This window comes from Lactobacillus sp. ESL0791 (assembly GCF_029433255.1).
In the GTDB taxonomy this organism is placed as follows: domain Bacteria; phylum Bacillota; class Bacilli; order Lactobacillales; family Lactobacillaceae; genus Lactobacillus.
The window spans coordinates 57672-115342 of the sequence record NZ_JAQTHU010000001.1 but is presented as its reverse complement, the minus strand read 5'-3'; the positions used below and the strand labels follow the sequence as shown (position 1 = coordinate 115342).

Below are 57671 nucleotides of genomic sequence, written 5' to 3'. Positions count from 1 at the left end.
ATTCAGGACCGCACTCTTAACGGTACCCAAAAAATCTAGGGCCATCTGGTTAACCACATTGACATTGCCGTGCCGGTCGGTTGCTAGCACCCCGTCACTCATGTGGGACAAAACACTGTCCAACCGCCTCTGTTCACTTTCGGATTCTTCCTGCGAACGCTCAATTCGTACCGACAAGGTATTAAAGGCTTGGCCTAATTTCCCCAGCTCGTCATTAGAATAAATTTTCACCTGGCTGGAGTAATCGCCGTCGGCAATACTAAGAGCCTGCCCCTGCATCTCCTCAATTGGCCTAGTGATGGCGTGCGAAACGACTAAGGACAGAACCGCTCCCAAAACCGCAGCCACCAGCGACGTAACCAGGAACATCACAGAAATATTGCGCAGGTTATTAAAAACCCCCTGCATCGAGGCCCGCACGTAAATCGCACCTACGGTGTTGGCAGACCCGGTTCCAGAATTGAGCGGCGTCACCTGAATCATATAATCACCATTATTATTGATAATCTTGGTGGCCTGCTGACCCGTTGACGTCACCTGTTTGACGGTAATATTGTTAACCCGCTGGCCAATCCGGCCCTTGTCGTTAAGGCTGGAAACAGCACGGATGATGTCCTTATTGTCAACAACAATAATCTCACTGATTGTGTTAGTACCATTGTTATAGTCGCTAACAATTCGATTCAAGTTATAGTTAGTCCTTTTCCCGTCGTGCGTTAACTGATCGGTCAACTGGTTGGTGACGATCGGCGGCACCTGAATTGACGACTGAAAGTTATCGATGCTGTTTTGTTCAAGCTGCCGGGTAAAATACGCACCAATTACTTCAATTGTGGCAATAATCATCAGCATAAAGACAACCGCCAATGTGGTGTTAATCGAAATAAATGAATGCTTTAACTTATTTTTTATTTTCTTTATCATTTTCAATCTCAATACAAAAAAGCCATCATGCTAAACAGTTTGATGGCTTCCTTTATTATTCTTCGTTCGGCTGCTTTACGTAATAGCCAACACCACGCCGCGTCAACAAAATTTTCGCCTGAACAGGATTATCTTCAATCTTCTCCCGCAACCGGTGCACCGTTACGTCGACCGTGCGAACATCACCAAAGTAGTCATAACCCCAAACGGTCTGCAGCAAATGCTCCCTAGTCATCACCTGCCCCATATGCTGGGCCAAATAATAAAGAAGCTCAAATTCACGGTGGGTTAATTCAATCTTTTTACCATTTTTTTCTACTATATAAGCATCCGGCATGATCACTAAGTTACCAATTGTAATATTTTTATTCATTTGTTCCTGATTGGTTTCCTCTACCTTTTTAACAATATCGCGGCGACGCAAATTTGCTTTCACACGCGCGACAAGTTCACGGTTAGAGAAAGGCTTAGTAACGTAGTCATCGGCACCCATTTCCAAGCCCAAAACCTTATCAATTTCTGTGTCTTTTGCAGTTACCATGATGATTGGCATATCGTGGGTCTGCCGTACCTCACGGGCGACCTCCAGACCATCTTTTTTCGGCAACATCAGATCTAGAATCATCAGATCAGGATTATACTCGTCTACTTTTTTTACGGCTTCTTCACCGTCATAGGCAGTGTCAACGTCGAAGCCCTCTTTCGTCAAATTAAATTTAATAATATCAGATATCGGTTTCTCGTCATCAACGACAAGGATTTTTTTTGGCATCGAATTGCCTCCTTTGCTTTATATTATACTGATTTTTATAGTATTAGCCAAAAAATCGGATAATTTTAATAAAAAAACTTGCTTTTTTCCTAAGATAATCGCATAATAATTACTGGTTCTTTACCATTAAGTTAAAAATTTAAAAATACGGGTGGCTAGCTCAGCTGGCAGAGCAACGGACTCTTAATCCGTGGGTCCAGGGTTCGAACCCCTGGCCACCCATAAAGATGATGGATAGCGCTGAAGAAAGTAGGCGCTATTTTTTTGCAAAAAATAGAAGCCGCAAGATAACAAAGTTCGTTATTTTACAGCTTGTACTTTAGGACCCATTTGACCTTTATTTAACCAAGTAACTTATTTTTGATTATTTAGTATTTTTGCATGCCCTTTCAACTTCAGCATCACTTAAATAATTTAAACTAAACGGTTTATCAGTTATAAAAATTCCATAGCAGTGCTGACCAGCTGCTGCACCGTGACGCATAACCTGACCCTTGGGACCGAAAACAAATGAACCGGGACCATAATACTTTTCCGTTTGATCATATTGTGACTGATTACAATAAACACCATTTAAAACATACATCCCGTGTGAAAAAGTATGATTATGCCATTCAGTAATATGCGTTTCAGGGTAATCAATCAAATAAACACAGCCGCCAATTTGTTCTGGCGTAAGTATATCTTTCAAATACAAATGGATATGCCCATTTTCTTTATATGGATACCAAATCTGCTGCTCATGCTTTGAAATTACTGTTTTATCCAGCCCAGTAGTATTTTCTTTAATAAGTATTAGAGCATGGATTGATGACTTAGAGTCAACAATAAAGCTGGTGCTTAAGCCAGCTGGAGCAACAATACTAGTATTGTCACCACAAGTTGTGGCGTTAACCCGGAGCTTTCCACTAAACAAAATGATAATTAAGTTGTTTTTCTTATTCTGCCATTTGAATGTTTTATTAGCAGGAATAACTACATCATAGATGCCAATTTTATATTGGTCAAAGTTAACATATTCGCTTTGATAAATGCTCGTATTAAGTAAGTTTGATTGGTACAGTAATTCCTTTTTACCTGAAGTAATTGTTTTAATCATTATTATTTTTCCCTTCACTAATTTAACACCGTGCCATCTTTGGAAGCGACAAAAGCGGCATTGATATCATTAAAATCAAAAAACTTAACTAACTTATCAAAAGGAAATTGTCCTTTTTGATAATACTTGATCAATTTTGGAATAAACAATTGTGAGATCGCATCTCCCCGTCAACTACACCGGAAATCTTTTTGGATTCTGGCAAAAAATCGCCTATTAAATCAAATTCAATCTTACCACCGATTCCGATCAAAAGACATTCGCCAGCAGTCTTCAAAATATGGACCGCATTTTTAATACCTGCAGAAACACCGGTAGTATCGATCGCATAATCTGCAAATGATAATTGTCCGAAAAAGACTGACATATCGTCCTGTCAACGCATTAAAACAATTGTCGATTATTCATTATAGTAATGAATAACCTTAAAAATATCTGAATCTAATTAAGGTATACCGTGTTATTTCTTATGAGCAAATGCTCATGGAAACCGATAAAGCTGTTTCTTTACCCACCAATAAAACTGATCAAAGTAGTTGCCAGTAAAAATGATAATATTAAATACTTCTCGCTAGAAGAAGAGATTTTTTAAATTTAAATTGATCTATCCAAAAATTAATCCCAATCCAATTATTCATGCCTTAATTTACTAATCATTGACTAGTTAATAATTCTTGTTCTCTTCTACTTATTAGCTAAATATAGAAATTTATTTTATAAAATTGCTTGTAATATTAATTATTCATGATAAAATGCTTGTTATAAAATAAATCTGAGGAAGCAGAGTAATTGCTTAGTTATCTTTAAAGAGAATCGGCGCTGTGGTGAAAGACGATAGATAACGGTAATGAACATGGGCTTTTGGAAGAAGACTGCTGGTAAATATTCAGCTGGCAGCGGAGTTGCATCCGTTATTAATGCAGGCTATTGATTGATAGCCAGTGAGGTTTATCGCGTGAGTGATAAACAAATTAAAGGTGGTAACGCGAGCACTCGTCCTTAGTTAAGAGGATGAGTGCTTTTTTTGTAGGTGAATTTGGAGGTATGTGATGAGTAAAACAGTTTTCACCAATTTTAATTTATTTGACGGTGCCGATAATAAAATTACGGCAAACAGCTACCTGCTGGTTGACGATGAAACCGGTAAAATTACCAAAGTCGGCTCCGGCACGGTGCCTAAAGCAGAGCAAACGGTTGATTTAAAAGGTAAATACGTCATGCCAGGCTTGATGAACTGTCACACACACATTGTCAATGACCCGCTGACCCCTGATGGTGATCCTCAGGCAGGTGTGGTTGAATCTACGCTGCGGGCAGTTCAGCACCTGCATGACCTATTAAAATCCGGCGTAACCTACATTCGTGAATGTGGCAGCACTTATGAAATTGACATTGCTTTAACCGAGCTGATCAAGAAAGGCAAATTAACTAATGTCCCAGAAATTCTGCCTTCTGGACATCCCTTCTCAATGACCGGTGGACACGGCGATGAAGCTAATTTTGGCCGCTTAGTTGATTCCCCTGATGAGATGCGTAAAGGTGTACGTGAAGAAATTAGGGCAGGTGCCAGAGCAATCAAGCTAATGGCAACCGGCGGCGTGATGACCGAAAATGATGCACTGGATCAGCCGCAGCTGAGTACGGCCGAAATGCGCGTTGCTGTTGAGGAAGCACACCATAAAGGCTTTCCGGTTGCGGCCCACGCCGAAGGCAGTGCCGGAATTTTAAACGCAATCAAAGCCGGAGTTGACAGCATTGAACATGGCTTCTATGTCAACGACGAAGAAATTGCGTTGATGCTGAAGCAGGGAACCTACCTGACACCAACTATCGTTGGCGCGTGGGCATTTATCGAATATGCTCCCGGTAAAATTCCCGAATGGGAAATGGCCAAAATTTCTGCAGCATGGAAAGATTTACGCGGTAACATCACAAAGGCTAAAAATGCCGGTGTGCCAATCACCTTGGGGACCGATGCGGGGACACCCTTTAATGACTTCACAATGACACCGCAAGAGCTGCCATTGTTAGTTGAACAAGGTTTTACTAACTTTGAAGCACTGGAAACCAGCTGGAATTGCGCTAAGTTAATGCGAATTGACGATGAATACGGAACTTTGACTACTGGTAAATACGCTGATTTCCTGGTTTTGGATAAAAATCCACTGGAGGACATCTCAGCGGTAGTACAAAAAGATAAGGCCGTTTATAAAAAGGGCCACCGTGCATACTAATTAAAAAAAGTAAATATTAAGCATCTTGAAAAGCAGAGTAACTAACTTTAACTGGTAAAGAGAAGCGACGATTGGTGAGAAGTCGCACGGGATAAACTAGTGAACATGGGCTTGAAATGATACCCGTTAGTGACAATTAACTAACGGCGGGGCGGCAGCCGTTACCAGTGCCGGCTATTATTTGATAGCCACTAAGGTTTATTATGTGAATAATAGACAAATTAAAGGTGGTAACACGAGCACTCGTCCTTAAATAAGGATGGGTGCTTTTTATTTAAAAAATATAAAAGGTAGAAAAATGAATAAAAAAACTAGAAACATCATCATTGGAATTGTCGTTGCTGTTGTTGTCGTTATTGCTGCTTGGTTTGGCTTCGGCCCTGGCCTTGGCAAAAAGCAGGCAAATAAGGTCGTAACCGTCGGCGTAGTTGGGGAAGGCAAGCCGGAAGTGGCAATTTGGAATCAGGCGATTAAAACCGCCAAGGATAAGTATGGTGTAACAATCAAGATTAAAAACTTTACTGATTATAATCAGCCTAATAATGCCCTAAAAAATGGCGATATTGACCTCAATTCCTTCCAGCATTACGCTTTCCTTGCTGCCTGGAACAAAGCTAATCACGGTGATTTAGTAGCTATTGGTAAAACTTCAATCAACCCGATTAGACTATATTCAAAAAAATATCATAAATTAAGCGACATTCCGGAAGGAGCAACGATTGCTGTTCCTAACGACGCATCCAATGAATCACGCGCCCTTTACTTGTTAAAAAACGCTAAATTGATTAGCTTACGGCCGAAGACCAAATTGGCAATTGTTGCGGATATTGTTAAAAATCCGCGCCATTTAAAGATCAAAGAAGTGGGCGGGGAGCAATGCGCCCGGGTAATTACTTCCGTTGCTGCTGCCGTTGTCAACAACACTTTTGCATTACCAGCTGGCTTGGGCGACAAGGAAACCCTGTTTGTTGAGCCAACTAATCAGGACTCAAGACAGTGGATTAACATCATCTGTGCCAGAAAATCACAGGCAAAGAATCCGGCTTATCAGGCAGTGGTTAAGTCTTACCAAACTGCAGCAACCAAGAAATTATATAAGAAATATTACGGTAACCGGCAGATAGCAGCGTGGGATTTTACACCTAAAAATAACCCAAAAAGCAGTAAGTAAGCATCGATTACTCAATATCTAAAACAAAAGCAGCCTTTGTCTGATCTGAATCTCGATCAGCAAGGACTGCTTTTTAATTGCATTGATAACCATAGCCAAATTTTTTAAGAAAATTTAGCAAAAGCCTTGTAAATTCGCTAAATAATTGGTAATATACTTAATTGTCGGCTGGTATTAGTTGACAAAGAAGTGGGTGGCTAGCTCAGCTGGCAGAGCAACGGACTCTTAATCCGTGGGTCCAGGGTTCGAACCCCTGGCCACCCACCATAATAAAGATAGCACTGCAAGTAGTCGGTGCTTTTTTTGTGTTCTAAACAGCCAACAGCGTTTGTCCTGACGGACAAGCGCCTTTTTGCTTTTTTCCGCCAGTAATAATTTACAAAAGCAGAAAACTAGAGTAAAACGTAATCCATAATATCATTAACAAGTTATATGATTAGCAGGAAAAAAGTATGTTTAAGAATACCAAAAATAAAGCTAGTTTCTTAGAATTTTTACAAAAGCAAACTTTACCGAATGCAAATGAGCAAGCAATAATTGACATGGCAATTACCGAACTCATGCATAAAGAAAACGAATATCGTGTCCGTCAAAATATGATAGACGAATTAGAGCTGCTTGCCGTCAAAATGAAACTGTCTAAAGAAGGCGTAAAATTGCTGACAAAATTAAGCAAGCCTGATGCTGACAGCGACATTGCCCAGACATCAACCACTTGGTTTCATTAATTAAAAATAAAATTATTATTGCTTTTTTATAAATCATGGTGTACATTTATTAACAATCATTTCAAAAACAGGGTTAATAGCTACGAGGACAATCTTATGGAGAAAACAAATTTTGAAAAGAAGAGATTTAAAAACAAATTGCTCCTAGGAATAGAAGCTGCCTACATTAGTGTGCTTATTCTGTCGTTAATCTTTAATTTTAAACTATTTATCCATCTAGCTGCCTTTTTGCTTCTAGTAACAGTTGTCGTGGGAGTTTTTGAATTATTTGAAAATCATAAAAAGATCAAGGAACAGAAACAGTTTGATAACAAATATAATTCATAAGCATCTTTCTAAGGAAAATCATGAGCGACAATTCAAATTACAAGTTAAAAACAAAGGCACCCAAGGGGACATATACGGATGACAAAATTATGAGCTACGAAGAAGCGATCGGCTTTAATGCCACGCCAACGGATTTTGTCCTAGTCAACGAAGTTCCACACAAAGTTCGTGCTTTTTTTATCATTATGCTTGCAGTTCTCCTGCCGCTATTTATTAGCTTTAAGGTAGGTGAATCTAATCCAGAAAAATTTGAACAGTTTCTTATGATTGGTTATTGTGTAGCCATGCTTGGGCTTGCTTTGGGGTTAATTTATTTCATCACGACAACGGCAACATATATTTTATGTTTCAAAGAAGACGGCCTGCTTTTGCTAGGAATCAATAAAGCCACCACTTATTTTTTCAACGGAAAAAACAAATTCATTCCTTTAACAGAAATAAATGAAATTAGTGTTGGTCCTTACAAAGGCGTTATTCCCTTCAAGTTGCGGTATACCATGAGTCAGGTAAAAGTAATCAGCATTGCTACTAAAGAGGGGCATCGATTGCAATTAAATGTCAGTATCATGGGCTATTCTAATAGCCGCAAAAATCTAACCAAAAATCGTGATTATCTTGAATCATTGGTGCAGCAAATGCAGACAAAATTATCCCCAGAACCATAAAAAAGATGTGCTATGAAACACATCTTTTTGTTTGTGTATTTTATTTTTAACAATTCTTCAATCAAGTTAGAAATCTCATCTTCTTTCAAATCATCAGTCAACTTATTATTTTTACTATAAAAATTTTTATCTTGAATTCGTATTACTTTATAGACTAATATTTAGCTAAATAGAATTCGATCTTATAAATAGGAGGTAAGAATAATGAAACTTTCTGAGCTTAAAAACTTGATCATGGTTGTGGACGAAAAGAGTTTTTCTAAAGCCGCTAATAAATTATACATTTCGCAGCCATCATTAACTTTTTCAATCAAACAACTAGAAAAAGAATTAGGCAAGGAATTAATTAAACGTAAGCGTGGTGGACGTGATTTAACACTTACTCCAGATGGTAAATTTGTTTACGAACATGCCAAAAAAATTATGCATGAAATTGACTTAATTATTACTTTTGAAAAAGGTGTCCACGAAAAAGTTAAATTAGGTATTCCATCAATCATTGGTGCCAATTTATTTCCTAAAATTGTTCATAACATTGATACCAATCTGCTTAAAAATATTGATTTAATTGAAACCGGTTCTGCTCATATGAAAGAGCTACTAATTACAAACAAAGTAAAAATAGCAATTATGGGATCACTGAGACCTATAAGCAAACATAATAGTTTTGATTCACACTTCATCATGAAAGATAGATACGTATTGTTCGTGCCCTCTAATCATTGCCTAGCTAAACGAAAAAATGTCAGTTTTTCAGAAATTAAGAATGAGAATTTCATTTCAATGGGCAATGATTATCTTCAATATTATGTTCTCAAACATTTATTTAGCAGTGAACACATCGCTCCTTCTGAGCAAAACGTAACTATTTCAAATGAATTTGAAACCGTAAATGCATTGATTTCTAACGGTGCTGGTCTCGGCATCATGACTACTTACTCTCTTGGACAAAGTAAAGGAATAAAAATGGTACCACTAAAAGAAAATATTTATTGTTATTTTTATATGATCTTTAAAAAAGAGAAGTATCTTGACTCATTAGAAAAACAGGTCAAAAATAGCTTAATAAATGCAGATCTTGGTAAAAAGTTAGTCACATTTGCATAAAAACTATATCTCATGGCTCCTATAAATATCGATAATGATATTTATAGGAGTTTTTTATATTGTAAATAAAATACTAGTATTTTATTTATTGATAGAAAGCGAATACAATTCATTTAGGCTATGAAAGGAGGTAAGGTTTTGGCAATATTTTTTTCATCTATTTCAAGCGTTATTTCAATTTTACTAATGATTACAGCGGGATATTTCTGCCAAGCAAAGGGGTGGTTAAGTAAGCACTTTTCAAATTCAATTTCAAATTTATTAATGAATATGGCTTTGCCAATTTCAATTTTTGTTTCAATGGTAAATGATCTTAATCCTAAAGCACTATCTAAATTATCAGTTGGGTTATTCTATTCAATTTTATCTACTTTTGTTACATTAATTATCGCTTGGCTAATCGTTAAACTTGCTAAAGTTAAAAAAGGCAGGCGCGGCATTGCTATAATGGTTATTACGGCACCAAATACATTATTCATCGGTGTGCCGATCAATCTCTCACTCTTTGGAGAAACTTCAATTCCTTATGTGTTGGTCTATTATGTAGTTCACATTTTCTTAATTTGGACAATTGGCGTTTATCTAATTGCAATTGATGATCCTACAAATACGAATACTAAGGTTAAATTTGATTGGCATAACTTACTACCAGCACCGGTTTGGGGATTAATAGTGGCGATTCCATTTGTGTTTATCCCGGCACTCGGTAATCTGCTTAAAAGTTGGACCTGCATTACGGTTACCCTCAAAGATATTAGCAATTTGGTTACACCGCTTGCTCTGATTTATATCGGCATTATGCTTAAAAAGTTTGGCATTAAACATATGACCATTGATAAGGATGTATTAATTTCATATTTGGGCCGGTTTATCTTAGTGCCATTAGTTACGGTTTTGTTGTTACTGTGGGGCAATAAATATTTTTATAATATTGGTAAAGTTTTTACGCAAACTTTAATTCTGCAAGCTGCATTACCAGCATTGGCAGTTGTGCCAATATTAGCTGATAGATATCATTGTGACGTTAAATTCGCTACCAACCTAGTAGTATCAACTTCTATTTTGTTTATTATTGTTGTTCCAATAGTTATGTTATTAATTAATATTTAAATTTTAAAGAGGCAATTATTATGGAAAATGAAATGGGTAAGAAATTAAAGCAACGTTTACAAGACCCTGAGGTTTTAATAGTACCTGGTGCTTATGATCCCTTATGTGCAAAAATAATTGAAAAAACAGGATTTGAAGCAGTTTATATGACCGGTTACGGAACGTCTGCCAGTATGCTTGGCGAACCTGATGTTGGCTTGTTAACCATGACAGAAATGCTAACAAGAGCACAAAACATTACCGCCGCTATCAATATCCCCTTAATCGCAGATGCTGATACTGGTTACGGAAACGCCGTTAATGTTATTAGAACTGTCAAGGCTTATGAAAAAGCAGGCGTTGCCGCAATTCAACTTGAAGATCAAGTTGCACCCAAGAAATGTGGTCATATGCTAGGTCGTGACGTAATTTCAATGGACGAAATGGTAGGAAAAATCCGTGCAGCAGTTGATGCTAGAGAAAGCAACAATACTTTAATCATGGCAAGAACAGACGCGCGAACTAATTACGGTCTTGATGAAGCATTGAAACGTGGTAAAGCTTATGAAAAAGCAGGCGCAGACATCATATTTATTGAGTCCGTCGAATCAGAAGAAGAGATGCGAAAAGTAACTTCTAGCTTTAAGAAACCGGTTATTGCTAACATGATTGAACATGGAAGAACACCAATCAAATCACGGAGTGAACTACAGGACATTGGCTATGACTTGGCTATATTCCCATGTGCTTCAACTTTTGTTGCTGCTAAGGCATTTGAAGATTTAATGAAACATCTAAAAGAAGAAGGAACTACAACCGACTATTACGATCATATGCTAACCTTTGAACAATTCACAGATCTAGCAGGTTTGCCAAAAATCAGAGAACAAGAGGAAGAATATAAAACTGGAAGAAAAGCTAAGTACTAATTTTTTAACTTGTTATTAGCACACGATTTCGACACTTTGGTAAAATCGTGTGTTTTTGATAGAAGATTAAATAAGTAAAAATACATGCCTTTAATCAAAAATCGTGATTATCTTGAATCACCGGAGCCGTAAACAAGGCTGCTGAGAAATTAAATCTCCAGCAGCCTTGTTTAATCTATCGTCAATTTTATCTTTTTATATATTAATTTTTAATCTACAGGTTTAATAGTGTCCCAATCCTTTAAATCATCTGGTGTTTGATAATTACCATGCCAGTCTTTAAAAAGTTTTTCAATTGTATTCAGAGCATTTTTAGTCGGGGTAAAAGTTATTACACCTTTAGAATTTATTTTGGGATTATACAATGTTCCCGGTTTAACATTTAAAGATTTAGGTAAAGTAGCAACAGCTGTATTGCCTTGAATCCTTGCTTTAACAGTCATAAATACCACCTCTAATAATTATTATGCATACTTTAATCGCAAAGAAATTTATTTTTTATGTGCCAACCAATAAGAGTAAATTGTTGGCACAAGAACGATCACAAGAACAACTGCTAAAATTATCCAAGCTATACGCATGAATGATGTTATGAGCAAAACAAAACCGCCAATGACAAAGAGCCAGCCTGCTAACCGATGCGTTTTCTGCCAATTATTTTTATCATTTAAAATCCACGATAGCCTAAAGCCTGTGGCACTGTTGGGCTTAACTTTGGGTAAATAATTACCGACCCAAATAAAAACAAAGCCGACCAGTAAACTTGAAATAAGCGCACCCGACATATGATAGCCCAATGCAATGGCATAAATATAAAAGTTCACTACAAGTGACGTCAACGGAATAATCCATAATGTAACGTTAAAAATTCTAAAATTAGAGTTATTTTTTTGGCTACTGTGTTTCGCACACCAGAAAATAAATAACTGCAATAAAAGCAAGACACATGGTGGTACCACGACAGCCACAGGCTTACTAAACCAACCATTAGCTTGATCATTCATACTAAAGTGTGTCGCGATCGTCTGCGGCAGTTTCTGCCATAATAATAATCCCACCACTAACGGCAGCAGTGTTAACAAACTTGTAATTAGCAACGTTCTTTTATAACTAACATTTTTCATCATCATGATCCCCTTTCAGATCAACTAACCAAGCCATTATTTCTTCTAAGATTGATGTGTTTAACGAATAATAAACAAAATTTTTTTCTTTTTCTTCCCAAATCAAATCAGCTTTCTTAAGAATATTTAGGTGATAAGAAATGGTTGCCTTGGTCATATCAAAGTGACTGGCAATTTCGCCAGCTGACAGCCGGCCTTTTTTTAGCAATTGTAAGATTTTCCGACGCACTGGATCCGATAGCGCCTTAAAGCTGGTTTCAAAACTCAAATTTTTTCTCCTTTCTATTTAGATAAAATTCTAATTAGATATTTATCTAAATAGTAGCACATAATTTTGGAAAAGCAAATATCTTAAAGAAAAAAGTAGAACGCTCCGTTTTATAAAAATAAATTTAAAAAGTATCTTTTTAATCTAGCTTCTCAATATCATCAATTATCTTTTGACAAAATGTCTTCGTATCACCATCATGTAATCTTTGTTCTTTTCCACCTAAGTAATCATCTTCACGCCACCAACAGCGCAATTTTTCTTCTGCAAATGGCTCGTTTTTCATTTGATTATGTTCCGCCGCAATCGTAAACGGAATATCTAGGTAATAAATAAGCGCTGTTTTGTCAAAACGTTTAATCAACTGCTGAAGCATTTCACCATAAACATCTTTGCGCAAAATTCCTTCCAAAATGGTTATTTGATAATGCTGCTGCCCATACTTGACCAAGTCTTCTAATAAACTGACCGCAGGTGTCCCTGCGTGATCATCGGCATGTAAAACATCACGGCGAATGACATCTTGGTGCAACAGCAAACAATTTTTATAGCCAAAATGATGCTGAAGAGCTGTTGCTAAAACCGTCTTGCCGCTGCCAGAATTACCCCTAATTAACACAAATGTTGGTCTCATAACATTTCCTTTCGCATTATAATCCTGTCTTAATATTTATCTATCATACTTTATTGCACACTCTATTTCTAAAAAACAATAAAATTATTTTCTTACAATTTTTATAAATTATTTAAAATTTAAAATTACTAATTAATTCAATAATAAATTGTTTTTAGCACTTATTTGCTGTAATTTTAGAGAATAAAAAATTAATACTATAAACTACTTACAAAGCTATTGAATCATTTTATAAATATGTTTTAATAATAGTTATAATTATTATAGCAAATGGAGGAAAGTAAATAATGATAAACAAAGCCATAAGTGCATTATTAGGAACAGTTATCAGCATCATCGGTCTGGGCGGTGCATTAAATTCCAACATTACAAATACAGCAGCTTCACGATACCAAACCATTAATCCTAAAAAATTCAGCAAATTACAGCTTAAAATCAAAGATGCAGACGTAACTGTTCACACCGGCAGCAAATATCAAGTCAAGATCAAAGCAGACGACGACAGTAATTCCAAGTCAATCCATGCTAAAGTTGCTAACGGAAAATTAACCGTTAGCGAAAGTAAGCATTATGACGACAATGATCTAAAAGTAGAAGTGATCGTTCCCCATAAGCAGTCTTTAACCACAATCACCGGCAACAATAATAACGGCGATGTGAAACTTAAAAACTTTCAATTAGCAAACCTCAACTTAAAATTAGGTGATGGCGACCTCGACATTAACAATTTTAGTGTTAGCAATCGTCTTATGTTGAATTTAAGTGACGGTGACTTAGACATTACAAGTACCAAATTGACCAACAGCTCGATTAAATTACATAGTGGTGACTGCGATATTCATAAAAGTAAACTTTTAGGGAAAAATCACATTACCTTAAACGATGGTGACTTAGAGCTTAAACAAATAAGCAATAGAGTTAGCTATAACCTTTCAGCTTCCGACGGAATCAAATACCACGGCAGCAAAAAAGGTAAACAATATGTTACCCAGACAGCAGGAACCAATAATCAAGTCACGGCTTCAACTCGTGATGGCGACATTGAAATTTATTAACTAAGAGTTAAAACGTCTTTTCATAATAATATTAGGAAAGACGCTTTTTTATGTTGCCTTTTTATTTTATCTGTAATATTATATCTCATATAATATTAGAGGAGATAATAGTATGGCAATTCAAATCCCTACCCGCCTGTTAGACGGCGCAGTTTTATCTTTCCTTAAAGCCGACGATTTATACGGCTACGCCTTGACACAGCAGGTTCAGGCAGGTTTTGACATTTCCGAATCAACAATTTACCCGGTTTTACGGCGCTTGAAAAAAAACGGCTACTTGGTAACCTACGACCAGCCATATCAGGGACGCAATCGGAGGTACTATCACCTAACCGATTCGGGAGAAAAACTATTGGGAAACATCGAAAAAGAATGGAAAGACTTTAGCACAAAAGTTAATCAAGTATTGGGAGAAGAAAATGGAACAAGTGATTAATGACTACATCTTGGAATTGGAGCAAAATTTATCCGTACTTCCAGAAAATGACCGCCAAGACGTTGTAGAGTTTTATCGTGAATTTTTACTGGATGGTAATTTTCACGAGCGTCAGGCAATCGAACAAGAGCTGGGGTCGCCGCAACAATTAGCTCACAAAATTATCGCTGATTATTCGGTATCGGACGACGGAAGTAAATCACCCCAACAGCCACAAAAGGATTCTTCAAAACATTTATTGAAAACTATCTGGTACACCCTGCTTGGAATCTGCGCAGCACCCGTTGGCATCCCGATAATTATCGCTATTCTTGCGATAATCATTGCTGTATTGGCAGTCTGTTTGGGAATTTTTATCGGCTTTATTGCGCTCATCGCCGGATTAATCGGCGGCGGCATCTTCGCCTTAGTTACTTCTATCCGCTTCATCCCTACCACAGATTGGGCCGTTGGTCTCTTTTATACCGGAGCCGCCTTAGCCATCATCGGATTTGCCCTGCTGCTGATTCCCATTTTAATTAAAATAGTTCAGTTCCTCATCGCTAAGTGTGCCACTTTTGCGCATTACTTAGGAAGAAAATTATTCAAAAAACATTATTACCAAACCAAGAAAACTAACGGGGAGGAGTAACTCATGAAAAACTTTTACAGGGCAGGCGCTATTACCCTAATCATTGGTCTTATTCTGTTAATCGTCGGCGAACTCAGTAACGGCCTACAGCCAATTACCGGCAACAGCTTAAGCGAACTGCATGTATACAAAGAGCACCCAAAACCAGATAAAAAAGTGGAGGAGCCCGATATTCCTAGCCGAACTTATAAAGCCAAGGTAGCTGCTTTTACACAAGTCAAAGCAACTACAAATGAAGCTAATATTCACATTGCTTCGGGTAAAAAATACCAAGTAGAAATAACCGACAACAAAAAAATGGCACTCAAAGCCAAAACCGTTAACGATACGCTGATCATCACACAAAAGTCCGGTACGCGTTGGTTAAACAGGGATTCGGAAATCAATATCAACATCACGGTTCCGAGTGCAATCACATTAAGTAAAATATCGCTGCAAACCGATGCCGGAGACTTCTCACTTAGCAACCTGACAACTAACCAGTTAGAGCTGATTAATAATGCTGGCCAAGGTGAATTATCTAATATTAAGGCAAACGAAAAGACTATGCTCAAATTTAACAGCGGTGATCTGACAATCATTGATACGCATTTAATTAACGGCAGCATCACTGCTCAAGACAGCAACACCAAAATTTCTAAATCCCAATTAGCAAAACTGCACCTTAAGATAACCGACGGAAAACTAGTCATTAACCGCAGTCAGCTCACCGTCACAGCTGATTTAAGTGCTACTGATGCATTAATTACGACCAGCAAATTGTTTAATAACAACTCATTTTCACTTGCTGACGGAGATTTTGTGTTGAGAAACGTGCAAAATAAACTTAACTATTCTGCCAGCACTGACGATGAAGAAATTAAATATAACGGAAAAAATGTTGGTTCACATTTTATCAGAGAAATTGAACACAATAAGGATCATTTAAACGTAAAAACTGTCAACGGCGACATTTCATTGTCGTAATTTCCAAATTTTTTAGTTAAGAGGTAAATAATGAAAAAATCTGTCAAAATTGCAACAACCATTATCATCATTGGCTTGATTCTAATAGCCGCTGGTTTAATCAGCCACGACGTGCAGCACAATTATCCGTGGCATCGCGCTGACGATTATCCGCAAAGCGAAACGCATGACAATTACAAAAGATCCAAGAGCAGAATTGTCAATCTAGCCAAGTTTAACCAAATTAAGCTGGATCTTTCGACCGCTGACGTCCACATCCATCCCGGCAATCGTTACCAAGTAAGAATTACTGAAAATCACAATATGTCGACTTCAGCCAAAGTTCATCAAGGCGTACTAGAAGTTAGCGAGGACGAACTTAACCACCGCCTGCAAAATAACGAGGGCTTGGTTGATATTACCATACCCAGCAAAAATGCCTTAAGCAAAATTACTGGTAAAAGTAGCACTGGTGATTTTGAACTGGAAAATCTGCACTTACAGAGCCTAACTTTTAACAGCGATACAGGCGACTGCGAACTGACCAACACCAAAATAAAGCAAAAAAGCACCTTGAACATCGATGGCGGCGATCTAGATATTTCCGGTTCACAGTTAAATGGCCTTACCTGCCAGAGTGATTGCGGCGATGTAGAAATTAGTCATAGTCAAATGCTAGGCAAGTTTGCCTTCTATTTAGATACAGGAGATTTTGAGTTGGATCAAGCTTCTCGTGACAGCAGTTACCAGTTGACAACCAGGGATGGTGAAATTGACTTCTTTGATACTGAAAAGAGAAATAAATTTATCCATAAAGTTAAAGGCAGCAAAAATTCATTCGTGGTGGACTCTTCTTTTGGTGACATTTCAATCGAGTAACTTTTTAAATAATAGGAGGAAGTAAATTCATGAAAAAAGCATATAAATTCGGCACCGTTGTTCTAATCAGTGGTTTAGTTTTGGCAGCTGTCGGCCTAGTCAATCATGGCTACAGCAACTCTAGTCAAAATCGAATGAGCGATACAATCCGCCCAGGAAAATTCACGCAAATTGAACTAAACACTTACAACGCTAATGTCGATATTCATTCTGGCAATGTTGATAAAGTAAAAATAGCATGTACAAAACACGAGCCCATCACTGCCAAAGTGGTCAACCAGAAGCTATTAATTGAACAGCCTAAAAAGCGTAGGCAACACATGGTTCATATCAAACCATTTATTAATGAGCCTGATAATCAAGTCGTGATTATTGTTCCCTACGGAACAGAATTAACCAAAATTGCCAATTATTCTGATGCTGGCGCTGTTAATCTATGGTATCTAAATGTACAAAATCTAACAGTTGAACAAGACGCTGGCGGTTTAACATTAGACACAGTTAAGGTAACCAAGAAATTCGACCTGAATCTTGATGCTGGCAGTTTGAAAATCAGTAACTCAACTTTGACAAATAGTGACGGTGAATTAGACGCCGGTAGCCTAAAAATAGATCACAGTAACTTTTTAGGAAGCAATTCTTTTTCGCTTGATGCCGGCAGTTTTAAAATGCAACAGGCTAAAAAAATGAACTACGATTTGTCCGTTGACGCGGGCAGTATTAAGTACTTAGGCAGCAGAAAAGGCCATAATTTCAAGAAAAAGATTGCCGGCTGTAAGAATTCACTGGCAGTTGATGCCGACATGGGCAGTATTGTGATTAACTGATTATTCTTTAGATTATAAATGAAGGTTGAAAATGAAATTAAGCAACTTAACAGTTAAATATGATAAAAAAGTTGCCGACAGCAAAAATCTGATTGAAGTTAATTCTTACGACAGCAACATTGAAATTGATTAGCTTGTATAAATATTAAAAGGAGCATGACATGAATAAAAAGCATAAATTGGTAATTACTATTGCAGCAGCTATCATGGCAGTTAGTCCACTTATTCCAATCAGCGCAAATGCTAACCTAATCGCCCTCGCAGCAAAAACTAAAACAAAGAAAATAACAGATACACGCGGCGGTCGCGGTGACGGAACTAGAGCTAAGGTTGGCATAAAACCTCAAGACAACCTCTATTTAGCTGTCAATTCCAAATGGATGAAAAAAGCTAAAATTCCCGCAGACGCCCCAACGATTAGCTCTACACGCGAAGTTAACACTAAAATAAATAAAGAATTACAGCAAGACATGGCTGCTTTTGCTAGCGGCAAAAAGACACTGCCAAATGTTCCCGACTTTGCTAAGGCTGTTGCGGTATATAAGCAAGCCGAGGACATGAAAAAACGTAACCGTGACGGCGCTAAACCAATTATGGACGATCTAGCTAAACTTGAAGGCATCAAAGATTTTGCCGATTTTAACACTAAAGCCGCCGATTTATTTAATAACGGCATGGATTTACCCTTTACTGTTGGTGTTTACCAGGATGCGAAGAACGCACAAAAAAATGCACTTTATTTTGACCCTACTGATACCTTTTTACCAGATGCAAATAATTACAGTGACCCCAATTCTAAACAACCGCTTGAAGTCTTAAAGAAACAATCAATCAAGCTGCTGACAATGGCCGGCGTATCTAAAACTAAAGCTACCAATTATACAGAAAGCGCGCTTAAGTATGAACATAAATTAGCTAAAACCATTAAATCAGCTGCATCAAGCAGCGATTCTCCTAGCAGCTACAATCCGGTATCCGATAAAGATTTTACCACTAAGTTTAAGGACTTTGACATTAAGCAGTTTTTACACGAAACAGTTGGTCAAGAATCCGACCAAATTATCGTAAATGAGCCTGCCTTTTTGAAAAATATCAACAAGTTACTTAATCCGGCTGACTTTGAAGAACTCAAAGGCTGGTTAATTGTTAAATTTATCAATAATGCAGCTGGTGACCTTTCGCAAAAATTCCAAAAGGCCAGCTTTCCTTTTACTAGGGCGTTAACCGGACAAAAATCCTTACCAACAGCAAAAATGCAAGCCTTCGAAAAGGTCAATGATGACTTTGATGATGTAATCGGAATCTACTATGGTCAAACATATTTTGGGACCTCAGCTAAAAAAGACGTTACTTCTATGGTTAAAGAAATATTACAAATTTACAAAGAACGCCTGGAAAAAAATAATTGGTTATCAGCCCAAACTAAACAGAAAGCAATTGCCAAGTTACAAGCTATGACTATTAAAGTTGGTTATCCAGATAAAGTACCAGCATATTATGATAACTTGACAATCACTCCAAAAAGTCAGGGCGGAACTTTATATGCCAGTGACCGTGCACTAAATGTCGCTATGATCAAGGACAACTTATCCCAATTATCTAAACCAGTAGATCGCAGCATCTGGCACATGGCTGGAGATGAAGATAATGCCATGTATAATTCAAGCACGAACGATATAACTCTTCCTGCTGGTGGTCTTCAAGCACCTTTTTATAGCAAAAAGCAAAGTCACGCCGCCAATTTGGGTAGCATTGGCACAACTATCGATCATGAAATTTCTCATGCCTTTGATAACAATGGTGCTAAATTCGATGAATTTGGCAGTCTAAATAACTGGTGGACTAAAAAAGACTATGCTGAATTTCAAAAGCGGGTTAAAGCTGAAACTAAACTTTTTAACGGCATCAAGTACGGACCTGCCAAAGTAAATGGCAAACAAACAGTTCCCGAAAATATTGCTGATCAAGGTGGTCTATCAGTAGCAATTGAAGCAGCCAAACAAGAGCATGTCAGTCTAAAAGAATTATTTATCAGTTACGCTCGCAGCGCGCGTGTAAAAACAACAAATAAAACAATCAAGAATTATATTTCAGCCGAAGAGCATGCTCCTAACCCATGCCGCATTAATGTTCAAGCCCAGTGTCAGAATGATTTTTACAAGGTTTTCAAGGTAAAACCAGGTGATGGTATGTGGCTAGCACCCAAAAAACGTGTACATATTTGGTAATAATTTAAACATCTTGAACAGCACTTTTACCGATCCAGAGAGCTGCCATATGGTGCAAGGCAGCAGGCAAATGGTGACGAACATGTACTTGGAAAAATTTACTTTATTAAAAAATGATGTATATTTAGAATATGATCGATATCATAAGGTGATAAAAATGAAAAATATATAACTAAAATTGAGCTAAAAATAAGATTAAGTGACAAGGAAAGCTTTGTTCCATCTCCTAAACTAGATCATGGTTACTGCTACAGCGGCTGTTAACTAAAGGTACGTTCATGGTGCAATTTCCCAGCATAATACGAAGCAGATTATTAAACGACATTATGGAAAAAGTTTTTAAGCTAGCCAAAATCAATGCCCTTTCACATAGCTCAAGTTTATTACTAGATTTTGTACGTGACATTATGTGTTAAGGAGTAAAATTATGGCTTTGAAATATGCAAAATTTAGCGATCTAGTTTTATATTTTTTGTTTTCGGTACTAAAGGCTTTACAACTAGTTTTTTTGGCTTTAGTAACCCAAAAATTAATGAACTGGATTACTAAGCCAACAGAAAGTTTAATTAAAATAGTTGTTATTGCGGTTTTAGGAATGGTGTTTTTTTACGGCTGCAGTCTAGCTTATGAGCGCTATTATTCCATGATTGTCAGAGACGTTAATTTAAAATTCAAAAAATACAGCAGTGAATATTTAATTTATAATGCTCATCCCGAAGTTGCGTTAGATACTTCGTTTTTTACTAATGATTTAAAGCAAGTAGAATTAAATAAGGTTGAATCTGAATTAGAAATAATTTTATGTGTTATTCAATTTATCGCAGCGTTAGTTACAGCGCTAGTCAGTTCTATCCCGTTAACTTTGATATTTTTAGTTGCCTCCTTTGGTCCTGGCTTAGTGCAAAAATTACTGGGTCCAACGATTGAACGTGAGTCGCAAACTTGGGAAGCAGAAAACAGCGCTTATACTGAAGTCACAAAGGAAACCGAGAATATCGCTAACAGTGCTCGAATCTACAACCGGGAAAGCAGCGTTTGGCACAGATTTATGAACAAGGCTGCTGGAATGGAGACTAGTTTATGGCAGCTTAATCTAATTAAGGGCTGTACGAATGAAACGGTTGAAATAATAGCTTACACTTGTATAACTTTGGTGCCAACGGCAATTGGTGTTTACCTAGTTAGTATTAAAAATATTACTTTAGGTACTTTGGTGATGATTAGCCAGCTATCAAATAATTTTGTTAACCCATTGATTTCGGTTTTCTATTATTTGAATAATATTAAGTTGGCCAAACCTATGTGGGATAAACTAGTAAAAATAATTTCCAAGTTAAAAGTACACGCTAATATGGGAGCGAATAAGCTTACATTTACTGACTTAAGCGTTGAAAATGCAACAGTCGTATTTAATAAAAGTATGATTTTTAATAACGTGTCATTTACGGTAACTGCTGGTGAAAAGGTACTTTTGATGGCTCCTTCAGGATGGGGTAAAACCACTCTTCTCAATACTTTAATGGGAATTAATCAAATAAATAAGGGTAGCTATCAAATTAATGGTAAGAATATGGCTGGAAATTGGCAACAAGCACATAATTATTTCAGTTATATTCAGCAAGACCCAGTTATTTTAAACGATACAATCAAGTACAATGTTACTTTGGGAGTAAGTATCTGTGATGACCAGTTAAATCAAATAGCTAAACTAAGTGGCTTAAGCCACTTAATTCATGAAAAAGGCTGGAATTATCTTGTTAAAACGAAGGGCAGTAACCTGTCTGGCGGGCAAAAGCAACGGATTGAAATTGCAAGAGCATTGCTAGCTAACCGGCCAATAATTTTAGCGGATGAAGCTACCTCGTCCCTAGATGCCAAGCTCTCAAAGCAGATTCACAACACTTTATTACATGATAATCCTGGCACTGTGATCGAAGTTGCTCATCATATTACGGCGGATGAACAAAAAATGTTTGATAAAATTATTGAGTTATAAAATCTGACTTTACAATTAATCCCGGTGATAAATAATGCTAATAGAATATTTTTGTACAAAAAATTTAATTGACAGCATTAAAATACCATGCTAAATTAGCATCATGATAATTTAAAATCTTGAAAAGCAGAGTAATTATTGTTTTGCCAATAAAGAGAGCTGATGGCAGGCTGAAAATCAGCAGGCAAATAATGATGAACATGGGCTTTGAATGATAACTGCCGGTGATATTCAGCTGACAGCGGGCTTGCAACCGTTATTCATTGCAGACTATTAATTTTGATAGTCAACAAGATTTGTTGCGTGAGCAATAAATAAACTAAAGGTGGTAACACGGCACTCGTCCTTTTATTAGGGACGGGTGCCTTTTTTAATAGAAAAAGACAGGATATTATTATGAGCAAAAAGACGAGAAATATTATCATTGGCGTAATTGCCGCAGTTGTCCTAGTAATTGCTGGCTGGTTCAGTTTCGGCCCGGCGGGCAGCCCGGCAAGCAAGCCGCATCACGATCGTGTCGTAACCATCGGCGTTGTCGGCGACAGCAAGCCCGAACATGTTATCTGGCAGCATATTGCCCAAACCGCCAAGAAAAAATACGGCATCATTATCAAGACTAAAGCCTTTACCGACTATAATCAGCCCAATAAGGCACTGAAAAATGGTGAAATTGATCTGAACGCCATTCAGACCACAACCTTCATGCACACTTGGAGCAAAGAAAATCACGCTAACATTGTTTCCATTGGAAAAACCTACATCGCACCAATCCGGCTGTACTCAAATAAGTACCATAAAATAAGCCAGCTGCCCCAAGGCGCGACAATTGCCATTCCTAATGATGCCGCAACCGAATCACGTGCTCTGTATGTTTTAAAGAATGCCGGTTTAATTGATCTGACTAAGGATAAAAAACTAAAAACAATTGCTGACATCACCAAAAATCCGCATAATTTAAAAATCAAGGAAGTCAGCGACGAGCAATGTGCTCGTGTAATCAATTCAGTTGATGCTGTGATCGTCAACAATGATTTTGCCGTTCCTGCCGGTCTCGGCAAAAAGCAAACAATTTTCATTGAGCCAATCAACAAGGATTCTGCTGGTGCATTTAATAACATCTGCGCTAACAAAAAAGATGCCAAAGATCCTGATTACCTGAACGTTGTTAAAGCTTACCAAACCGAAGAAACTAAGAAGCTCTATCGCAAATATTACAGCGACATGCAAAAAGCCGTTTGGGACATTACGTTAAAATAAATTTACTTATAAAAAGCGTAGCAGTTTACTTCGTATTGTTGATCTGCTACGCTTTCTTATTCTTTATTTTTAGATTTTAAAAGAATTTTACAGTTTGGATTAAATAAATAATTTTTAAAATACTTATCATTGTAATTTATTTTTACCTAAGACTACTAACTGGCTTAAAGAAGGAAATGTTCCTGGATCTGATGTTTTATCACGTTTCAAATTATTTAATTTTAAATATTTAACAGTTGCTTCATTAACCTTAAAATACTGAATTTTATTGGTTTTAATTAAATTAATTTTCTGATCATCACCATTCGAATAAGAGACATTTATTTGTGTCCAATAACTATCGTGCGGATAATCTGCTCGAAGCAAAATACCTATTTTGTCGATATTTACCTGTCTTCCAAAATCTAATTTTAATTCAGCATTATCTTTGGCATCTATTCCCCATGACTGAAACGGAAATTTTCCATGATTATTATTAGCTAAATAACCGTCAATCACGTTCTTTGCCAAGAATGGTTCTTCTCCCCTAGTTTCAGCATTAGCAGAAACATGGGGATAACCACCAGATGCATCTTTTTGATCATGCGGATTATAAGCCAGATTACGATATTCAGTTATTTCTGTTTCACTAGCCTTTCTTACACAAACATAATGATGCTCACCACAGAAAGCTCCGTCTGGCAGTGCCGTATGTCTTTCTAAGCTAAAGGGTATTTTGTATTGCCATACTTTTTTTGACATATAAAGTAAAGTTGGATTAAGAATTGGATCCATTTGAACAACCAAATAACATGGATATTCAGATACTTTTACTTCATAGAAATCGTTTAATTGATACCTTTTTTTAAATGATAAAACACATAAATCATCTTCAGAAGCTGCACTTACTAACTTATTTTTACTGTCTTTTAAAACTATCTCTATCTTCAATTTGCTACCTTTAAAAAAGCGACATTTCTGTCGCTTTTAATCATTATCTAGTTAAGTAACCACCATCAACCGGCAAAATAATACCATTAACATAATTAGAAGCTGCACATGCAAGAAACACTGCAACGCCCATTAATTCAGATGGCTCTGCCCAGTGCTCTGCAGGAATTCTATCCAAAATTTCCTGATTACGGGCTTTATCAGCACGAATCGGAGCAGTGTTCGCAGTTTTAATATAGCCAGGTGCGATTGCATTAACTTGAATATTATATTTACCCAAGCCACTTGCAAGTGCCTTAGTTAAACCAGCAACACCATGTTTAGAAGCAGTGTAAGATGGAATATTCTTACCACCTTGGAAAGACAGCATTGAACCAATATTGATAATCTTACCTGATTTTTGTTTAGCCATTACTTTAGCGACAGCCATTGACATGTAATAAACAGCATTCAAGTTAATATCAATAACTTTTTGCCAATCTTCATCTTTTGATTCAAGAATTGGATTCCTTTTAATCATACCAGCATTATTAATCAAAATATCAATATGACCAAAAATGTCAATTGCTTTTTCAACAATTTTTTGCGGAATACCCGGCTTAGTTAAGTCAACATCCATAAACTCAACTTTACGACCACGCTTTTCAATCATTGAACGTGTATTATCCCATTCTAATGTGCCAAAAGTTGGAATAAAGATGTCAGCACCAGCTTCTGCCAAGGCAACTGCATAGCCTTGCCCTAAGCCAGTATTCCCCCCCGTAATAATTGCTACCTTACCTGTTAAGTCGAATAAATTCATCTTAAACTTATCCAATGCTTGTTCATTTCTTTTAATTTCTTCTTTAGATTGTGCCATATTTATAACCTCCATCAAATATAATTAATTAAGTTCATCCATTGAAATCCAATCCATATCATCATAGGTTTGGTTTTCACCACACATTGCCCAGATAAATGAATAACTTGTAGTACCAATACCACAGTGAATTGACCAACTTGGATTAATTACTGCTTGTTCATTCTTCATTACAATATCCTTTGTTTCACTTGGTTTACCAACAAAGTGAAATACTCTTGTATCAGGTTCTGCAAACTCACAGTAAAGATATGCTTCCATTCTGCGAGCATGAGTATGGGCTGGCATCGTATTCCAACCAGAACCTGGTTCCAAAACCGTATAGCCCATTTGCAATTGACAAGTATCCATTTGCGAAGCATCAATATACTTATAAATGGTTCGCTTATTCATATGCTCTTGATCTCCAAGTTCTTTTGCCAAAGCATCCTTAAACAACAGTTTCTTATCAGGGTAAGATTTTTGTGCCGGTGTTGAAACAACATAGTATTTCGCAGGATTTTTTGAATCATTTGAACTAAAGATGACGTGCTTATGGCCTTGACCAACATAATACCCATCATGCTTAGTCATTGCTTCACTATCGCCATCAATATCAATAGTGCCATCACCTCCTAAATTGATCACTCCTAATTCACGGCGCTGTAAGAAAAATTCAACTCCCAATTCTTTGCTCAGAACGATTTCTAATGGTTTTTCCGTTGGCATAACACCACCAAGAATCATTCGATCATTGTAGGTATAAGTTAAATTGATCTTCCCAGGCTCAAAAACCTTAGGTACCAAAAATTGACTTCTTAATTCATCAGTTGAATAATGTTTAACGTCTTCCGGACTATGTGCATAATTCATATTCATTTTTAAATTCATTTTAATAAAACTTCTTTCTTAAATTATTATTCATAAGTAACAGAAACATCACCATAACAGGGAATACCATTAACTATATATAACTTGTTGCCCATAATTGTGTTTTCATGTTGAATATTGATAATTACCCGATGATTATTTGTTAAATCAATTTCTAGGCCATAACTATGAATATCATCATGAACTATTTCACCATTGCGTTTAGAGTTACAATAATGAACATCCACTAAACTACTTTTTTTGCCTAAAACAGTGTACGCAAGATTATTGTTTACAAACTGTATGGATAAAATTAATTTTGAAGTTTTCTACAATTGATTATAACGTGGTGAATACATCTGTTCTTCTAACTGACTATTCCGAAGAGAACAAAATAACTCATATTCATCGGTCTTCATAGTAATCACAAAACTATTATTAAGTTATTTTTTACAATTAATTTCTGGCGCAAAAATCCAATTATCAGATTGAATATGCTTATCTTTGGATTCAACTACATCAATTACTGTCATAATTTCTACTTTTTTCTATACTTTTGTGACGTAATTATGGAAAAACAACCAAATAAAGCAATACAGTAACAGTAAGTATAATTATTAACACAATATTCAACAAATTCATCCTATTCAAGGCCTCTTAACAGCTTTACAATCTTTACCAAAAAACATACCAATCTTCATAAAATCTGATTAGTGCCTCAAAGTAAAAATAATCGCCCCATAAATTTCCTTCATCAACACCATTACCTGCACGCCAGGAGTAAACCCCATGGTCCAACAACGGTGCTCCAGCAATAAAGTTTTTGTTTGCGTAATTATTTATTATTGAGCTCATCATTTTATGAAGCATGATTTCATACTTATATTTATTCTCATAACTTTCAGGAAGATATTTAAGCATTTCCATTATTCCACAAATTGCAATCACTGCAGAGGATGAATCACGTGGTTGTTTATCACCATCTCCAAATATAAGATCCCAGTAAGGCACATAATCCTTTGGCAAACGATTAAGAAAATAATTTGTTACTCCTGCAAAAGTTGCCATATCCTTATTATTCTTACGATATTTATAATGCAAAGAGATTCCATATATAGCCCATGCTTGTCCCCTTGCCCAGCTAGAATCATCGCTATAACCTTGATGAGTAGCACCTCTTAACGGTAAACCTGTATTCTTATCAAAATAAAATGTATGATATGTTGATCCATTATCTCTAACAATCGTTTTCACTACCTGCGTATAATGTGAATCTGCCATATTACCAAATTTAGAATTTCCTGTAACCGACTCCGCCCAATAAAGAAGTGGAATATTCATTAACGAATCAACAATTAAACGATAATTATCTTCGCCTTTCATCTTACCCCAAGCTTGGATAAACCCTCCTTTCTGCTGATAACGTTTTGTTAACTGTTCTGCGGCATTCAGACCAATTTGTTTAAATTTAGGATTATGTGTAATCTTGTATGCACTAACAATGGAAGTTGTGTATAGAAATCCTAGATCATGATTGTCAACAGCAACCTGGTGATTAATTCTATTAGCAAACGATTTTGCATTATTTATAGCCAGATCATAATATCTGTATTCATGACTGTATTGATAAGCCAACCAAAGTATTCCGGTCCAAAATCCATTAGTCCATTCTGTATTCAACATTTTCTTATATTGACCTGAAAATGTGTTCGGAGTTGGAAATTCTAACCCAAAGTATGTCATATTAAGATCAATATGCTTGAGTACATCTTTAATTGCAGCAATTATTTGATCTCTGGAAACAAAATTTTCTGTGTTAATTTCTTGACCATATTTTAATTTTTCGTACATGTCACGTTCCTTTCTAAATAAGAAATTTGATTTCTTTTTTTAAAGAAAAAATTATGTATAAACACTTTTACACTAGCCTCTTAAATTGCTTTCGTGATTTTATTTTTAACAGAAATAATCAATTTTTCTAAATCTGCAAGTTTAAAATTATTTAATCTGTATTCAGGAATACTAATACTAATAGCACCAAATAATTTCCCATACTTTTCAATAGCTATTCCAATACAAACAACTTCATCTTGGTTTTCTTGATTTTCAAGTGCAAATTTATCTTTTTTTATTTGTATAATTTGTTGTCGTAACTCATTAATACTTGTAACTGTATTATCGGTTAACGGTTTTAATTGTACTTCAGAAAAATATTGGTCCAGTTCTTCATCTGTCTTAGTTGCCAGAATAGCTTTCCCCATTGCAGATGAATAAAGTTCCATCGAACCACCTACTCTGGAATTAAGATTAATCGGCTGTCTGCTATCTATTTTTTTAAGTAAAATTACTTTAAAATCTTCTTCTATACCCAAATTAATTGTTTCATTGGTTACCTCACTAAGTTGCTTGATATATGGATTACTTAAAGAAACTATATCAAATCCTTTTAATGCTTTATTTCCGTAGCCAATCATCTTCGTTCCTAAAAAATATTTTTTTCCAGCAGCGTCTTTTCTCACAAATTTAATATAGTCTAATGTTTTTAGTATTTTAAATGTTGTCGGTTTAGGAATTATTGCTTTAGATGATATTTCATCCAGTGTTAAGCCTCCGTTAGCTTCTAACAACACATTCATGATAACCTTAGCTTTCAATAAAACAGTTCCATATAGTTTAGCTTCCATTACTACAGTCCTTATTATAAAATTCTACTATTGTATTTATTGATAAACTAGTCAGCATCTCTTAGCAATAATTACCAATAAAACATCTATTTAAACTATTATAAAGCATATACGATTAAGAAAGCTAATACTTCATAATATCCTTAAAAGCTAAACTATTTTTAAATTTATATTTCAATCGGTTAAATACATAAAAATAAATCTATTCTGATTTGCAACACTTGGTAATAATGAATTGTGACCAACAACCAGTTGGACGTTATTATCTTTTAACACTACTGATTCTAATAAGTTAGAACTACATAGTTTAGGCGTTAAAGAATAAAAACCTAGTCCATTAGATATCAAATTGAATTTAGACTCATCAGTAATACTAGAAGCAGTCACAGTTACCGCAACGCTGGTAGCACTTGAATCCAAAGATGACATAACATTAAGATATTTATTATTATTTAAATCTAAAATAGACACTGTCCCTTCTGGATTAATTATTAACTTGAATTTATCTGCTTGTTCAAAGCGCTTATCCGCAAACAGTTTACCATTTTGATCACAGCTATAATAAGACGGATACGGTTCGTAATCTAAAATAGTATCAGTCGCATTTGTTCGTTTTCTATTGTACCAAGGTTCAACTTTTTGCCTTAATTTAAAAACAGGTGAATCATGTTCCGCTGGGCCTTTATAAAAAGTTAATGTATCAAAGTTATAATTATCCGTATTAACAAACCCCTGTGGTCTCATTGACTTTGCTGCCTTTTTAGTCCAATATAAATTGATCTTTTTAGAATTATATTCTGAAAGAATCATCTCATAAATTGGCCTAAGTTCTCCTCTACTAATAGATTGGCTATCCAATTTATCCCAATAACTAAATTCATCTTTTCTACCAAATATATTATTTAATGGTGTAAAACTCGGAGCTTTAAAAGTCAAATTATATTGAGCGAGCCATTCAGAAGCTTTAGCTAATCGATTATCATACAAACCGAAAAGATTCTCACCTTGATTTCTAGCTACTTGAAATACTTCAGCTGTCAATCCAATACCCAATTGTGCATGTGCCATGTCTCGCCCAGCTTCAGTACATTGGCCTAAGTTATTAATATAATTATTAATTGAGCCATTAATAAACGGATCTTTTTCCAGTTGTAATGCTTGTTGATATATTTGATAGTTATCACAAACCACTCCAATTGAAATTAATCCTTCAATAGCCGCTAAATCCCAGTTCCCATTTGCAATCATTGCCACTCCTGCATCTTGCAGGTCGGGATAAATAACATTAATTAACATATTACGCAACTGCTGCAGATCAGTATTGCTATATCCTTTATATCCACCTTTATAAGATGAAAGAATATCTGCAGCTGTCGCAAACTTGACACAATTCAGTCCGGCACCTAGAATTCTATCTCTACCATCTAAAACTTTAAGCTTATTAGCCCATGAATTAAGAATTTTAACTGCAGTTTGGGCATAGTTATCATTACCAGTAATTACCCATTCTAAAGAATTAAAATAAGCTGCATTACCCGATGTTTCAAAATAATTAATATTATTTGATGAAGGTTGATCACCACGACCAATTGCTTCACAAGCATTAGGGACAAAAGTAGCTTCGCTTTGATGATAGGCTACAGTATTTTTAAGTAATAAATAATCTGAATACCACGGTTCTTCCTTTTTTTGAATATGTTTTTTCATTGTAGTTAATTCAGCACTATTTACATGAATTCCTGGATGTAGCATTAGTTTAACTTTAACTTTTCCAGACATTTGCGATTTACCACGCCTATGATACTTAATTGCAATGTTTTTCACTTTTTTAGTTAATGGAACCTGTGCAGAAAATAGATTGCCCTTTTTATTAATTTTTACATTTTTATTAATCGAAAAATTAGCTGGTTTATCACTCCTTAGTCCCTTCCAATAAATATTGGCATAATTATTTACTGTATCACTAATTATCTGAATTTTTCCTTCAGGTTCTGCAGAAATAAATTTGTAGTATTCCGGTTCGGTATTTGCAGTAGTTGATACTAAACCTGAAGTTTGTGAACTGGTAACATAATACGTTTTAAAGGATTTATCATCTCTTATAGTTTCCAAATGGCTGCTTACAGTATATTCGTTTTTACTTGAATTATAATCTGAATAAAAGCGTTCATTATAACCTGCCGTATTGGCAGTAGCCATGATTCTAAAAAAATTATTTGTGATTTTATTAAAGAAATCACTATTCTTTTTATAAGACTGAATTGATAAAAATTTACCGTTCTTTGCATCCTGAAGTTGAATACTAGGCTCTATCTCATATCCCAGTGAGCTTTGAGGTTTAGTTAGATACATTGCAAAAGTAGTTGCATCATCTGCTTTATTCACATACCCCAACGTATTATCCGTCTTAACCTTTAAAAAATTATCGTTCTGCTTAGGCACTTGAATTTTTATATATTTTACAGGTAATCCTTGATCAATACGAAAATTGCTAAAATTATTAGGTATATTAGTTTTACTTATAGATACATTCTCTATACTTTCAGCATTAATGTTTTCTGGGATAGTAATAAATGTGGCAATTAAAGCAATGGCCATAAGCCATTTAATAAAGTTTAATTTATGTTTTAACATCATAAAACCCCTTATCATTTAGTAGATTTCTTAAAACATCTTAATTAAATTGACCATTTTAAATTACACACCTGTAAATCCAATTATTGTTAACACAAATGCCAAAGCGACTATTGTAAGCAGTACTCGAACAGGTTTATTCTTTTTACGCAAATAAAAGAAGCAACCTAAAACTAAAGCCAATGGAAGTATACCTGGTAAAATCGAATCAAACATACTTTGAATATTTAATATCTGCCCTGCAGTCTTGATTTTAAGAATTGTATTAAATGTTACATATTGGGCTGTCATTGCACCAACCATCATTAGACCAATAATTGAAGCCACTTTGGTAATAATTTTTAAAGTGCCGGATTTCATGGCTTTTACAATAAAACTATTGCCTAACTTATAACCATATTTTCCTGATAGCCATCTCAAACCAAAGTTAGGGATATCATAAACTAACATAAACAAAAGAGGACCGAGCCAACTACCTTCTTTAAAGAAGCCAATTGCCACACCAGTTGCAATTAATCTCAAACAATTAGAGATCAACGAATCACCAATACCTGCTAAAGGTCCCATCAAACTTGATTTAATCGCTCTAATACTTTGAGTATCAATTCCGTATTCCCCATTTTCTTTTTCCATTGATGTAACCAGTCCCATAACAAAGGGCGCCAAAGTTACATTAGTGTTGAAGAAGTCCTGATGACGTAACATTGCATCGTAAAAAGCATCACTGTCTTTACCATAGATTTTTTCCAAATATGGAATTAAAACCCATGAAAAAGTTACAGCCTGCTGTTTAGTGTATGAAGTACAAAACATCAACCACTGAGATCTCCAAAATAGATTATTATAAAATTTATTTTCTGATTTTTTATTCGTTAAAAATCCTGCATTATTTGTCATCGAAAAAATCCTCCTCTTCTGTTTGTTGTACACTACTTCTCTTTACACCTTGTATCTTATTTAATTCACTAACAGCAACAATAAGAGCAATAGCTGTGGCCAAGAAAGCTACTTCAATTAAAGTTCCTTTGAAAAATGCAACTAAACCAAATCCAATAAAAAAGTAAGGTGCTAATTTTTTGTCCCAAAGCGTAACTAACAGCAATGCCATACCTAATGCTGGTAACATGCCAGCAGCGACTGTTAGTGAGTTTTGAATTACAGGTGGAATTGCACTCACGAGTGATTTAATAGCAGTTGTACCTGCTAAAATACTTACAAAACCAATTAGAAACCACATTGTCAAAAAAATTGTTGCTTGTAAATCCCATAAACGCTTAAAGCCTTTAATATCATGCCTATTCAGATATTCTTGAAATTTTGTTGTCCAAGCAGTTGGAATAAATTTAAATAAGTCATAAAGTAAAGTTCCCAACATACTAAATGGTATTGATAAAGCCACAGCAACGGACATCTTGGCCCCAATTAAAATTGCAAATGCAGAACCGAAGACACCGCCAATAGCATAATCTTGAGGTAAAACTCCTCCCATTGATTGTGTCCCCATATATACTAATTCCAATGATGCACCAATAACTATTCCTTCAGTAGGATGCCCCAATAGAATTCCCGTAATTGTGCTGGCCATCATAGGACGATCCCATCCCATCATGCCCCACCAGTTGCCCCATTTAACTAGCATACATGCTAAACCGACTCCAATTGCATTCATTAACATAACTTATACCTCCAATAACTTATCTAAAGATTTTTCTGAATCTCCAGGTAATGGCCTATAAATAAATTTATAATTATCTTTTGATAATTTTTTAAAAGCATTTTTTTCATTGTCATTTAAATAAACTGTATCCGTTACTTTACTTCTACCGATTAATCCAGCTACTCTGCCGTAATTTGCAATATCCAATGTTTCAGGAATACTATTTAGCTTTTTCAGCAATTCAACTACTTCATCAATATGTTCCATAACTATTAATATTCGTAATGCCTGTGCACGAGGATCATTAAGTAATTGAGCTGCTTTATCAACATCCATTACAAATGCCTTAGTTCCCTCAGGTGCGGCCATTTGCAAAGCACTTTTTTGAATTTCATTTTCACTAGCAGATTTGCTAACTATAATAATCCGATTAACTTTTAATTCTTTTGACCATGTTACTGCAACCTGACCATGAAGAAGTCGATCGTCAATTCTTAGCATCTTAATCATTTTGTCACCTATGTTTCTATATAATATTTAAATAATATTTAAATTTTTAACTAAAAAAATCTTCTTCATTATTTTTTTGCGGTTTAATTTCAAGCTTTTCAATATTATCTTTCGCTTTTATAATATCTTCATCCAATTCGTCATTATTACTCCTTAGTACTGTTTCCAGTGCTAACGCTAAATTGGTTCCTGTTATTAACGTCACATTCTTCCTTAAGGATAAAGCCAACATTGCATTACAAACACTTCCCCCCTTTAAATCACCTAAAATTATCACCTCATCAGAATCATCAAAATTACTCACAACTTGATTGACTAATTCATTTGGATTACCACCTGGCTGTAATCCAAATGAAAACAAGTTATCAAATTTTCCAGCAATCATTTCTATTGAAGATTTCATCCCCTTTGCAAAATTACCATGAGAAACTAAAAATATTTTTCTTGTCATATTTCCTCACCTCTTTTTCTAAATAAGAAATTATATTTCTTATTTATCTAATTATTATTATAAATACGCTTCCAAAAATTGCAATGGCTTTTAATAAAAATAATTAGCTTTGATACAGAAGGCCGTTTGGGACATTACGCTAAAATAAATTTGTTTATGCAAAAATCCGCAGTCATCACGATTGCGGATTTTTAGTCTTCTTTTTTGACCACTTAGTCAATTTCAGCGACCACTTAGTTAAAACGTCTTGTTTTTTCAGCAAAATATATTTTAATTAAGGGTAACAAAAAGATTGATTTAAGATTATAAATAATGGAGGCCGCAAAATGGACGAAATGATTGCTAATTACATCAAAGAATTAGATGCTGCTTTGACAGAACTGCCAGAGCAAGAACGCCAGCAAGCACTGGATTACTATCGTACATTTTTAGAGTACGAAAAACCAAATGACGCAGCTGAAATTAAGCTTGTATTGGGCAGCCCGGAAGATTTAGCACAGGAAATTTTAAATAAGACTAAAGCAAATGCAAGAGTTGGTAAATATGGTTTTGATACTTATATCCATAATTTTCACGTTGAAAGAAATACACTTCGTACTCACACATTTCAGCCAGAGCCTTTTAGTAAAATCAAGCTCGAGCTGCAGACAGCAGACATTACAATTCATCACGGAACGGAATGCAAGGTTGAAGTCGCAGAATTCGATAACCATCCAATCGCAACTAAAGTTGTCGATGATACTTTAATCATCACTGAACAAAAAGTGGCAGCAACAATTGGTTTCGGAGTCTTTATTGGAATCCACACCCCGACCCTAATGGTTGAAATTACCATACCTGACAATCTCCCACTGGCTTTGCTTTCCGGTTATGACTATGAAGGAGATATCAGAATAAACAATATTAAAGTGCAAGATATTCAGCTTGAACAAAGAGACGGCGACCTCGATTTATATGATGTTCAAATTGACCAAGATTTGACCGTTAAAGCCAATGACGGCGACATTGCTATTACGCAAGCACAAATTGACAATGGCGCAATTGTTATGCGTGATGGCGATATAACTCTTCGTCATAATCTCATTAAACAATTTAATCTTGAGATATTTGATGGGGATATCGCCTTTCACCAAAATCAGCTTAACTTAAATTTACGGTCGAACGATGGCGATCTTTATGCTGAACACAACAATTTCAAGGGCAACAACATGATTAAGCTAAACGATGGGGATGCAAAACTAATTGGAATCGGCAACAAGCTTAATTATCAAGCCAAGTCAATTGACGGCGATATTACTTATCAAGGAAAAGACGTCGGCAACGATTTTAGCATCAAGGCAAACAGCACTGATTATTTACAAATAAAAACAACTGATGGCGACATCAGCATTAATTAGCTTTTAAATTTTGGAGGAATAATGATGAGATTTAATTTTTTCGGAAGCAAACCAAACAGAGAACGCACCCTAGACGTTGATCCATTTACCGATATTTTGCTAGACTTGCAGATTGCCAGCGTGGAAGTTCACCCCGGCAGCAACTACCAAGTGATCATAACCGATTATGAAGATTATCCGATTAGCGCTGAGGTACACAAGCAAAAATTAGTCGTTACTGAACAAAACCAGAGAGGTTTTGGTTTTAATGCGGGGATTATCAAATTAAAGATTGAAATCATCGTGCCCCAAGACGCCACACTAAGTAAAATTACTGGAACAAACGTGAATGGCAGCCTTAAATTAGTAGATTTAACATGCGGACAAGTCGATCTCAAAGGAAAAAACGGCTCCAGCAAGTTAGCCAATGTGCACATCACTCAAGCATTAAATCTTGAGGCAGCAAACGGTTCAATTACGCTCGACCACGCAATGTTAACACAATTTAATACCCGCCTGCAGAACGGCAGTCTTAATATCACCGATTGCCAAATGACAATCAGGGCAACATTACAAAACGGCAGCGTTCATCTAGACGGAAATAAATTTCTTGGTCAAAATATTATTGATTTAACAAATGGCAGCGTTAAGCTGCAGGAAACAAGCAACAACGTGAGCTACCATATATCTACTGTTGTCGGTTTAATCATTTATCATGGCAGCAAGGTAGGTAAACATTTTGCTACAGACAATGATGACAACAATACTTTGGCACTTAGAACAGTTAACGGCAATATCAAAATTAATTAGTAATTGGACTTAGCGCCGCACATCAATCATAAACGAATTCAAATCGCCCCGGTACTTAGCAATCGAATATTCAATCGGCCGTTCATCACTTGTCAGACCTTGAGTATGAAAATAAAAGATCGGCTTATTCAGCGAAATATTTAGCAGATTCGCCGTTGTTTCATCGGCTTCCAGCACTTCCAGTTTTCTAATAACATGGGTTACTTTTAACTGATACTTTTCTAGCGTCTCATATAAAGAAACTTGCCCCAAATCATAATTTTGCAGTTCCGGTACCCGTTCCTGCGGCACATAAGTTGTTACTAAAACGATTGGCTGTTTGTTAGCATAGCGTAAGCGCACGATTTTAAAAACTAGAGCCTGTGCTGTAATCTGTAAATTTTTGCTGACCTCTTCGTTAGCTTTTTCTACCTGAAAATAAAGCAAGTTGGTTTTGGGATAAATTCCCTTGGCACTCATTTCCGTACTATAACTTTCAATTATATGCGTAAATTCCTGCTCAATTTTTGCTTGTTTAACCAGCGTGCCCCGTTTGCGCCGCCTTTCCAAATAACCTTGATTGACTAGCTTAGAAATGGCTTGCCGCACAGTTGGCCTGCTCACCTGATAATGCTCTGCTAATTCAATTTCCGGTGGGATCAAGGTGTTTTGCGGATACACCCCGGTTTGAATTTTATTTAAAAGATCATCCGCAATTAACTGATACTTGGGCTGCTGCATCTTGGCCACGCTAATCCTTCTTTCTTCAATTAATAATTAGGGTTACTATAACAAAAAAAATCAATGTCTGCTCACTAATCAGTAAAAGCAGCATTGATTTTTGCATCTCTTAAATATCTAATGAGCTAATATCGTCAGCCTTAAACCGCTTCTTAAGGGTCTCAATAATTTTCACACCTGAGCTGGTACCGATCCTCTCAGCACCGGCAGCAATCATCGCCAAAAAGTCATCGGTGTTGCGAATACCGCCAGCTGCTTTAACCTTAACCTGGTCGCCAACGTTTTCTTTCATTAACTTAACATCTGCAACCTTCGCACCAGCGGTGCCAAAACCGGTTGAGGTTTTAACAAAATCGGGTTCAACCTTCTTGGCGATCAGTGCCAGCTGCTTGATCTCGTCTTTGGTTAGGTAACATGTTTCAAAAATTACCTTACACGGGATGTTCTTCTCGTGACATGCAGCAACGATTTGCCGCATCTCGTCCTCAATGTAGTCCCAATCATGATCGCGTACCTTAGTCAGATTAACTACATAATCAATTTCGTTGGCACCATTTTTGATAGCATCTTTCGTATCAAAAACCTTTGATTCAACCGTGGTCTGCCCCAAAGGAAAACTAATTGCTGCCCCCGTATCAATATCAGTTCCTTGCAATTGTTCAGCGCAATACCTTGATTGCACCTGATTAATCGCAACCATCTTAAAATGATATTTCTTGGCTTCATCGCACAGTTTCTTCATATCTGCTTCGGTGGCATCGGCATGCAAATTCGTGTGGTCAATCAAACGTGCAAAATCATCAATCGTATATCTCATTGTCGTTTTCTCCTTTTATGTCATTACATAATAATTATAAAAGGAAAATTGTAACTAATCAATTGTAATATGTAATTACAATTAAATTATTTTTTAGTTTTAGCATACAGCAGAAGCAGCATACCAACCAGTACCACTGCAATTGGGACAATCATCGCAGCCAAGCCGCCGCGGTAATTATTGCCAAGCAATAGTCCCAGCAAAATTACGCCAGTGATGCTGAACATAGCGCTGGCAGCCAAAAGATTGCTTTTCGTAAGCTGCAAACTCAATTTTTTAATCTTGCCGACTGCTAATAATATCAGGCTAAAAATTGTCGCAACCCCAATTCCTAGCAGCAGTTTTGGTCGCACTACAACGCTGCAGAAAGGAAATTCTAATAAAAATAATCCTGCCATTACTAGCAGAAGAACTCCTAAGAAAAGATAATCAACTTTTGATTTATCGTTAAGCAGGCTCATTATCGTAACGATTAACCCAAGCGCAATAAAAATAATACTGACTGGTTCAAACATACCCATATTTCTCCTATCATTTTCAACATAAAAAGTCTAGCTCTTTATGCCCGCTTTTTCATCTCATGCTTTTCATGATAAAATTACCTAATAACCTTTATAAAAAAGAAAGGCTTTCATGACTAAAAAAAGCTATTATTATCATAAACTGACTGACGATGTAGTCAACAGCAAAAATCAAGATTTACATTTACCTGACAATTATGAGATTTTACCACATTCTTTAGGTGCAAAAATCTGGTCAACGTCAATGCGGCCGGTAGCTCATGCCTTTGCTCTGCTATATGCTAAAATTTTACACGTCCAAGTTGTTGGAAAAGACAAAATCAGCTTAGTCAATGATCAAGGCTATTTTGTCTATGGCAACCATACACAGCCTGTCGGCGATGCCTTTCTTCCGCTAATAATTTTCCCTAGTAAAAACTATTATGTCCTTGCATCCCAGGCAAATTGGGGCATCCCAATTATTGGCAAATACATTTTGCCTTACGCCGGGCTGCCCGTTGGTGATGATATGGTGCAAATGGGCAAACTGCTCAGTGCCATTAAAAACGTGATTTTAACAAAAAAAGGAATAATCGCCATTTATCCCGAGGCCCATGTTTGGCCCTGCTACACCAAGATCCGTCCGTTTCCTGCTACCAGTATGCATTTCCCGGTGGCTCTTAACCGGCCTAGTTTTGCCATGACTACCACCTATCAGCGGCCGAACCGAGGCACCAAACCTTGGATAACAATTTATCTTGATGGACCATTTTATCCCGACAAAAATCTGCCTAAAAAAGCCGCACAGAACAAGCTGCACGACCAGATCAGCCAGACCCTCAATAATCGAAGCAGGCTCAGCAATTACCAATATTACAATTATCAAAAAATAAACTAAGGAAATTTCATGAATATTCTTTTCTGTGGCGACCACAACGCTGAAGACGGCGTCCTAATTGCCATTTTATCCTTATTAAAAAACTCCGGCGCTAAGGAACTTCATGTATACATCTTAAGCATGTATACATTAAGCTATAAGCGCAAGTTTAAACCTTTCAGTAAACATGCCGCTGATTATCTGGCGACACTTTTACGCAAAAAAAATCCACGTAACACGTTGAAACTAATTGATTGCACCGGACTATTTATCAAAGAGCCACCGATCTTCAACATGGATTCACGCTTCACCCCTTACGCGATGCTGCGGCTGTTCGCAGACCAGCTGCCGCAGATCCCTGACAAAATTCTGTATCTTGATGACGACGTGATTGTCCGCAAAAACCTAATAGATTTTTATAACCAAGATTTAACTAATATTGAATTTGTCGGTGTTCTGGATTATTGGGGCCGTTTCTTTTTCCATAATCACCATCAGCACCGAGCCTTTGACTATGTCAATTCTGGCGTTCTGCTTTTCAACATGAAGGAAATCAAACAGACCAAGCTGTTTGCCAAGGTGCGGCACAAGATGCAGGTCAAAAACATGCTGATGCCCGACCAATCGGCACTCAACAAGTTTGCCCGTAAAAAACGGATTGCTCCGCGCAAGTACAACGAACAATACAAATTAAAAGCTAATACAGTCATTCAGCATTTTACCACCAGTTTTCGTTTTCTCCCCTTTTTCCACACCCAGACGGTTAAGCCATGGGAGGTTAACCGCATTCACAGCGTGCTCAAGCTGCACGAATACGATAATCTACTTGACCTTTACCTCAAGTTAAAAGATAATCTTTAGAATAGAAAAAATTATAAGAGGAGAAGATTTATGACTATCCCAGTTTTTTATAGTATCAGTGATGATTTTACCAAATATGCGGCTGTATCGCTCAATTCATTAGTTAAGAACACTAGTCCCAGCAACGATTACACCGTTTATTTTCTTAATCAGGGAATATCGGATGAGCACCAGCAGGCTTTGAAGGCTTTAGGCTCTGACAACGTGCACGTGAAATTTTTTTATGTTGATGACAAGCTCGTAAAACCAATTGAAAATCGCCAAGAGAACTACCTGAAAGCCGACTTTTTTACGATGTCTATTTTTTACCGTTTGTTCATCCCCGACCTTTTTCCAGAATATGATAAGGCAATTTATATCGATAGTGATACAATTATCAATGATGATATCGCTAAACTATATGATACTGGCTTAGGCAATAATCTCTTCGCCGCATCAATGGACACATCGATTCAATATGTGGAAAAGATGCAGTTGTACATTAAAAATGTGCTCGCGCTAGACCCTAAGAAGTACATTAATTCCGGTGTCTTAGTGTTAAACTGTCTAGCATTCAGAAATGAACACTTTGTTGACCACTTCTTTGATTTGCTCGAAAAATATCACTTTGACTGCATTGCTACGGACCAAGATTACCTTAACGAAATTGCTGAGGGCAGAATTTTTTACCTCAATCCTAAATGGGATGCGATGCCTAATGAGAACACCGAACCGCTGGCAAAGCCAAGCCTGATTCATTACAATTTATTCTTTAAGCCATGGCACTTTAAAAATATCCAGTACGAAGAATATTTCTGGGATAATGCAAAAGAAACTCCTTTTTATGATGAACTAAAAAGGGGTTTAGATGAATATACTGAAGAAGAACGCGAACATGACCGGCAAAAATTAAATCATATGCTGGCTAAAGAAGACAAAACGATCAATGACGCGCAAAATTGGGCGCGAGTGAAAAAACAAGGACCTGTAACTTTATGATAATTGGTGATGACCGTGAAAAAGTAATTGCAAACATTGAGCGTGCGCTTGAAAGACATGATTTTGCGGCGAAAGTCGAAATTGGCGATCCCGTTATGTCTTTACAGGAACGAACGGACTTGGTGAATAAATTTTGGCAAAACCAAGCTAATATCGCTGGCAAAACAAACGATGTAATTGGCCGGACATTTTTCACTCTTTTGACAAATGTTTTAACAAGAACCACTACTTTCACAGATTTAGAGCACCTGAAGCATTTACCGCAAGGCGGAGCGATCATCACGGCTAATCATTTTAACCAAATTGATTCCCTGCCAATCAATCATCTTGCACATAAGATGCACCATCATCTAACAATGGTAATCGAAGATACAAACCTAAAATTACCGGGAATTTTAAGCTATTTGATGAATTACGTGGGAACAATTCCGCTAGTTAAATCAACCAGTTATGTCGGCGTTGAATTTCCCAAGCACCTTCATGATGCTTTAGACAAAGATAATTGGGTTCTCATCTTTCCTGAACAGGAAATGTGGTGGAATTACCGCAAGCCGCGCAAATTCCAGCGAGGTGCTTATTATTATGCTGCTAAGCAAAATGTCCCGGTCATTTCCACCTTTATCGAAATTCAAACCTTACCTAAATTTGAAAAAGGCCATCCTAACTTTTTACAGACAAAATACATTGTCCATGTTTTACCAACTATCTATCCTGACACTTCACTAAGTATCAATGAAACTTCCAAACAAATGATGGCACAGGATTATCAGCAAAAAGTAGCAGCCTACGAAAAGGCATACAAAAAAAAGCTCACCTATGACTTCACTCCCTGGGATATTGCCGGCTGGCAGCCCAAGAAATCATAGCCAATACAAGCATATTAATAGACTTATTACCTAGGCGAGTTTATTATGTAAGCCATAATAACAATTAAGGGAGTGAACTTTTATGGAAAAATTTACAAAAGAATCTTTAGCTAAATACGATGGTAAAAATGGCAATCCTGCCTATGTTGCAATTGACGGTACCGTTTACGATGTAACCGGCAATGCTCACTGGACCGATGGTACGCACCATGGTCAATTGGCCGGCCGTGATTTGACTGAAGCAATTGCGCAATCACCACATGGCAAAAGCGTACTTGGCAAGTTAAATGAAGTCGGTACTTACGAAGACTAAGCACAATAGTTAAGCAGCAGATTCACAAAATGTGGGCTGCTGTTTTATTTTTAAATTATTTTTTATTATGACAAATACAATTACACAAAACGCAATTCGTGCCCTTTTATATGAAGTAGTGACTAATCCCAAACCGGGATTAGTCGATCCGCATTCTCAAGGACCGCACACCGATATGAATATTTACACTTTTATCGACAGCAGCTTAAGTCTGACCAACTATTTCAAGCAAGCTGTAATTATCGGGCAGACGTACAGCAATAGCGACCTAACCCAAATGTTTTCATTACTGAGAAAGGAAGGAGTGCAAGCCGAAAAAAGCATGTATACAGCTACACACGGCGTCAACACTCATAAGGGAGCAATCTTTGCCTTGGGAATTTTTGTCTGCGCTGAAAGCTACCGGAAACAGCATCAAACAGACTTATTCATCACCATCAAAAAAATGTGCAGCGGTCTCGTCGAACATGATCTCGGTCAAAACAAAGCAGCAGCTACCGCAGGTGCAAGTGAATACCGCCAATATGGCTACACAGGCGCACGTGGTGAGGCTGAGCAAGGCTATCCACTGATTGAACATATTTCCCTACCCTTCCTAAAAAGCCGCCCAGGAAGCCTGCAAACACGTTTACTCGATACATTAATGAAAATTGCAACTGTCACCATTGACAGTAATTTGATTAAGCGTGCCGGAACCGACAAGATCATCTCCTGGCTGAGAAAAGAAGCAGAAAGTTATTTGGCTTTGGGAGGATATGCAACTGACGCAGGTAAAGAAAAACTCGCTAAGCTGGATGCCTACATGACAAAGATGAATTACAGTCTTGGCGGATGCGCCGATTTATTAATTGTTACCATTTTTGTTGCTTTAGAGCAAAATTATCTATAAAAAAGGACTAACCGAGCTAAGTTAGTCCTTTTATGTTGTAAAAAAATTAATGTCCAGAAGCACCAGAAGTACTATCTGCTTGGTCAATCTCACTGCAAGCCGTATCAGCAGCTATCCGGCCAAAAGTAAAGATGTCCGCAAGAGAGTTGCCGCCTAAACGGTTGCCAGCATGCAGGCCTCCAGCGATTTCTCCAGCAGCATACAAGCCGGTAATTACTTTGCCTGACTCATTAATCACTTGTGCCTTAGTGTTAATCTTTAAGCCGCCCATCGTATGGTGAATCGCGGGTTTACGCGGCGTAGCATAAAACGGTGCAACTTCACATTTCAAGTTGAAAGCAGACTTTCCAAATTCGGGATCTTTACCAGCATTAACGTATGAATTGTATTTTTCAATTGTTGCAGTTAAAACTGCAGGATCCATCCCCACTTGCTCAGCCAAATCTTCCAATGTATCTGCTTTATACAGGGTGCCCGCTTTAACTTGCGCATCAATTGCTTCTTGTGTTGTGTTATAAGCTGTCGCCTTAATTTTTTCATCAGCAATCAAGTAAAACAAGCCGCCATTATCAATTGCCGCCTTTGCCAAAGTATCACGCTCGGCAAACTCGTTTACAAAACGTTTGCCCTGTTGGTTAACCATAATAAAGTTTTCGGGTGGTGTCTGCAATCCAGTGAATAATTCACCCGTTTTTGGATCAGAAACCGGCATTAATTGAATAAAACCCATTCCAACTAGATCAGCACCAACTTCTTGACCTAAAGCAATTCCATCACCAGTAATTGCGGGTGAGTTCGTGGTTGCAATGTCATCATCAATATGTTTCCAATAAGTATTATATTTTTGCACCATCGGGGTATTTGCACCAAATCCGCCAGAAGTTAAAATCACCTGTTTAGCATGAACCGTAATCTTGCTGCCGTTGCTCTTTTCCGTAATCACGCCTACTACCTGTCCATCTTTAGTCAATAGGTGTTTAGCACGCGTCTCAGTTAAAATTGTTGCACCGTGTTCCTTAGTCCAATCGCCTAAGACGTGAATGAAAGCATAACCCATCGGCTCAACCGGCTTATGCCCCCGGCGCCACAAGGCACCCACAGGCATTGTAACGTCACTGCGGTCAAATTTAACACCTAAGTCGGTCAGCCATTTAACCGAATCAAGAACGTTATTAATTAATTCTTTAACCAAAGCATAGTTACCGTGAATTTCATTGCCGTTTAAATCCGTCCGCTTGCCACCCAAATACGTTTGGATTTCATGCAGCAATTTTGAATCAAACAAGTAATCTGCACCGCTATTTACATAGTCCTTGATTTGCTTTTGCAATTCAATAAAATCCTCACGATATTCAGGATCTATTTCATCAACTGGGGTCTGTGCAAGTTTGATTAAACTGTCTTTTTCTCCTGGAAGAGCTTTAAACTCTTTTTGCCATTCAGGCTCAACAGCATTAAGCGGACCGCCGGCACGCGTAGTATTGCCACCAATTTGGGGATGTTTTTCCAGTAATACGACCCTTTTATCATTCTGAATGCTTCTTGCAGTGGCAGCAAGCCCAGCACCGCCGGCACCAATAACCACAACATCCGTAGTTATTTCTTCATCCTTAGAATTAGTTGCTGCCACTTTAGCCCGCTTTTGCCATTCGCCAGCATCACCGCCAGCAAGCGAAATTGCCTGCGCAACACCGTCTATAAGGCCCTTGCTGGAAATCGTTGCCCCACTAACCGCATCAACATTCAGCGTTTGACCCGTAATTATTTCCTTAGGCAGGCGTTTAAAGACTTCATCAGCAACTCCTTTAGTTTCACCACTTGAATCAACTTCAATGTTAGTAATTTTATCCTCTGAAAGTGATACTTTCATTGGCATATAGCTAGAGCCATGGCCTTTTGCTTTTATATCATATGTACCAGGTTTCATCATGCTTACCATCCTTTTCACTAAATAAATCTTATATAAATTTTACTAACTTTTTAGTTTTAGGTGAAATAGTTTTATAATAAGAGAGCAATAACATTTTTGCTATGGAGAAGAAAATGAATAATCCAGAAGTCGTACTACATTACATTGATGTTCTACTAAAAGAAAATAACTTTACTAAAGCCGCACACGAACTCTATATTTCCCAACCGTATTTGACTCAGTTAATTAAACGGATTGAGAAGAAATTGGGTACACAAATTATTAGCCGCAAACAGGTGCCTTTTTCACTAACCTCAGCGGGTGTCATTTATTATAAATACCTGGAAAAAGCAATCACTGATCAACAGTGCTTATTGCAAAACCTGCTTCCTTATGTTCATCCTGATAACGATATCATCAAAATTGGCATTCTCGAAAGTCTCGGCACTTTTCTGTTACCAGAACTTTTACCCAACTTCATCAAAGAAAATCCCAATACCAAAATTCAACTAATTGAAAATGTACCACGCAGCAGTGAGAGTCAACTCCTAAATGAACAAATAGACTGTTATATCGGGCAAACACCTGAAGCATTGACAAAAGGAATAAAGTTTTACGTCAATGGCGGTGAACGCTACTTTATTATTATTTCTCCCAAATCAAAGTATTTTCAAAAAGGAAAATTTATTCTTAAGCCAAACGAATATAATTTAAAAGAAATACTTCAAGCTCCTTTTGTAGCAAGTGCACCAGGGTCAGCAATTAGGCATCAGCTAAACGGAATTTTTCAAAAGTTTCATGTGAAACCAAACATAATAACTGAAAGTAAAAGTGTCATTACTGTGACTAATCTAGCTATTCACGGCCTCGGTTTAACTATTTCAGCAGCCAGTATCATTAAAAGAATGGCACCAACACCCATTAATTTACTTCCAATTGATCCAAAATTCATTCGGATTAAATATTTTATTGCAACTAAAGATGCTAGAAAAATATCACCAACTCTTGCAAAGTTAATTACAGATTTTTGCAAGCTTCAACTTGAACCAGACATAAAATAGGGCAAAAAAGGAAGACCCTTTCAGGTCTTCCTCTCCTCTTCTTGCTTAGCTCCGGCTGTCAGACTCGAACTGACGACATCTTGATTAACAGTCAAGCGCTCTACCAACTGAGCTAAGCCGGATTATTAAAAAAGCACGGCAGCTTCCTACCCTCGCAGGCAGTCTCCCACCAACTACTCTCAGCGTTAAGAAGCTTAACTTCTGTGTTCGACATGGGAACAGGTGTTTCCTTCTTGCTTTTGCCACCGTACTTCTTCTCTGAGCTTTTACACTCAAAACTAAATATAATCCATCTTCTAATATCAACCTTCCAGATCGCTTCGCTTTTGGTCAAGTCCTCGACTGATTAGTACTAGTCCGCTCCAAACCTCACGGCTCTTCCACTCCTAGCCTATCTACCTCTTAGTCTTAGAGGTGTCTTACTACTTTACGTATGGGAAATCTCATCTTGAGGGGGGCTTCGCACTTAGATGCTTTCAGCGCTTATCCCGGCCATACTTAGCTACCCAGCTATGCCTTTGGCAAGACAACTGGTACACCAGCGGTATGTCCATCCCGGTCCTCTCGTACTAAGGACAGCTCCTCGCAAATTTCCTACGCCCACGACGGATAGGGACCGAACTGTCTCACGACGTTCTGAACCCAGCTCGCGTGCCGCTTTAATGGGCGAACAGCCCAACCCTTGGGACCTACTTCAGCCCCAGGATGCGACGAGCCGACATCGAGGTGCCAAACCTCCCCGTCGATGTGAACTCTTGGGGGAGATAAGCCTGTTATCCCCAGGGTAGCTTTTATCCGTTGAGTGATGCCCCTTCCATGCGGTAACACCAGATCACTAAGCCCGACTTTCGTCCCTGCTCGAGTTGTCTCTCTCGCAGTCAAGCTCCCTTATACCTTTACACTCTGTGAATGATTTCCAACCATTCTGAGGGAACCTTTGGGCGCCTCCGTTACATTTTAGGAGGCGACCGCCCCAGTCAAACTGCCCGTCTGACACTGTCCCCGACCGCGCTTAGCGGTCTAGGTTAGAGTAGCCATCAAACAAGGGTAGTATCCCAACATTGCCTCTGCTAAGACTAGCGTCCTAGCTTCTCTGGCTCCTACCTATCCTGTACATGTTTAACAGCTACCCAATATCAAATTGCAGTAAAGCTCCATGGGGTCTTTCCGTCCTGTCGCGGGTAACCCGCATCTTCACGGGTATTATAATTTCACCGAGTCTCTCGTTGAGACAGTGCCCAAATCATTACACCTTTCGTGCAGGTCGGAACTTACCCGACAAGGAATTTCGCTACCTTAGGACCGTTATAGTTACGGCCGCCGTTTACTGGGGCTTCAATTCGAACCTTCGACTTGCGTCTAAGCTCTCCTCTTAACCTTCCAGCACCGGGCAGGTGTCAGCACCTATACGTCGTCTTACGACTTTGCAGATACCTGTGTTTTTGATAAACAGTTGTTTGGGCCTATTCACTGCGGCTGATCTTGCGACCAGCACCCCTTCTCCCGAAGTTACGGGGTCATTTTGCCGAGTTCCTTAACGAGAGTTCTCTCGCTCACCTTAGTGTTCTCCACTCGACTACCTGTGTCGGTTTCTGGTACGGGTACGCTCTCTCTTGCTAGAAGCTTTTCTTGGCAGTGTGACTACAGAACCTTCGCTACTTTAATTTCGCTCCTCATCACAACTTGTGTTGTCTGTTAGCAAGCATTTCACTCACTTACGCACTTGTTGCTTAAACATGGTTTCCAGCACCATGCGTTCCTTGCCTCCTGCGTCCCTCCTTCGCTATTAACGATTAAACGCAGTACAGGAATTTCTACCTGTTATCCATCGGCTACGCCTTTCGGCCTCGTCTTAGGTCCCGACTTACCCTGGGCGGACGAGCCTGCCCCAGGAAACCTTAGTCTTTCGGCGGACAGGATTCTCACCTGTCTTGCGCTACTCATACCGGCATTCTCACTTCTAAACGCTCCAACTATCCTCTCGGTTAGCCTTCGCCGCATTTAGAACGCTCTCCTACCACGTACACTCTCGTGCACATCCACAGTTTCGGTACTATGCTTAGCCCCGGTAAATTTTCGGCGCAGCGTCACTCGACTAGTGAGCTATTACGCACTCTTTTAATGATGGCTGCTTCTAAGCCAACATCCTAGTTGTCTACGCAACTCCACATCCTTTTCCACTTAGCATAGATTTTGGGACCTTAACTGGTGATCTGGGCTGTTTCCCTTTCGACTACGGATCTTATCACTCGCAGTCTGACTCCTGTGTATACATATCTGGAATTCGCAGTTTATCTGAATTCAGTAACCCCTGACGGGCCCTTCGTCCAAACAGAGCTCTACCTCCATTATGCTCTTCCACAAGGCTAGCCCTAAAGCTATTTCGGAGAGAACCAGCTATCTCCAAGTTCGTTTGGAATTTCACCGCTATCCACAACTCATCCCCGCAATTTTTAACTTACGTGGGTTCGGTCCTCCAGTGAGTTTTACCTCACCTTCAACCTGGTCATGGATAGGTCACTTGGTTTCGGGTCTACATCAACTAACTTACTCGCCCTCTTCAGACTCGCTTTCGCTTCGGCTCCATCTTTTCTGACTTAACCTCGCTAATTAACATAACTCGCCGGTTCATTCTACAAAAGGCACGCCATCACCCTTTAATGGGCTCTGACTACTTGTAGGCACACGGTTTCAGGTTCTCTTTCACTCCCCTTCCGGGGTTCTTTTCACCTTTCCCTCACGGTACTGGTTCACTATCGGTCACAAACTAGTATTTAGCCTTACGGAATGGTCTCCGCTAATTCAACCGGAATTCCTCGTGTTCCGGCCTACTCAGGATCCTACTCGGCTTGCTTGCAATTTCGCTTACGGGGCTCTCACCCTCTCTGGCTTAGTTTCCCAACTAATTCTGCTATCACTCACAATACCTCTTTGTAGTCCTACAACCCCAAATGATAAATCATTTGGTTTGGGCTCTTTCCTCTTCGCTCGCCGCTACTAAGGAAATCGATTTTTCTTTCTCTTCCTGCAGCTACTTAGATGTTTCAGTTCACTGCGTCTCGCCTCATTAACCTATTTATTCAGTTAATGATAATACAATCTCTTGTACTGGGTTCCCCCATTCGGACATCTCCGGATCTCTGTTTACTTACAACTCCCCGAAGCATTTCGTCGTTAGTCACGTCCTTCTTCGCCTGCTTGTGCCTAGGCATTCACCGTGCGCCCTTCTTTACTTGACCTTATTACTTTAAGATCTTACTCTCTCGGTCGCTCTACAATCTGTTCTCTATCTTTATGATTGTCTCGGTTTTTATTATCTTTCTTGGATTATATTCAGTTTTCAATGTACTAACCATGGATCTATTTAGATCCAATGGAGGCTAACGGGATCGAACCGATGACCTCCTGCGTGCAAAGCAGGTGCTCTCCCATCTGAGCTAAGCCCCCGTATTATTAAATTATTAATCTGACAATAACTCTAGTTGAGTTAAATGTCAATGGGCCTAAATGGACTTGAACCATCGACCTCACGCTTATCAGGCGTGCGCTCTAACCAGCTGAGCTATAGGCCCGACTAACGTTTCCTATTATGAGGTATTACCCTCAAAACTAAACAATGTCCCGCTCCATGTGCTTCCGTTGACTGCTTCTTTAGTAGTTTGCCTACTCTTCCACTGTCTTCTTCCTTAGAAAGGAGGTGATCCAGCCGCAGGTTCTCCTACGGCTACCTTGTTACGACTTCACCCTAATCATCTGTCCCACCTTAGGCGGCTGACTCCTTTACAGGTTATCTTACCGACTTTGGGTGTTACAGACTCTCATGGTGTGACGGGCGGTGTGTACAAGGCCCGGGAACGTATTCACCGCGGCGTGCTGATCCGCGATTACTAGCGATTCCAGCTTCATGCACTCGAGTTGCAGAGTGCAATCCGAACTGAGACTAGCTTTAAGAGATTCGCTTAACTTCACAGTCTCGCTCCTCGTTGTACTAGCCATTGTAGCACGTGTGTAGCCCAGGTCATAAGGGGCATGATGACTTGACGTCATCCCCACCTTCCTCCGGTTTGTCACCGGCAGTCTCATTAGAGTGCCCAACTTAATGCTGGCAACTAATAATAGGGGTTGCGCTCGTTGCGGGACTTAACCCAACATCTCACGACACGAGCTGACGACAGCCATGCACCACCTGTCTTCCTGTCCCCGAAGGGAACTACATATCTCTATGTATTGCAGGAGATGTCAAGACCTGGTAAGGTTCTTCGCGTTGCTTCGAATTAAACCACATGCTCCACCGCTTGTGCGGGCCCCCGTCAATTCCTTTGAGTTTTAACCTTGCGGTCGTACTCCCCAGGCGGAGTGCTTAATGCGTTAGCTGCAGCACTGAGAGGCGGAAACCTCCCAACACTTAGCACTCATCGTTTACGGCATGGACTACCAGGGTATCTAATCCTGTTCGCTACCCATGCTTTCGAACCTCAGCGTCAGTTACAGACCAGAGAGCCGCCTTCGCCACTGGTGTTCTTCCATATATCTACGCATTTCACCGCTACACATGGAGTTCCACTCTCCTCTTCTGCACTCAAGAAAAACAGTTTCCGATGCAATTCCCCGGTTAAGCCGGGGGCTTTCACATTTGACTTATTCTTCCGCCTGCGTTCGCTTTACGCCCAATAAATCCGGACAACGCTTGCCACCTACGTATTACCGCGGCTGCTGGCACGTAGTTAGCCGTGACTTTCTGGTTGATTACCGTCAAATAAAGATTAGTTACCCTCTCTATCCTTCTTCACCAACAACAGAGCTTTACGATCCGAAAACCTTCTTCACTCACGCGGCGTTGCTCCATCAGACTTGCGTCCATTGTGGAAGATTCCCTACTGCTGCCTCCCGTAGGAGTTTGGGCCGTGTCTCAGTCCCAATGTGGCCGTTCAGTCTCTCAACTCGGCTATGCATCATTGCCTTGGTAAGCCGTTACCTTACCAACTAGCTAATGCACCGCGGGGCCATCCCTTAGCGACAGCTTTAATAGCCGCCTTTTAAACTTGAAGCATGCGCTTCTCGCTCTTATCCGGTATTAGCATCTGTTTCCAAATGGTATCCCAGTCTAGAGGGCAGGTTCCCCACGTGTTACTCACCCATCCGCCGCTCGCTTATTTTTCTTCCTACCCGAAGGTATTCCGTTAAATATGCTCGCTCGACTTGCATGTATTAGGCACGCCGCCAGCGTTCGTCCTGAGCCAGGATCAAACTCTCATTTTTATCTGTTTGTTTGAATGTTTGCTCATTCGTTCTCTAAGATATTATCTCAGATTTATTTGCTTGCGAAATTGACTTCGCTCTTTTGTTTGGGTTCTTTCACCCGCACATTTTGCGAAAACATTGTTCAGTTTTCAAGGTACTACCTGTTGCTTCCTCTTTCAAAAGCAGCTTATTTATATTAGCAAACTTTTGCTCTCTTTGTCAAGAACTTTTTTCGCTCGCTTGTCGCTTTCTTTTAAGCTCTTTTTGCTTACCTCCCGGCGACAGTTATTTATATTAGCAATTTATCCTCTCCTTGGCAAGTCTTTTTTTCTACTTTTTTAAAAAATTATCCTAACTAGTCAAAATCACACCATAATTCCTCGACAATGATCGACTTCATGTTGAATAACTTCTGCTACATAGCCTACGAACTTTTGAGTTTGTTTTTTCATATTCATGTCTTGGAAATTAACAGTAATATTCTTGTAACGTTTGACTTTTCTAGTGCCAGGCAAGGAAAGACAACCTTCATCAGCAAGATATTGGTCAGACTTTTCTACTATAACTGGATTCAACATTACGATTACTAATGGCCCTGCATAAAAAGCAATAATTTGCTTAGTTTCACCAATCATGTTGGCTGCAAGTCCAGCAGCAGACTTGCGGTTTGCGATTAAAGTGTCTTTTAAATCTATTGCTATGTCCAAATCCCTGATTGCAGCCGGAGTAGATTTCTGCTTTAAAACCAAAAGATCGTGAATAATTATTCTCTTTGTCATTTTAATGCCTTTACATGCATAGTGATTTTTCTAGCATTATCCATAATTATTAAGAAGAAATTACCTATCGTAAAATAAATTTAATACTTTTGCATATTTTTATTGGCGCAGAAGTTTTATAATACAAATTAACAACCTTGAGGGGAGAGAACTTTACTTTGAAAAACAAATTTATTACTTTTATGATCACCATAATTTTAGCATTATCTATCCCAATTATGGCAATTAATACCTGTTTGCAACCAGCACATGCGGCAACTGATTCTAGTCAAACAGACATGTATACTTTCGTCCGTAATACCTTAGCAAAGCATCATGTTCGCGGCAGCGTCGAAATAATTGAAGATGGTGTGCCACAAGAAATTAGCTATGGCTATGCTTGGTATGGTAAAAAAATTGGCAATGGCGACCCACAGGTCATTTATCCCTCAGCATCTTTACAAAAAGTGATCACTGGGGCAATGATTGTCCAATTAATTAACGAGAAATCAGATACTGACCAAGAATTTTCTCAATACACGAAAATTTCGCGCTGGTATCCCACTTTAAAGAACGCCGGTAATATCACCGTGGGAAACTTGCTGACTCATACCTCAGGTATTATAGCAACAGGTACCGAAATTGATCGTGGGTATAACTATTCCGAAGCTAATGCCATCAACTGGGTGGTTAACAATGTTAACCGCTCTGCCAGTGGAAAAGTGGGCAGTTATCATTATAACAATACCAATTATATCTTACTTACCGGCATCATTCGTCAATTAACCGGAAAATCATACGATGCAAACCTCCAAAGCAGAGTAATCGATAAATTGGACCTCGAAAACACATGTCTTTACCAAGATATTCCAAAGGCACAAACCGATCCAATATCGTATTATTCAAATGGTAGCAAGAATTACCAAAATTCTAGTTATGTAAAAAAATCCCTTGCATCCCAAATTCCTGGAGCTGGTAACTTGTTTACTACTCCAGAAGAATATTACAAAATTCAAGTTGGTTTAACAGACGGGACAATTCTTGACAAATCTGATTTTAACTATTTAACTCATCTCAACAGCAAGGTAACCAATTATTCTGGTGGCTTATACCTTAAGAATGATGATAACCTTAAACTTGCGTATGGCAGTTTAAACGGAACTCATTTTGGCACTTGGGTGCAATTAACAAGCGACAACCAAAATGGTATCGTAATGTTTCTGAACCAAACTGACGATAATGAAAACGACGAAAAAGATGTTGGTTATGAAATCTTACAACATATTAAAGCTGATACTTTTACTTCACGATAATAAAAATTTGTTTTTTAATTAAACAAATAGTTCACACGTCTGAGAAAAAACTATGCTTTTGAAAAATATTGTTTAAGAGCAATTATTAAAGTCGAATGTTATTGTAAATATCTTTAAATTTTGTAACTTTTTGTTGTGTAATCTAAACAAAAGATTATATCAAAAAAGGAATGTTAGTTTTTTGTTCTAACATTCTTTTTTGATTTGAGTTTTTTCCAGACACTTTTTGACAAAAAAGGCAGCACCAAAAAACACACGGGGAACTTAATCCTCATGTGTTAATTTTCAATCGTAATTTTTATTTTAAATCATCGCTGAACACGCATGCTGCCTTGCTTAGCCATTACGGCACGAATCTCTGCATCGGTAACTAAATTAAGGTCCCCGCTAATCGTTAATTTTAGGACGCTTGCGGCAATTGCATAATTAATTCTTTCCTGTTCATTAAAATTATGCAGCAATCCGTGAACCAGTCCGGCACCGAAAGCATCCCCCGCTGCGACACCTTCCCAAACATGCATTTTATAAACAGGTGTTTCATAAACCTTGCCATTATCGATCATCAGGGCCATCCATTCTGAATCTTCTACAGAATAAATATTACGGAGCACGCTAGCAACCGTGCGGCAGTTTGGATATTTAACAGTTATTTCCTTCATGCCGGCAACAAATGCAGCTTTTTGGTTAATTCCGTGGCGCATATTGCCATCAAAGGCCTTAATTCCCAGGGTTGCTTCAAAATCCTCATCATTTGCGATACAAATGTCAACATAAGGCATCAGCTGTGCCATCGTTTTCTGTGCTTCTTCCTGAGACCACATCTTGCCGCGATAATTAAGATCGCAAACAACACTAATACCATGTTCAGAACAATACTGACAGGCAGTTAGCACTGCCTTACGCATTTGCGTTGAAACTGCCGGTGTAATCCCAGAAAAGTAAAAGTAACTTGCATCTTGTAAAATTTTCGACCAGTCATATTCTTCAGCCAGTGAAACAGCAAACGAACTGCCAGCACGATCGTAAACAACACTTGTATTACGAATACTTGCACCCTTTTCAAAAAAGTAAATTCCTAGCCGAGGGCCGCCTGCACGCATCTGCGATACATCAACGCCATAACGGCGTAAAGTTCCTAAAGCCGCTTGCCCTACCGCATGGCTCGGAACTTTAGAAACAAATTGTGCATGGTCGCCAAGAAGAGACAGTGAGGTCGCTACATTCGCTTCTGCTCCTCCATAGAGCCCCGAAAAATTATTTGTCTGCACAATTCTTTGATTTTCGTCGGGTTTAAGCCGCAACATAATTTCGCCAAAGGTTACTACTTTTTGCATACTGCACCTATTTTCCTTGTATCTGTAAAAATTCTTTGTGATAAGCTGCTGCTTGTCTGGTTACCGCAGCAAAATCACCCTTAGCAGCGGCAGCGGTCAAATTACTGCCGGCACCAACGACAACCACTCCAGCTTCAAACCAGTCATGCATGTTATCCAGGTTTACCCCACCGGTCGGCATCAGGTTTGCTTGCGGTAGTGGTGCCTTAACAGCTTTGATAAAGCCTTGACCCACAACACTGCCTGGAAATACTTTAACAATTTCTGAACCATACCGCATCGCTGTTTGAATCTCAGTAACCGTCATGCATCCTGGCATATATGGTATCTGATATTCATTGCATAGCAACGCAACTTCCTTAGAAAACGAAGGTGCAACAATAAATTTGGCACCTGCCATAATTGCAATTCTAGCGGTAATCGGATCCAGAACCGTTCCTGCACCAATAACCACTTCTGGATCATCACCATAATCTGCACTTAATTGGCGGATAATCTCATCAGCCTGAGGGGCAGTAAAGGTTAACTCAATTGCCGTAACGCCGCCCTTTATACACGCAATTGCCGTTTGACAGGCCTCTTCTTTTGTTTTTCCTCTGACAACAGCCACTACTCCGGCTTTTTTTACTGCCAACAATGTTTCGCTCTTCTGCATAAAAATTCCTCCATTATTCTTTTTAAATTATAGCTTTATGGTAAACCTTTACCTAAAATATTTCAATCACGAATTGTTAAAAAGATAGTTTTCTCCGACTATTAATTTGTTTGCTATAATAGCTGTAATAACTTGAATTTGAGGACTCTATGAAAAAATCAGCTAGTATCAAAGATGTTGCCAATTTGGCAGGTGTCTCCATTGCCACGGTATCACGATATCTTCACGGTAAATTAAATCGAATGTCCACCAAAACCGCGCAACAGGTTAAAAATGCCATTGATAAATTAAATTATGTTCCTAACGCCGCCGCCAGACAGTTGATTACCAATAAAAGCAAAACAATTGCAATCATTGTTGTAAACATTGCGGATTCATTTTCGACTGAATTATTTAAGGGCGCTAGTTTCGTCTTAGAATCTAGCGGCTACACAACGGTGATGCTTGACACAAATTCGCAGCAGCAAAAGGAACAGCATTTAATTAACGAAGTAGGCCTAAACACCTACGACGGATTAATTTTACAGCCGCTGGGCAGTGATGCAGTAACAATTAAAAATGAAGTAAAAAGGGAAATGCCGATTGTAATCCTTGACCGCAAATTAGATTATTCTCCTTGGCCCCAGGTGTTAAGTGATAATTACAGCGCCAGTTATAACGCGGCCAAATATTTTCAGAATAACGGCTGTACTGAAGCCATTGTTTTATCATCAACAATTTCGGTTGCTTCAACTAGGCAAGAGCGACTGAAGGGAATCAAAGAAGTTTATCCGCAGGTTAAAGTATTAGAGCTGGAAGCAAACAATTCCGGCAAGCATAATCATGCAATTTATCATAAGTTAGGAAAAGCTTTAACCAATACTAATTCTAAAACCGTTTTGTTCTTTCTTGAGGAACGGTGGTTCTTCACCTTTTTATCTGCTTTGCTTAGCGATGGTTTGATTTCAAATAAAAATCTGCAAATTTCAGGTTTTGCCGACACCGATTTAATCCCGACAATCTGGCCAACCGCTAAAATGATTATGCAGAATCCTTACCAAATAGGGAAAAAGGCGGGGCAGTTGATGCTTAAACTACTAAACGGTGATCATCAGGCGATACCGCCAGTAACGATAATTAAAACCAAATTTAACTAAAAAGCAACTCGTACATCCGTGTTTCTAACGGATGCTTTAACAGCAAGTTCATCCCGACTGCTGCTTTTTTCTTTGGGCCCAATAATTCCTCCTTAACGGTTTCGCGCTCAATTTGTGCTTGACCTAAATAAAAGAATTTTTTGCCGACCGCATCACTTTTTTTCACAAATAAATGTAATTTCATTTGCGGTGTATTAAGTAGTCGCTGTACTTCATCCGATGCAATATGCCGCGGTGTTCTGGTATACCAGCGCAGGCTCCGGCCATCCGACAAAGTATTGTGGTATAGTGCATTTCGCTTATCTTCCGCATCTTTTTTATAAGTGATAAAGATTGGCGTTTCGCTTTTATCAACACGGTAGCCGTACATCGGGGCCGAAACATCCTTAGGCCAATTTAGCAACCGGCAAACATCCTTGCGGTCATACTGCTGGTAGAGGGTAAACTGCTGGTGATTATCATATTTTTCATTAAGGGCTAAGCCCGTCATAACCGCATCAGTAAACAGCTTTCTAAATACGGAATCCTTTGCTAATGCTTGGATCATCAGCGGTGTAAACTGATAATCAAATAATCCGACGCGCTCAATTAATGCTTGATTGCCGTACTGCTCTTTTTTTGTAGTTTTACCCTGCTTAACCGCAAAGAAATCCAGGGATAAAATATCTTCCACCGAACTGAGAACGGCATTATCAACGTAGGCACAGTGATTTTTTAATTCTTGTTCAAATTCATCCCGGCTAGCCTGTTTATTCTTCAACAACAGCTTAAGCAGAACCAATTCGTGTGGTCTTTTTCCATTCAATAATTCCTTGGTAACAAACGCAAGCACTTCATTTTCATATTTGGTCAAACTAACATGCTCTCCCATTTTAAGCAGAAACGTCCCGTAATTTTGCAGACCGTGATTATTTGCAAATACTTCCGGTGACGTTGAGCCATAACGATAAAAATCAAATAATAACGGTACCCGGCCAATTTTTTCTTTCAAATCATGATAAGACTGCCGCAACTCTTTAAAACTGTCCAATTTAATCTGTTCAAGCGAAGCCAAAATTTTAGTCGACGCAATCTTACTAAAATTGATCGTTGATACACCGATAAAATTTGGCAGGGTGATTTCTTCACGCACCCGATCCTGATCATGACTTGTATCCTGATTGAGGGCAATTGGAATTAAATAATTATTTTTATAATTACCAATAAAATCGATTACCGTCACATAATCTTTCCCCGGATACTTACGCAGACCCCGCCCTAGTTGCTGAATAAAGACAATACTTGATTGGGTATTACGCAGCATCACAATCTGATTAAGTGCCGGAATATCAACGCCCTCATTGAAAAGATCAACCGTA

56 protein-coding genes, 5 tRNA genes, 3 rRNA genes and 3 other annotated features (2 of these 67 cut by a window edge) are annotated in these 57671 nt (G+C 38.1%); of the genes, 30 read left to right on the top strand and 34 right to left on the bottom strand.

Annotated elements, in window-relative coordinates:
* On the bottom strand, nt 1-924 hold the beginning of the coding sequence (walK, locus tag PT285_RS00600; RefSeq protein ID WP_280927856.1) for a cell wall metabolism sensor histidine kinase WalK. The gene continues 936 nt to the left of window position 1, outside the view; 924 of the gene's 1860 nt are visible here — the first part of the coding sequence; its start codon is at nt 922-924; its stop codon lies beyond the left edge, outside the window.
* A 55-nt stretch (nt 925-979) separates the two neighbouring features.
* Nucleotides 980-1696: a response regulator YycF gene (gene yycF / locus PT285_RS00595; protein WP_277146969.1), complete on the bottom strand. Its 717-nt coding sequence runs from the start codon at nt 1694-1696 to the stop codon at nt 980-982.
* Nucleotides 1697-1845: 149 nt separating this feature from the next.
* Between yycF and PT285_RS00590 the strand changes: the two genes are divergently transcribed.
* Nucleotides 1846-1918: transfer RNA gene (locus PT285_RS00590), tRNA-Lys, on the top strand.
* Nucleotides 1919-2060: 142 nt separating this feature from the next.
* Here PT285_RS00590 and PT285_RS00585 read toward each other — a convergent pair.
* Genes PT285_RS00585 through PT285_RS00575 form a run of 3 tightly spaced genes read right to left on the bottom strand, consistent with a single transcriptional unit; the run spans nt 2061 to nt 3162 of the window.
* The gene (locus PT285_RS00585) at nt 2061-2795 is read right to left on the bottom strand and encodes a hypothetical protein (RefSeq protein WP_277146967.1); all 735 of its coding nucleotides are present in this window, start codon (nt 2793-2795) and stop codon (nt 2061-2063) included.
* A gap of 17 nt (nt 2796-2812) precedes the next feature.
* Nucleotides 2813-2944, bottom strand: a complete 132-nt coding sequence (locus PT285_RS00580) for a hypothetical protein (protein WP_277146965.1) — start codon at nt 2942-2944, stop codon at nt 2813-2815.
* Nucleotides 2926-3162 carry a hypothetical protein gene (locus PT285_RS00575; RefSeq protein ID WP_277146963.1) on the bottom strand — a complete coding sequence of 79 codons (237 nt, stop codon included), beginning with the start codon at nt 3160-3162 and terminating at the stop codon, nt 2926-2928. Before PT285_RS00575 ends, PT285_RS00580 begins: the two co-directional genes overlap by 19 nt.
* Nucleotides 3163-3561: 399 nt before the next feature.
* Nucleotides 3562-3799: a binding site (T-box leader), on the top strand.
* 45 nt (nt 3800-3844) lie between these two features.
* Here PT285_RS00575 and PT285_RS00570 point away from each other — a divergent pair.
* The 9 genes from PT285_RS00570 to PT285_RS00530 all read left to right on the top strand — a co-directional run bounded on the left by PT285_RS00570 (nt 3845) and on the right by PT285_RS00530 (nt 11045).
* Nucleotides 3845-5029 (top strand): amidohydrolase family protein, encoded by a 1185-nt coding sequence (locus tag PT285_RS00570; protein WP_277146961.1) that lies wholly within the window; start codon nt 3845-3847, stop codon nt 5027-5029.
* 16 nt (nt 5030-5045) lie between these two features.
* Nucleotides 5046-5283 (top strand) — a binding site (T-box leader).
* A gap of 44 nt (nt 5284-5327) precedes the next feature.
* The gene (locus tag PT285_RS00565) at nt 5328-6200 is read left to right on the top strand and encodes a MetQ/NlpA family ABC transporter substrate-binding protein (protein ID WP_277146959.1); all 873 of its coding nucleotides are present in this window, start codon (nt 5328-5330) and stop codon (nt 6198-6200) included.
* 191 nt (nt 6201-6391) lie between these two features.
* Nucleotides 6392-6467: transfer RNA gene (locus tag PT285_RS00560), tRNA-Lys, on the top strand.
* A gap of 185 nt (nt 6468-6652) precedes the next feature.
* Nucleotides 6653-6928, top strand: a complete 276-nt coding sequence (locus PT285_RS00555; protein WP_277146957.1) for a hypothetical protein — start codon at nt 6653-6655, stop codon at nt 6926-6928.
* 96 nt (nt 6929-7024) lie between these two features.
* Nucleotides 7025-7255: a hypothetical protein gene (locus PT285_RS00550; protein WP_277146955.1), complete on the top strand. Its 231-nt coding sequence runs from the start codon at nt 7025-7027 to the stop codon at nt 7253-7255.
* A 20-nt stretch (nt 7256-7275) separates the two neighbouring features.
* Entirely contained in the window at nt 7276-7920 is a 645-nt protein-coding gene (locus PT285_RS00545) for a hypothetical protein (protein ID WP_277146952.1), read from the top strand.
* A 204-nt stretch (nt 7921-8124) separates the two neighbouring features.
* Nucleotides 8125-9027: a LysR family transcriptional regulator gene (locus PT285_RS00540; RefSeq protein WP_277146950.1), complete on the top strand. Its 903-nt coding sequence runs from the start codon at nt 8125-8127 to the stop codon at nt 9025-9027.
* A gap of 138 nt (nt 9028-9165) precedes the next feature.
* Nucleotides 9166-10137, top strand: coding sequence for an AEC family transporter (locus PT285_RS00535; RefSeq protein WP_277146948.1), 972 nt, complete (start codon nt 9166-9168; stop codon nt 10135-10137).
* A 20-nt stretch (nt 10138-10157) separates the two neighbouring features.
* A complete protein-coding gene (locus tag PT285_RS00530; RefSeq protein ID WP_277146946.1) occupies nt 10158-11045 on the top strand; it encodes an oxaloacetate decarboxylase in 888 nt (295 codons plus the stop codon).
* 209 nt (nt 11046-11254) lie between these two features.
* Here the strand turns inward: PT285_RS00530 and mazE are convergent, their stop codons facing one another.
* The 4 genes from mazE to PT285_RS00510 form a co-directional block, all read right to left on the bottom strand.
* Nucleotides 11255-11488, bottom strand: coding sequence for a type II toxin-antitoxin system PemI/MazE family antitoxin (gene mazE, locus PT285_RS00525; RefSeq protein WP_277146944.1), 234 nt, complete (start codon nt 11486-11488; stop codon nt 11255-11257).
* A gap of 48 nt (nt 11489-11536) precedes the next feature.
* Nucleotides 11537-12175, bottom strand: coding sequence for an SdpI family protein (locus PT285_RS00520; RefSeq protein ID WP_277146943.1), 639 nt, complete (start codon nt 12173-12175; stop codon nt 11537-11539).
* On the bottom strand, nt 12156-12437 hold the full coding sequence (locus PT285_RS00515; protein WP_277146941.1) for an autorepressor SdpR family transcription factor: 282 nt from the start codon (nt 12435-12437) through the stop codon (nt 12156-12158). Before PT285_RS00515 ends, PT285_RS00520 begins: the two co-directional genes overlap by 20 nt.
* A gap of 139 nt (nt 12438-12576) precedes the next feature.
* The gene (locus PT285_RS00510) at nt 12577-13071 is read right to left on the bottom strand and encodes a zeta toxin family protein (RefSeq protein ID WP_277146940.1); all 495 of its coding nucleotides are present in this window, start codon (nt 13069-13071) and stop codon (nt 12577-12579) included.
* Nucleotides 13072-13358: 287 nt separating this feature from the next.
* Here PT285_RS00510 and PT285_RS00505 point away from each other — a divergent pair, with 287 nt between their 5' ends.
* The 9 genes from PT285_RS00505 (at nt 13359) to PT285_RS00465 (ending at nt 23325) form a co-directional block, all read left to right on the top strand.
* Nucleotides 13359-14126, top strand: coding sequence for a DUF4097 family beta strand repeat-containing protein (locus tag PT285_RS00505; RefSeq protein WP_277146938.1), 768 nt, complete (start codon nt 13359-13361; stop codon nt 14124-14126).
* 112 nt (nt 14127-14238) lie between these two features.
* Nucleotides 14239-14562, top strand: coding sequence for a PadR family transcriptional regulator (locus PT285_RS00500; protein ID WP_277146936.1), 324 nt, complete (start codon nt 14239-14241; stop codon nt 14560-14562).
* Entirely contained in the window at nt 14546-15193 is a 648-nt protein-coding gene (locus tag PT285_RS00495) for a DUF1700 domain-containing protein (protein ID WP_277146934.1), read from the top strand. Before PT285_RS00500 ends, PT285_RS00495 begins: the two co-directional genes overlap by 17 nt.
* A gap of 3 nt (nt 15194-15196) precedes the next feature.
* Nucleotides 15197-16159, top strand: a complete 963-nt coding sequence (locus PT285_RS00490; protein ID WP_277146932.1) for a DUF4097 family beta strand repeat-containing protein — start codon at nt 15197-15199, stop codon at nt 16157-16159.
* 30 nt (nt 16160-16189) lie between these two features.
* Nucleotides 16190-17017, top strand: coding sequence for a DUF4097 family beta strand repeat-containing protein (locus PT285_RS00485; RefSeq protein WP_277146929.1), 828 nt, complete (start codon nt 16190-16192; stop codon nt 17015-17017).
* A 29-nt stretch (nt 17018-17046) separates the two neighbouring features.
* Entirely contained in the window at nt 17047-17844 is a 798-nt protein-coding gene (locus PT285_RS00480; protein WP_277146928.1) for a DUF4097 family beta strand repeat-containing protein, read from the top strand.
* 161 nt (nt 17845-18005) lie between these two features.
* Entirely contained in the window at nt 18006-20072 is a 2067-nt protein-coding gene (locus PT285_RS00475) for a M13-type metalloendopeptidase (RefSeq protein WP_277146926.1), read from the top strand.
* A gap of 427 nt (nt 20073-20499) precedes the next feature.
* Complete coding sequence (locus tag PT285_RS00470) at nt 20500-22068, top strand: ABC transporter ATP-binding protein (RefSeq protein ID WP_277146924.1); 1569 nt, start codon at nt 20500-20502, stop codon at nt 22066-22068.
* 110 nt (nt 22069-22178) lie between these two features.
* Nucleotides 22179-22419: a binding site (T-box leader), on the top strand.
* A 42-nt stretch (nt 22420-22461) separates the two neighbouring features.
* A complete protein-coding gene (locus tag PT285_RS00465) occupies nt 22462-23325 on the top strand; it encodes a MetQ/NlpA family ABC transporter substrate-binding protein (RefSeq protein ID WP_277150551.1) in 864 nt (287 codons plus the stop codon).
* 126 nt (nt 23326-23451) lie between these two features.
* On the opposite strand, the gene PT285_RS00460 is transcribed toward PT285_RS00465, so the two are convergent.
* The 11 genes from PT285_RS00460 to PT285_RS00410 form a co-directional block, all read right to left on the bottom strand.
* A complete protein-coding gene (locus tag PT285_RS00460; RefSeq protein WP_277146922.1) occupies nt 23452-24255 on the bottom strand; it encodes a hypothetical protein in 804 nt (267 codons plus the stop codon).
* 43 nt (nt 24256-24298) lie between these two features.
* A complete protein-coding gene (kduD, locus tag PT285_RS00455) occupies nt 24299-25114 on the bottom strand; it encodes a 2-dehydro-3-deoxy-D-gluconate 5-dehydrogenase KduD (RefSeq protein WP_277146921.1) in 816 nt (271 codons plus the stop codon).
* A gap of 24 nt (nt 25115-25138) precedes the next feature.
* Nucleotides 25139-25984 carry a 5-dehydro-4-deoxy-D-glucuronate isomerase gene (gene kduI, locus PT285_RS00450; protein WP_374211451.1) on the bottom strand — a complete coding sequence of 282 codons (846 nt, stop codon included), beginning with the start codon at nt 25982-25984 and terminating at the stop codon, nt 25139-25141.
* Nucleotides 25985-26010: 26 nt separating this feature from the next.
* A complete protein-coding gene (locus tag PT285_RS00445; RefSeq protein ID WP_277146917.1) occupies nt 26011-26211 on the bottom strand; it encodes a hypothetical protein in 201 nt (66 codons plus the stop codon).
* 427 nt (nt 26212-26638) lie between these two features.
* Nucleotides 26639-27814, bottom strand: coding sequence for a glycoside hydrolase family 88 protein (locus PT285_RS00440; protein ID WP_277146915.1), 1176 nt, complete (start codon nt 27812-27814; stop codon nt 26639-26641).
* Nucleotides 27815-27894: 80 nt separating this feature from the next.
* The gene (locus PT285_RS00435; protein WP_277146913.1) at nt 27895-28647 is read right to left on the bottom strand and encodes an IclR family transcriptional regulator; all 753 of its coding nucleotides are present in this window, start codon (nt 28645-28647) and stop codon (nt 27895-27897) included.
* Nucleotides 28648-28821: 174 nt separating this feature from the next.
* Nucleotides 28822-31284 (bottom strand): alginate lyase family protein, encoded by a 2463-nt coding sequence (locus tag PT285_RS00430; RefSeq protein ID WP_277146911.1) that lies wholly within the window; start codon nt 31282-31284, stop codon nt 28822-28824.
* A 60-nt stretch (nt 31285-31344) separates the two neighbouring features.
* Nucleotides 31345-32178, bottom strand: coding sequence for a PTS system mannose/fructose/sorbose family transporter subunit IID (locus PT285_RS00425; protein WP_277146909.1), 834 nt, complete (start codon nt 32176-32178; stop codon nt 31345-31347).
* Nucleotides 32168-32956 carry a PTS sugar transporter subunit IIC gene (locus tag PT285_RS00420; protein WP_277146907.1) on the bottom strand — a complete coding sequence of 263 codons (789 nt, stop codon included), beginning with the start codon at nt 32954-32956 and terminating at the stop codon, nt 32168-32170. The genes PT285_RS00425 and PT285_RS00420 overlap by 11 nt, the downstream gene beginning before the upstream one ends.
* A gap of 3 nt (nt 32957-32959) precedes the next feature.
* Complete coding sequence (locus tag PT285_RS00415; protein ID WP_277146905.1) at nt 32960-33448, bottom strand: PTS sugar transporter subunit IIB; 489 nt, start codon at nt 33446-33448, stop codon at nt 32960-32962.
* A gap of 46 nt (nt 33449-33494) precedes the next feature.
* Nucleotides 33495-33899 carry a PTS sugar transporter subunit IIA gene (locus PT285_RS00410; protein WP_277146903.1) on the bottom strand — a complete coding sequence of 135 codons (405 nt, stop codon included), beginning with the start codon at nt 33897-33899 and terminating at the stop codon, nt 33495-33497.
* A 326-nt stretch (nt 33900-34225) separates the two neighbouring features.
* Between PT285_RS00410 and PT285_RS00405 the strand changes: the two genes are divergently transcribed.
* Entirely contained in the window at nt 34226-35296 is a 1071-nt protein-coding gene (locus tag PT285_RS00405; protein ID WP_277146901.1) for a DUF4097 family beta strand repeat-containing protein, read from the top strand.
* Between the two features lie 21 nt (nt 35297-35317).
* The gene (locus PT285_RS00400; protein WP_277146899.1) at nt 35318-36085 is read left to right on the top strand and encodes a DUF4097 family beta strand repeat-containing protein; all 768 of its coding nucleotides are present in this window, start codon (nt 35318-35320) and stop codon (nt 36083-36085) included.
* A 9-nt stretch (nt 36086-36094) separates the two neighbouring features.
* Here the strand turns inward: PT285_RS00400 and PT285_RS00395 are convergent, their stop codons facing one another.
* The 3 genes from PT285_RS00395 to PT285_RS00385 form a co-directional block, all read right to left on the bottom strand.
* Entirely contained in the window at nt 36095-36805 is a 711-nt protein-coding gene (locus tag PT285_RS00395; protein ID WP_277150550.1) for a GntR family transcriptional regulator, read from the bottom strand.
* Nucleotides 36806-36914: 109 nt separating this feature from the next.
* Nucleotides 36915-37622 carry a deoxyribose-phosphate aldolase gene (gene deoC / locus PT285_RS00390; RefSeq protein ID WP_277146897.1) on the bottom strand — a complete coding sequence of 236 codons (708 nt, stop codon included), beginning with the start codon at nt 37620-37622 and terminating at the stop codon, nt 36915-36917.
* Nucleotides 37623-37708: 86 nt separating this feature from the next.
* On the bottom strand, nt 37709-38137 hold the full coding sequence (locus PT285_RS00385; protein WP_277146895.1) for a hypothetical protein: 429 nt from the start codon (nt 38135-38137) through the stop codon (nt 37709-37711).
* Between the two features lie 118 nt (nt 38138-38255).
* Between PT285_RS00385 and PT285_RS00380 the strand changes: the two genes are divergently transcribed.
* The 6 genes from PT285_RS00380 (at nt 38256) to citG (ending at nt 42906) form a co-directional block, all read left to right on the top strand.
* On the top strand, nt 38256-39020 hold the full coding sequence (locus PT285_RS00380) for a 1-acyl-sn-glycerol-3-phosphate acyltransferase (protein ID WP_277146893.1): 765 nt from the start codon (nt 38256-38258) through the stop codon (nt 39018-39020).
* Between the two features lie 9 nt (nt 39021-39029).
* Complete coding sequence (locus PT285_RS00375; RefSeq protein ID WP_277146891.1) at nt 39030-39860, top strand: glycosyltransferase; 831 nt, start codon at nt 39030-39032, stop codon at nt 39858-39860.
* Between the two features lie 30 nt (nt 39861-39890).
* Entirely contained in the window at nt 39891-40838 is a 948-nt protein-coding gene (locus PT285_RS00370; RefSeq protein WP_277146889.1) for a glycosyltransferase family 8 protein, read from the top strand.
* Nucleotides 40835-41704, top strand: coding sequence for a lysophospholipid acyltransferase family protein (locus PT285_RS00365; protein ID WP_277146887.1), 870 nt, complete (start codon nt 40835-40837; stop codon nt 41702-41704). Before PT285_RS00370 ends, PT285_RS00365 begins: the two co-directional genes overlap by 4 nt.
* 82 nt (nt 41705-41786) lie before the next feature.
* Nucleotides 41787-42017, top strand: a complete 231-nt coding sequence (locus tag PT285_RS00360) for a cytochrome b5 domain-containing protein (protein ID WP_277146885.1) — start codon at nt 41787-41789, stop codon at nt 42015-42017.
* A 64-nt stretch (nt 42018-42081) separates the two neighbouring features.
* Complete coding sequence (citG, locus tag PT285_RS00355; RefSeq protein WP_374211483.1) at nt 42082-42906, top strand: triphosphoribosyl-dephospho-CoA synthase CitG; 825 nt, start codon at nt 42082-42084, stop codon at nt 42904-42906.
* A gap of 46 nt (nt 42907-42952) precedes the next feature.
* Here citG and PT285_RS00350 read toward each other — a convergent pair whose 3' ends face one another.
* Complete coding sequence (locus tag PT285_RS00350; protein ID WP_277150546.1) at nt 42953-44833, bottom strand: flavocytochrome c; 1881 nt, start codon at nt 44831-44833, stop codon at nt 42953-42955.
* A gap of 116 nt (nt 44834-44949) precedes the next feature.
* Between PT285_RS00350 and PT285_RS00345 the strand changes: the two genes are divergently transcribed.
* On the top strand, nt 44950-45876 hold the full coding sequence (locus PT285_RS00345; protein ID WP_277146883.1) for a LysR family transcriptional regulator: 927 nt from the start codon (nt 44950-44952) through the stop codon (nt 45874-45876).
* 49 nt (nt 45877-45925) lie between these two features.
* Here the strand turns inward: PT285_RS00345 and PT285_RS00340 are convergent.
* The 7 genes from PT285_RS00340 to PT285_RS00310 all read right to left on the bottom strand — a co-directional run bounded on the left by PT285_RS00340 (nt 45926) and on the right by PT285_RS00310 (nt 51896).
* Nucleotides 45926-45998: transfer RNA gene (locus tag PT285_RS00340), tRNA-Asn, on the bottom strand.
* 11 nt (nt 45999-46009) lie between these two features.
* Nucleotides 46010-46126: ribosomal RNA gene (gene rrf / locus PT285_RS00335) — 5S ribosomal RNA — on the bottom strand.
* Nucleotides 46127-46202: 76 nt separating this feature from the next.
* A 23S ribosomal RNA gene (locus tag PT285_RS00330) occupies nt 46203-49115 on the bottom strand.
* 135 nt (nt 49116-49250) lie between these two features.
* Nucleotides 49251-49323, bottom strand: a tRNA-Ala gene (locus tag PT285_RS00325).
* A gap of 51 nt (nt 49324-49374) precedes the next feature.
* Nucleotides 49375-49448: transfer RNA gene (locus PT285_RS00320), tRNA-Ile, on the bottom strand.
* A gap of 118 nt (nt 49449-49566) precedes the next feature.
* Nucleotides 49567-51135, bottom strand: a 16S ribosomal RNA gene (locus PT285_RS00315).
* Together the 16S, 23S and 5S rRNA genes with 3 tRNA genes alongside form the textbook arrangement of a ribosomal RNA operon.
* Before the next feature lie 347 nt (nt 51136-51482).
* Complete coding sequence (locus PT285_RS00310; RefSeq protein ID WP_277146881.1) at nt 51483-51896, bottom strand: peptide deformylase; 414 nt, start codon at nt 51894-51896, stop codon at nt 51483-51485.
* Between the two features lie 182 nt (nt 51897-52078).
* Here PT285_RS00310 and PT285_RS00305 point away from each other — a divergent pair, with 182 nt between their 5' ends.
* Entirely contained in the window at nt 52079-53188 is a 1110-nt protein-coding gene (locus tag PT285_RS00305) for a serine hydrolase domain-containing protein (RefSeq protein WP_374211482.1), read from the top strand.
* Nucleotides 53189-53496: 308 nt separating this feature from the next.
* Here the strand turns inward: PT285_RS00305 and PT285_RS00300 are convergent, their stop codons facing one another.
* Entirely contained in the window at nt 53497-54522 is a 1026-nt protein-coding gene (locus PT285_RS00300) for a sugar kinase (RefSeq protein ID WP_277146879.1), read from the bottom strand.
* 7 nt (nt 54523-54529) lie between these two features.
* Nucleotides 54530-55177, bottom strand: coding sequence for a bifunctional 2-keto-4-hydroxyglutarate aldolase/2-keto-3-deoxy-6-phosphogluconate aldolase (locus PT285_RS00295; RefSeq protein ID WP_277146877.1), 648 nt, complete (start codon nt 55175-55177; stop codon nt 54530-54532).
* A gap of 149 nt (nt 55178-55326) precedes the next feature.
* Here PT285_RS00295 and PT285_RS00290 point away from each other — a divergent pair, with 149 nt between their 5' ends.
* Nucleotides 55327-56313 carry a LacI family DNA-binding transcriptional regulator gene (locus PT285_RS00290; RefSeq protein WP_277146876.1) on the top strand — a complete coding sequence of 329 codons (987 nt, stop codon included), beginning with the start codon at nt 55327-55329 and terminating at the stop codon, nt 56311-56313.
* Here PT285_RS00290 and PT285_RS00285 read toward each other — a convergent pair.
* On the bottom strand, nt 56306-57671 hold the 3' portion of the coding sequence (locus PT285_RS00285) for a DUF3427 domain-containing protein (protein ID WP_277146874.1). It continues 1472 nt past the right edge of the window; the window shows 1366 of its 2838 coding nt (coding positions 1473-2838); its start codon lies beyond the right edge, outside the window; it ends in the stop codon at nt 56306-56308. The two genes, PT285_RS00290 and PT285_RS00285, sit on opposite strands and share 8 nt — an antisense overlap.

Bases quoted from the DNA above. Each gene is read 5' to 3' on its own strand.
- PT285_RS00425 (WP_277146909.1), bottom strand. From the start codon at position 32,178: ATGACAAATAATGCAGGATTTTTAACGAATAAAAAATCAGAAAATAAA.
- PT285_RS00520 (WP_277146943.1), bottom strand. From the start codon at position 12,175: ATGATGATGAAAAATGTTAGTTATAAAAGAACGTTGCTAATTACAAGT.
- PT285_RS00395 (WP_277150550.1), bottom strand. From the start codon at position 36,805: ATGCAGCAGCCCAAGTATCAGTTAATTGCGGATGATCTTTTAAATAAA.
- PT285_RS00430 (WP_277146911.1), bottom strand. From the start codon at position 31,284: ATGATGTTAAAACATAAATTAAACTTTATTAAATGGCTTATGGCCATT.
- PT285_RS00585 (WP_277146967.1), bottom strand. From the start codon at position 2,795: ATGATTAAAACAATTACTTCAGGTAAAAAGGAATTACTGTACCAATCA.
- PT285_RS00530 (WP_277146946.1), top strand. From the start codon at position 10,158: ATGGAAAATGAAATGGGTAAGAAATTAAAGCAACGTTTACAAGACCCT.
- PT285_RS00370 (WP_277146889.1), top strand. From the start codon at position 39,891: ATGACTATCCCAGTTTTTTATAGTATCAGTGATGATTTTACCAAATAT.
- PT285_RS00475 (WP_277146926.1), top strand. From the start codon at position 18,006: ATGAATAAAAAGCATAAATTGGTAATTACTATTGCAGCAGCTATCATG.
- PT285_RS00540 (WP_277146950.1), top strand. From the start codon at position 8,125: ATGAAACTTTCTGAGCTTAAAAACTTGATCATGGTTGTGGACGAAAAG.
- PT285_RS00505 (WP_277146938.1), top strand. From the start codon at position 13,359: ATGATAAACAAAGCCATAAGTGCATTATTAGGAACAGTTATCAGCATC.
- PT285_RS00405 (WP_277146901.1), top strand. From the start codon at position 34,226: ATGGACGAAATGATTGCTAATTACATCAAAGAATTAGATGCTGCTTTG.
- PT285_RS00570 (WP_277146961.1), top strand. From the start codon at position 3,845: ATGAGTAAAACAGTTTTCACCAATTTTAATTTATTTGACGGTGCCGAT.
- PT285_RS00290 (WP_277146876.1), top strand. From the start codon at position 55,327: ATGAAAAAATCAGCTAGTATCAAAGATGTTGCCAATTTGGCAGGTGTC.
- PT285_RS00410 (WP_277146903.1), bottom strand. From the start codon at position 33,899: ATGACAAGAAAAATATTTTTAGTTTCTCATGGTAATTTTGCAAAGGGG.
- PT285_RS00420 (WP_277146907.1), bottom strand. From the start codon at position 32,956: ATGTTAATGAATGCAATTGGAGTCGGTTTAGCATGTATGCTAGTTAAA.
- PT285_RS00415 (WP_277146905.1), bottom strand. From the start codon at position 33,448: ATGATTAAGATGCTAAGAATTGACGATCGACTTCTTCATGGTCAGGTT.
- mazE (WP_277146944.1), bottom strand. From the start codon at position 11,488: ATGACTGTTAAAGCAAGGATTCAAGGCAATACAGCTGTTGCTACTTTA.
- PT285_RS00385 (WP_277146895.1), bottom strand. From the start codon at position 38,137: ATGTTTGAACCAGTCAGTATTATTTTTATTGCGCTTGGGTTAATCGTT.
- PT285_RS00565 (WP_277146959.1), top strand. From the start codon at position 5,328: ATGAATAAAAAAACTAGAAACATCATCATTGGAATTGTCGTTGCTGTT.
- PT285_RS00345 (WP_277146883.1), top strand. From the start codon at position 44,950: ATGAATAATCCAGAAGTCGTACTACATTACATTGATGTTCTACTAAAA.
- PT285_RS00495 (WP_277146934.1), top strand. From the start codon at position 14,546: ATGGAACAAGTGATTAATGACTACATCTTGGAATTGGAGCAAAATTTA.
- kduD (WP_277146921.1), bottom strand. From the start codon at position 25,114: ATGGCACAATCTAAAGAAGAAATTAAAAGAAATGAACAAGCATTGGAT.
- PT285_RS00300 (WP_277146879.1), bottom strand. From the start codon at position 54,522: ATGCAAAAAGTAGTAACCTTTGGCGAAATTATGTTGCGGCTTAAACCC.
- PT285_RS00365 (WP_277146887.1), top strand. From the start codon at position 40,835: ATGATAATTGGTGATGACCGTGAAAAAGTAATTGCAAACATTGAGCGT.
- PT285_RS00400 (WP_277146899.1), top strand. From the start codon at position 35,318: ATGATGAGATTTAATTTTTTCGGAAGCAAACCAAACAGAGAACGCACC.
- PT285_RS00375 (WP_277146891.1), top strand. From the start codon at position 39,030: ATGAATATTCTTTTCTGTGGCGACCACAACGCTGAAGACGGCGTCCTA.
- PT285_RS00310 (WP_277146881.1), bottom strand. From the start codon at position 51,896: ATGACAAAGAGAATAATTATTCACGATCTTTTGGTTTTAAAGCAGAAA.
- PT285_RS00305 (WP_374211482.1), top strand. From the start codon at position 52,079: ATGATCACCATAATTTTAGCATTATCTATCCCAATTATGGCAATTAAT.
- PT285_RS00435 (WP_277146913.1), bottom strand. From the start codon at position 28,647: ATGGAAGCTAAACTATATGGAACTGTTTTATTGAAAGCTAAGGTTATC.
- PT285_RS00545 (WP_277146952.1), top strand. From the start codon at position 7,276: ATGAGCGACAATTCAAATTACAAGTTAAAAACAAAGGCACCCAAGGGG.
- PT285_RS00575 (WP_277146963.1), bottom strand. From the start codon at position 3,162: ATGTCAGTCTTTTTCGGACAATTATCATTTGCAGATTATGCGATCGAT.
- PT285_RS00485 (WP_277146929.1), top strand. From the start codon at position 16,190: ATGAAAAAATCTGTCAAAATTGCAACAACCATTATCATCATTGGCTTG.
- PT285_RS00350 (WP_277150546.1), bottom strand. From the start codon at position 44,833: ATGAAACCTGGTACATATGATATAAAAGCAAAAGGCCATGGCTCTAGC.
- PT285_RS00490 (WP_277146932.1), top strand. From the start codon at position 15,197: ATGAAAAACTTTTACAGGGCAGGCGCTATTACCCTAATCATTGGTCTT.
- PT285_RS00380 (WP_277146893.1), top strand. From the start codon at position 38,256: ATGACTAAAAAAAGCTATTATTATCATAAACTGACTGACGATGTAGTC.
- PT285_RS00360 (WP_277146885.1), top strand. From the start codon at position 41,787: ATGGAAAAATTTACAAAAGAATCTTTAGCTAAATACGATGGTAAAAAT.
- deoC (WP_277146897.1), bottom strand. From the start codon at position 37,622: ATGAGATATACGATTGATGATTTTGCACGTTTGATTGACCACACGAAT.
- yycF (WP_277146969.1), bottom strand. From the start codon at position 1,696: ATGCCAAAAAAAATCCTTGTCGTTGATGACGAGAAACCGATATCTGAT.
- kduI (WP_374211451.1), bottom strand. From the start codon at position 25,984: ATGAATTTAAAAATGAATATGAATTATGCACATAGTCCGGAAGACGTT.
- PT285_RS00555 (WP_277146957.1), top strand. From the start codon at position 6,653: ATGTTTAAGAATACCAAAAATAAAGCTAGTTTCTTAGAATTTTTACAA.
- PT285_RS00480 (WP_277146928.1), top strand. From the start codon at position 17,047: ATGAAAAAAGCATATAAATTCGGCACCGTTGTTCTAATCAGTGGTTTA.
- PT285_RS00550 (WP_277146955.1), top strand. From the start codon at position 7,025: ATGGAGAAAACAAATTTTGAAAAGAAGAGATTTAAAAACAAATTGCTC.
- PT285_RS00510 (WP_277146940.1), bottom strand. From the start codon at position 13,071: ATGAGACCAACATTTGTGTTAATTAGGGGTAATTCTGGCAGCGGCAAG.
- PT285_RS00440 (WP_277146915.1), bottom strand. From the start codon at position 27,814: ATGTACGAAAAATTAAAATATGGTCAAGAAATTAACACAGAAAATTTT.
- PT285_RS00500 (WP_277146936.1), top strand. From the start codon at position 14,239: ATGGCAATTCAAATCCCTACCCGCCTGTTAGACGGCGCAGTTTTATCT.
- PT285_RS00295 (WP_277146877.1), bottom strand. From the start codon at position 55,177: ATGCAGAAGAGCGAAACATTGTTGGCAGTAAAAAAAGCCGGAGTAGTG.
- PT285_RS00470 (WP_277146924.1), top strand. From the start codon at position 20,500: ATGGCTTTGAAATATGCAAAATTTAGCGATCTAGTTTTATATTTTTTG.